Source organism: Streptomyces olivaceoviridis, assembly GCF_014650115.1.
GTDB lineage: Bacteria > Actinomycetota > Actinomycetes > Streptomycetales > Streptomycetaceae > Streptomyces > Streptomyces olivaceoviridis.
The window spans coordinates 55,646-111,616 of the sequence record NZ_BMUI01000021.1 but is presented as its reverse complement, the minus strand read 5'-3'; the positions used below and the strand labels follow the sequence as shown (position 1 = coordinate 111,616).

Here is a 55,971-nt window from a genome sequence, read left to right as displayed (position 1 = left end):
CCGGCAGTCCCTTGGACAGCGGCTCCCAGGTGCGGCCCGCGTCGGCCGTGCGGAAGACCCGGCAGCGGCGCCCGGCGGGCACCCGGTCCTCGTCCGCGTTGATCGGGAAGACGTACGCCGTGTCGCCCCGGCGCGGATGCGCCGCCGCCGCGAAGCCGAACGTCGACGGCAGACCCTCGCCGATGTCGGTCCAGTGCGCGCCCGCGTCGTCGCTGCGGTACACCCCCCAGTGGTTCTGGAGATACAGCCGGTCCGGCTCGGCCGGGTCCCTGGTGATCTTGTGCACGCACTGGCCGAACTCCGGGTCCGGATCCGGCAGGAACACCGCCGAGACACCGGAGTTGGACGGCGACCAGCTCGCGCCGCCGTCTGTCGTGCGGAACACGCCCGCCGCGGAGACGGCCACCGTCACGACCCTGGGATCGCGTGCGTCGGTGAGCACCGTGTGCAGGCACTGGCCGCCCGCGCCCGGCACCCACTGCGGGCGGGACGGGTGCTCCCAGAGCGGCCGGACCAGCTCGAACGACTCGCCGCGGTCCTCCGAGCGGTACAGCGCGCCCGGTTCCGTGCCCGCGTACACCACGTCGGGCTCGGCGGCGGACGGGTGGAGCTGCCAGACGCGCTCCAGGGAAGCGCCGGTGTCCTTCGGGAACTTCACGGCGGGCCGGGCCGGTTCGGTCCAGGTGCGGCCGAGGTCGTCGGAGTGGAACACCGACGGGCCCCAGTGCGCGCTGTCACCGCCCGCCAGCAGCCGGGGCCGGGTGCCGCGGGCGTCGATCGCCACCGAATAGACCGCCTGCGCGTTGAAATACGGACGCTCGTCGAACTCCCAGGGGCCGTCGCCCCTCCGCCGCGCGATGAACAGGCCTTTGCGGGTGCCCACCGCGAGCAGTACCTCGGTCATGCCGATCACCTCCGGGACGCCGTTGTCCCGATAGCCGTCAGATATCGGCCAGTCTGCACCCCACCACTGACACTCTCCCCCGGAGTAGGTGTTCGTCCAGGTCACCGTCTGTGTCGCCGGGTGCGGCGAAGATCGGCCGGTTCCGTTCCGGCATGCGCCTGCGGGAAAGGGGTGTCTCGTGCGACCGTCGGGGAGACGGCTCGTCGTGAGCAACGGAGCGGTCTCCCGCGTATGGGAGGGCGGTCCGGCCGGTCGGTGCGCTCGTGAGGAGGATGCCTTTGAAGGCGTTCCGTGGTCCGAAGGTGTGGCTGTGGCGCTGGCGGCGCAACCCGCTCAAGCGCCGGGCCGACGTCGTGGAGGCCTGGGTGGTGCTCGGCGCCTGTCTGCTGACCGTCCTGGCGGGCGTGCTCGCCGGCCTGGCGGCGGCCGGCTCGGTGGAGCACGGACTCGCCCGGGAGCGGGCCACCTGGCGGCCCACCGTGGCCCGGGTCGTCGCGCAGGTCCCGGGGAAGTCCCCGGCGCACAGCAGCCGTGCCTCCGCCGGGGAACGGATCTGGGCCGAGGTCCGCTGGACGGTCACCGACGGCTCCGCCCACACCGGCCGGACCCGGGTGGAGCCCGGCAGCAAGCCCGGTACACCGGTCACCGTCTGGACCGACCCGAAGGGCCACCTGGTCTCCCGCCCCACCACCGCCTCCGAGGCCGCGTTCCGGTCCACCCTGATAGGCCTCCTGGTCGGCGCGAGCACCGCCGCCGTCCCCTTCGTCGCCGGCCTGGCCGTGCGGAGCCGTCTGGAACACCGGCGCATGGAGGCCTGGGACGCGGAATGGGCCCGGCTGGGCCCCCAGTGGGGCCGAACGGTCTGACCCGCCGGGGTACGTCGGCCCGGCCCGGGAGGGGTTCCGGATACCGTCGGCGGCCCGCTCCACGGCGTGGGGAAGCGGGCCGGGCCGCGGCAGCGCCGCAGGGCTCCTCGGCCTCGCGCGCCAGAGCGGAACCGTCGGGCAGGCCCTAAAGCCGCGTCAACACCTCCCGGCACCTCCTCAGCAGTTCCTCGTCGTCCGGGATGTCACGTCTGCCGTACGCGCGCCCGGGGGCCGTGTGCCGGCGTGGGTGGGTCAGTTCCGCGGTGATCAGGTCGCGCAGCGGCCCCGCGGCCGGGCCCATGGTGGTCAGGCACCGGGCGATCGGGCCGCGGGTGCGGGGGTCCGCCGTCCAGGCGGACCGGAAGACGGTCCGCACCGGTTCGGGATCCCCGGCGACGCGCCACAGCGCGCACGCGGCCGGTATCCGCTCCCGCACCGGTCCGGACCGGGCCAGGCGGCGCAGCTCGGGCAGCGCGGGGCGCGCGGCCGGCCCCAGCCTGCCGAGCTGCCGGACGGCGGCGCGCCGGGCATCGGGATCGTCCCGCGCCAACTCCCGCAGCAACACGGGGAGTACGGTGGTGGCGTCCCCGTCCGCCGACCACAGCGCGCCCGCCGCGGTGGCCGCGTGCCGGGTGTGGAACAGCCGGCGCAGGAGCGGTGCCGTCTGCGCGGCGGCGCCCAGTCCCGCCAGCGTTTCGATCACCTGGCCGGCGACCGCGTCCCGCGCTCCCAGGCCGTCGGGGGCGCCCGAGAGCAGCCGTACCAGTTCGGGCACGGCCTCCTTGTCGCCGATGGCCCTGACAGCCGTCAGCAGCGGGCCGGCGAGCCGGACGGCGGTGGGGGAGGCGAGCGGGACACGGCCGAGGCGGAGCCTCAGCGCGGGGGCCAGCGGGGCCGCGGCCCGGCCCAGGTGCGCGGCTTCGCAGCCCAGTCCGACGGGCGCCGCCGGACCGGCCAGCAACTGGGCCAGGGCCGGGACCGCGCGGGGATCGCCGGTCCGGGCCAGCGCCTTGAGCGGGCCGCCCAGCGTGGGGGAGCCGCGCTCCCAGCGGTGCGTCCACAGGTCGGGCCGGGTGCTCACCAGCGCGTGCAGGTCGTCCGCGGCGGGCGCCGCCAGCGCGTACAGCTCCGCCAGGACCGAGACCGCCGCGTCCCGCAGGCGGTCCTGATCGGTGTTCAGCTGGGCGCCCAGCAGCCGGACGGGCGCGCCGTAGTCGCCGCGCCAGCCACGGAACAGGCCCGCCGACATCCAGACGGCGTTGCACCGGTCGACCGGGTCCGGGCTGGTCAACTGCCCGGTGAGCAGGGCGATCCGGTCGTGCACCCGGTCTCCGAGCGCGCTGTGCAGGGTGCGCAGCAGCACGGCGCCCTGTTCGTCCGAGGGACGCAGCCGCCGTATCCGGCGCACCAGGGTGTCCGTTCCGGCGCGCTCCGCGGGCGGCCGGCGGTGCGCGGACCGCTCGCGCAGCAGCCGGACCGCCGTGGGCACCAGGTCGGCGGGGAGCCGGACGGGCGCGTGGAGCGCGAGCTGGCCGAGTGCCGCGAGCCGGGGGCCCGGCGCGTAGGGCGGCGCGCTCTGTTCGGCCAGGAGGTCCAGCGCGTCGTCGGCGAGGGCGGGATACCGGCGCGCGAACAGGGCGAGTGCCTCCGTCAGGGCCGGCAGCACGTGGTCGTCCCGCTCGGCCCGCAGTCGCCGGCGCAGCAGCCCCAGGACCCGCACGGGGTCGTCCAGGAACCGCACCAGGGCCCCGGCCGCCGCCCGGCGCACCACCGGATCCGGGTCCCCGGCGAGCGTGACGAAGGCGTCGGCACCGGCGCGTACCGCCTCCCACGCCGCGTTCGCCGCGCCTCCCGCGCCCGCGCTCCCGTCGCCCTCCCCGCCGATGCCGACCAGCAGCTCCACGATGCAGCCCCGGTCCGGTACCTCCTCGCGGGCCGCCAGCGCGAACAGGAAGGGCACGCAGGCCAGCGTCGCCTCGTACACCCTCCCCGCGTGGTGCACCGCGTCGTACAGCCCGTCGAGCGCGGTCGCCCGCTCGACGGTGTCCGGGGACGCCAGGGCCCGTAACCACCCGGGCACGTCCTCCGCTCTGCCGTGCGCGTGCCGCAGCGAGGCCCAGTCGACCTCGTCGATCCCCGTGAACACGTTGTCCTCCCTGTCCTCCCCAGACGAGTGGCACCTGATCGGGAGTGTGCACCACGGCACTGACAACGGTCCGGAACCGCACGCTGACTGTGTGCGATCCGTCGGCGGTGACCGGCCACCGGACGCGGTCGCCCGGCACGCGCGCGCGAAGGGGTCAGTTCCGGTCGGGCAGGGTGCGCCCCAGGACGGCGTCGAGGTCGGTTCCCGCCGGCAGGGTGCCGAACGAGTGGCCCCAGTCGCCGCCCAGCCGGCTCGCGCAGAAGGCGTCCGCGACCGGGTGCGGAGCGTGCCGGACGAGCAGGGATGCCTGGAGCGCGAGCGCCATCCGCTCGACCAGCCGGCGAGCGCCCACCTGATCGGTTCCGGCCACATCGCGCTTGAGCGCGGCCACGGCCGTGTCGAGCCGGGTGTCCGCCCCGCGCGCGAGGGCGAGTTCGGCGAACAGCGCCTCGGCGGTGTCCGGTTCGCGGCCCAGGGCGCGCAGCACGTCGAGCGCGTTGACGTTGCCGGAGCCCTCCCAGATCGACAGCAGCGGGGCCTCCCGGTAGTGCCGGGGCATGCCGGAGTCCTCCACGTACCCGTTCCCGCCCAGGCACTCCAGGGCCTCGGCGGTGAAGGCCGGGCCCCGCTTGGTGACCCAGTACTTGCCGACGGCGGTGGCGATGCGCCGGAAGGCCCGCTCGCCGGCGTCCCCGCGCACCGCGCGGTCGGCCGCGCCGGCCAGCCGCAGCGTGAGCGTCGTCGCCGCCTCCGACTCCAGCGCGAGATCGGCCAGGACGTTGCGCATCAACGGCTGGTCGACCAGCCGGGCGCCGAACGCGCTGCGGTACCGGGCGTGGTGCCCCGCCTCGACCAGCGTCTTGCGCATCAGGGTCGCCGAGGACATCACACAGTCCAGACGGGTGCAGTTGACCATCTCGATGATCGTCTTCACCCCCCGCCCCTCAGGGCCCACCAGCCAGGCCACGGTCCGGTCGAACTCCGGCTCCGAGGAGGCGTTGGACCGGTTGCCGAGCTTGTCCTTCAGCCGCTGGATGCGGAAGGTGTTGCGGCTGCCGTCCGGCAGGACGCGCGGCACCAGGAAGCACGACAGCCCGCCCGGGGCCTGTGCGAGCACCAGGAAGACGTCGCACATCGGCGCCGACGTGAACCACTTGTGCCCGCGCAGCGTGTAGACGCCCGCCTCCCCGGTGGGCGTGGCCGTGGTGGAGTTCGTCCGGACGTCGGAGCCGCCCTGCTTCTCGGTCATGCCCATCCCGGCGAGCAGCCCGGGTTTCTCGGCCGGAACGCGCAGCCGGGGGTCGTACTCCCGGCTGGTGAGCAGCGGCTCGTACAGCTTGGCGAGATCCGGCTGTGCGCGCAGGGCGGGCACGGCGGCGTACGTCATCGACGTGGGGCAGCCGTGTCCGGCCTCCGTGTGCCCCCACACCAGACCGCCCGCGGTCCGGGCGACGTGCGCGCCCGGCCGGTCGTCGGCCCACGGGGCACCGGCCAGGCCCTCGGCGACCGCCGTCCGCATCAGGTGGTGCCAGCTGGGGTGGAACTCCACCTCGTCGACACGGTGGCCGTAGCGGTCGTGGGTGCGCAGCACCGGCTCGTACCGGTTCGCCAGCTCGCCCCACTCCTGCGCCTCCGCGCTGCCGGCGCGCGCCCCCAGCCGCCGGACGTCCTCCTCGGCCCACTCCGCGCCCTCCCGGCGCAGCCCCTCCAGCAGGGCCGGGTCGTCGGAGGCGTCGTAGGGGGCGAGCGGCGGGGGCTGATTGGTCACGTCGTGCGTGGCGTACGACGGCTGGGACGGCGACGGCAGCTTCGACTGCTCGGAAAACGAGACCATGACTGCCATGTTGCACTCTTCCTACGGCTGCAGCAATGATGCAACAAGGGAACGCACGTACAGTACGGGGCCATGCGCATGAACGTCCCCGCGGGGCCGGACGCGGACGCGGCCGGCCTGCGACCGCTGTCGGCCCGATCGGTCGTGCTGAGCCTGCTCCTCGGCGTGCATCCGCCCCGGCTGCCGGTGAAGGACCTGGTCCGGCTGGTGGAGCCGTTCGGGGTCGGCGGCTCCACGCTGCGGGCCGCGCTGAGCCGGATGGTGGCCGCCGGCGACCTCCGGCGCGGCGACGCCGTCTACCGGCTCAGCGACCGGCTGCTGGCCCGGCAACGACGCCAGGACGAAGCCGTGCGTCCCCGCACGCGCGCGTGGGACGGCGACTGGGAGATGGTGGTGATCACGGCGACGGGCCGCGGCCCCGCCGAACGCGCCGACCTGCGCGCCCGGCTGACCGCCCTGCGCCTGGCCGAACTCCGCGAGGGCGTCTGGCTGCGCCCGGCGAACCTCGACCGCCCGCTGCCGGGTGACCTGCGCCAGGTGGCGCTGACGTACACCGCGCGCCCCGACGAGCCCCCGCGCGAGCTTGCCGCCCGGCTCTGGCCGCTGGCCGACTGGGCGGCCACCGCGCGCTCCCTGTTCACCCGCGCGACCGGGGCCGACCACCCGGCCGTGCGGCTCACCGCCTACGCGGCGGCCGTCCGGCACCTGCTCACCGACCCGGTCCTGCCGGCCGTGCTGCTGCCCCCCGACTGGCCGGGGGAGGACCTGCGGACGGCCTACGCCGACTACCGGCGGGAACTGGCCGCGACCCTGGGTGCCTTGGAAGCGGAAGGCGAACGCTGACCGCACGACCGGGGGTGGTCCAGCCTGCCGTGACGACCCCGCCGGGACGTGGGACCGCCGCGCACCGGCGCGGGCGTCCCGCTCACCACGGTGTCCGGGCCGCGCGGGCGGCGATCACTTGTAGGTGATGTCCGAGCTGGAGTACTCGCAGTACGTGCCGTCCGGCCCCGAGCCGTTCGTGGTCGGCTCCTTGCCGGTGTCCCCGACGATGGTGACGTTCCTCAGGGTCGCGCTGCCGCCGTAGTTGGTGTTGACGCCGACGAGCTTGCTGCCCTTGTAGGTAGAGCTCGTGCGGATCCGGGTGGGGTCCCGCGTGGGCTCGGTCGTGTACGTGAATCACGTATGTCATACGGAACGCTGGTGGGGGTTCGGTGGCTGCCGAGGCCCGTTGGGGCGCCGGTCGGTCACGCTGATGAACAGACCGTAGGGTGCAAGCGCTTTCTGGTCAACGGGTCGCGCAGCGCGGTTCCGGTCGGCCGGGGAGTGCCGTGGGAGCGCTTCCAAGAACCGCGTGTCCATGCCACGATGCCGGGTGTTCCTCGCACGACGCGCACGCAGCGCGCCCTCGCACGAGCCGCGATCCGAAGGGACGAGTGACGTGCCCCCCACACCGCACCGCTCAAGAACCGGCCCCCGCGAGGCACTCGTCGCCCTCCTGGGTGCCCTCCTGCCGCTCCTCGCGGCACTGGCCCTCGCCGCGCCCCCGGCCACGGCCCGGGAGCGGGCCGTCCCCACGGCCACGCTCACGGAGGTCACCGGCTTCGGCACCAACCCCAGCAACCTCCGGATGTACGTCTACGCACCGGGCGACGTCACCCCGCACCCGGCGGTCGTGGTGGCCGTGCACTGGTGCGGCGGCTCCGCCTCCGCGATGTACTCCGGCACCGAATGGGCCTCGCTGGCCGACCGGTACGGGTTCGTCGTCGTGTACCCGTCGGTGACCCGCGCCGGCAAGTGCTTCGACGTCTCCTCCCCGCAGGCGCTCCGCCGCGACGGCGGCAGCGACCCCGTCGGCATCCGGTCCATGGTCGACTGGGCGACCCGCACCTACGCCGCCGACACCGGCCGGGTCTTCGTCATCGGCATCTCCTCCGGCGCGATGATGACCATCGTCCTGCTCGGCGACTACCCCGACGTGTTCGCGGCGGGCGCCGCCTTCTCCGGGGTCCCCTTCGGCTGCTTCGCCACCACCGACGGCTCCGAGTGGAACAGCGCCTGCGCCGGCGGCACCGTCAGCCACACCCCGCAGGAGTGGGGCAACCTCGTGCGTGCCGCCCACCCCGGCTACACCGGTCCGCGCCCCCGGATGCAGTTGTGGCACGGCACCGCGGACGACACCCTGCGCTACCCCGACTTCGGGGAGGAGATCAAGCAGTGGACGAACGTGCTCGGCGTGGGCCAGACCCCGGCCGCGACCGACACCCCCGTCTCCGGCTGGACCCGCACCCGCTACGGCGCCACCGGTGACCGGGCTCCCGTCGAGGCGATCAGCCTCCAGGGCGTCGGCCACAACCTCTACGGCCCGGGTATGGCCTCCCGGGCACTCACCTTCTTCGGTCTCGACGGCGGCGGCACCACCCCGCAACCGCCCGCCGGTGCCTGCGAGGTCACGGCCGGCGTCAGCGCCTGGAGCACCGGTCTGACCGCCTCCGTGACCGTCACCAACACCGGTACGACCGCGCTGAACGGCTGGAAGCTCGGCTTCACCCTCCCGGCGGGCCAGACCATCACCAACGGCTGGAACGCCACCTTCGGCCCGAACTCCGGCGCCGTGACGGCGACCAACGCCTCGTACAACGCCACCCTCGCCCCCGGCGCGAGCGTGACCATCGGCTACCAGGCCACGCACACCGGCGACAGCGCGGCACCGGCCGCCTTCGGCCTCAACGGCAGTGCGTGCACGGTCGGTCGATGACCCGGGGGCGCGCACCGCAACGGCATGAGCCGTCGGCGCGCGCCCCGCCGCACCGGAGCCTCGGGCAGCCCCGCCTGTCAGCTCCGCACATCCGGCACCCGCCGTCGCCCCGCACCCCGGAAAGGTCTCCGTGAAGTCGCCCAGCAGAACACCGCTCGCCACCGTCCTCAGCACCTGCGTCCTCGTCCTCGCCCTCGCCGTGACGGCCTCAGCGCTCACGGCGCTGGTCAAGAGGACGGCTCCGGCCACCGCCGCGGCCGGCCCCGGCCGGCACTGGGTGAACACCTGGACCGGCATGCCCCAGCTGACCGAGCCCGCCAACCTGCCGCCCGCGCCGTACACCGGCGAGAAGTCGGTGCTCGTCGACACCACCCTGCGGCAGACGGTGCGCGTCACCGCCGGCGGCCCCCGCATCCGGCTGCGGTTCTCCAACGCGTACGGCGACACCCCGCTGCCGCTGACCGCCGTCACCGTGGCCCTGCCCCGCGACGGCAGGGCCGGGGCCGATGCGGTCGAACCCGGGACCCTGCGCCGGGTCACCTTCGCCGGCCGGGACTCCACGACCGTCCCGGTGGGCGCCCAGATGGTCTCCGACCCCCTCGACTTCGAGCTGCGCGCCGGGTCCGAGCTGACGGTGACGGCGTACACCGCGCGCGGCCAGGCGTCGCTCGCGCTCACCTCCCATCCCGGCTCGCGCACCACGTCGTACCTCGCGCACGGCGACCACACGCACGACCAGGACCTCCCCGGCGCGACCGCCGTCGACCACTGGTACCTGCTCAGCGACGTCGAGGTGCTGGCCTCCGGCCGTACCGAGGCGGTCGCCCTGGTCGGCGACTCCCTCACCGACGGACGCGGCTCCACCACCAACGGCAACGACCGCTGGCCCGACCAGTTCTACGACCGCCTGCACGGCAACCCCGCCACCTCGGACATCGCCGTCCTCAACCAGGCGGCCGGCGGCAACCGCGTCCTCAACGACGGGCTCGGCCCCAACGTCCTCGCCCGCCTCGACCGGGACGTCCTCTCCCGCAGCGGCGTGGCCTGGCTGATCCTCTTCGAGGGCGTCAACGACATCGGCACCGCCGACGCCACCCCCGAAGCGCAGCGCGCGGTCACCGACGGCCTGATCGCCGGGTACCGGCAGATCGTCGTCCGCGCCCACGCCCAGGGCATCCGGGTCTACGGCGCGACCCTCACCCCGTTCAGCGGCAGCACCCCGTACGACGATCCGGCCGGCGAGCGGGAGGCCGCCCGGCAGCGCGTCAACGCCTGGATCCGCACCCCCGGCCACTTCGACGCGGTGCTCGACTTCGACCGGGCGGTACGGGACCCCGAGGTCCCCGACCGGCTCCAGCCCGCGCTGCACGCCGGGGACTGGCTGCACCTCAACCCCGAGGGCTACGGCGTCCTCGCCGCGGCCGTGCCGGCGGGGCTGTTCCGGCACACCTCCTGACGGGTGGGGCGGGTGGCGCCGAAGGGATTCATGACATTTCCTTGGAAATAGTGGTTTCCCCGCGAAAGGAGGGGATGACCAGCACGGTCGCGGGCACTCGGTGGGGCACGCAAGACGATCTCACCCGAGGAGAGTCATGGCTGAGCAGAAGTCGTCGGCCCTCACGGCGCCCCTGCGCGGCGCGGCCTCGGTACTGCGCAGGGTGCCCGGCGCCGGAACGGTGACCAGGGCCGCCGAGGAGACACTGGACAAGGTCGGCGCGGTCTCGCCCCGCGGTCGGCGCATGGCGGTCTACGCGGGAGCGGGCGTGCTCGGCGCCGCGGGCGTGGTGGAGTGGCCCGTGGCCCTCACCGGCGCGGCGGTGGCCTGGCTCACCCAGCCCCGGCCCGCTCAGCCGGTGGGCGCCGCGGAGACGGCCCCGCCCGCCGAACCCGCGCACGACCCGGGCACCGCGGCCCTCGGGTCCGGCGGGGGGGAACACGGTCCCGGCCAGGCGGCCGGCACCGGGACTGCCGTGGGCACCCAGGCGCCGGTCGGTACCGCGGCGCCGGGGCCCGCCAAGGAGCCCGGTACCTCACCCGCGTCCGGCCCGCCCGAGGGCGCCCACGGTGTGCGGGCGTCGGCGGGCAAGACGTCCTCCGGTTCCCACGGACCCACCGCGCGCCCCGATCGCACCACGCTCTGAGGAGGTCATGTGCCCGGTCTGCCGACAGCGCCGTCGCCCGCCGCCCGCTGGCTGCCGACGGCGCAGCGCCTGCTCGCGCGGGCGGCGGCACCGGCGGTTCCGGCGGTCGGACTGGCCGCCGGTGTCGCCGCCGGAACCGCGCGCGCCGGTGTGCGGGGCCTGGACGCCGCCGCGCGTGTGGGGCGGGTGGCGCGCAACGCGCTGCCCGGCTCCGGTGACCACTGGCGGGCCGGGGCCCGCACCCACCTGGCGGTACGGCCCCTGGAACGCGAGCAGGCGCGGCGCGCGGGCGGCACCGAACACCTGGCGCGCCGGATGGCCGAGGCGCTGGCGGAGCACCCCGACGTACTCGTCGCCTACTGGGACCAGGGACTCGCCCGCCTGGTGGTGACCGTGACCGAGGAGGAGGCCGCCGACCGCGTCCTGGACCACGCGGCCGCCCTCGCCGAGCGGCACGGGCTCGTCCTTGAGGGCGCGGACGTGGAGGAGACCACGCACCCGGCCGACCCGGCCGGGGTGCGCGCGGCGGTGGCGACGCTCGCCGCCGACGGCGCCGGGATCGCGGTGGCGCTGACCGCGTACGCGCTGCGGCTGCCGCCCTCGCCCCGGGTGGTGACCGCGGCCGTGACGCTCCTGCGGGAGAACCCGCGTTCCCGCGCATGGTTGCGCGCCCGGCTCGGCGACTCCGGGATGGACCTCCTGCTGGCCTGCGCGAACGCCGCCGTGCACGGCGCCGGCCAGACCCCCACCTCCCTGGTGCTCGACGGCGCCCTGCGGGCCTGCCAGGTCGCCGAGACGGTGGCCCGCTCGGCCGCCTTCGACGCCGTGCACGACCAGTTGTGCGCCCCCGACCGCGTCAGCCTCGCCGCGCAGGGCCCGCCGCGCCCGCCGTTGCGCGTCTCCCCGGCCCAGGAGTACGCGGCCCACGCCTCCGCCGGCAGCCTCCTGGGCGCGGCGGCCACCCTCCTGGTCAAGCACGACGGCGCCGAGGCGGCCGAAGCGGTGCTGGCCGGCTCCCCGAAGGCCGCCCGCTACGGTCCCGCCGCCTTCCACGCCGTGCTCAGCGCCGCCCTGGCCCGCACCGGCGTGCTGGTCCGCGCCCCGGAGCGGCTGCGCCAGCTGGAGATGGCCGGCACGGTCGTCCTGCACCCGAGTGCGCTGCGCACGGAGGAAGGCGAGGCCGACCCGTGGGCCGAACCGGTGCTGGACGCGGCCCGCCGGGCCGGGCTCCGGGTCGTCCTCGTGGACGACCCGGCCCTGGAGGACTTCACCGGCCTCGCCGACCAGGTCGTCGACGCCCGCAGGCCGCTGGACGACGTCGTGTACGAGGCGCGTGGCGACGAGGGCGCCGTCCTGGTGGCCGCCCGGGTCCGCACGGCCGAGGAGCACGACGTGCTGGACGCCCTGCGGGCCGCCGATGTCGCGCTCGCCCTGACCGACCGGGACGCGGCGGTGGTCTGGGGCGCGGACATCCTCGCCCTGCACGGCCTGCCCGACGTGTGGCGGGTGCTGACCGCGGTCCCGGCCGCCCGCCGGGTCGGCCACCGGGCCCAGACCCTGGCCCGCTCCGGTGCCGCGCTGTCCGGGCTGCTCGTCGCCGTCGGCGAGTCCGGCGGCGGACGTGGCCGCCGGTCCGTGCTGCCGGGGCTCCGGCACGCACCCGTCGACGCCGGCGCCGCCCTGGCCCTGCTGTCCGGGATGCGGTCCGCACTGGGCGTGGCGGCGGCCCGCTCCCCGCACCCGCGCCCCCGGGTGCACTGGCACGAGCTGGACCCGGACGAGGCCCGTGACCGGCTGGCCCACGAACCGGCCGCCGAGACCGGCCCGTTCGGCGGGCTGGGCACCCGGATGCGCAAGGCGGCCGAGGGCGTCGGCCGGCATCCGGTCATTGCGCCCGCCCGCTGGTCCTACCGGCTCGGCCGCGCCGTCCGCGGCGAACTCCAGGACCCGCTCACCCCGGTCCTGGCCGTCGGTTCGGCCGCGTCGGCGATCCTCGGCTCCGTCATGGACGCGCTGCTCGTCGTCGGCGCCCTCGACCTGAACGCCCTGGTCGGCGGCATCCAGCGGTTGCGGGCCGAGCGGGCGCTGTCCGGGCTCGTCGCGGAGCAGAAGCAGAGGGCGCGCCTGGTGCCGCCGGAGACCGAGGCCCCGGCCGGCGGCACCCGCACGGTGGAGGCGGGCAAGCTCCGGCCGGGCGACGTGATCCAGCTCAAGACGGACGACGTGGTGCCCGCCGACGCCCGGCTGCTGTGGCAGGAGGGCCTGGAGGTGGACGAGTCCGCCCTGACCGGGGAGTCGCTGCCGGTGGAGAAGCAGACGGACCCCACCCCGCACGCCCCGGTGGCCGACCGGCGGTGCATGCTCTTCGAGGGCACGACCGTGGTGGCGGGCGACGCCCGGGCCATCGTCGTCGACACCGGCGACCGCACCGAGGCCGCCCGTGCCGTGCACCTCGCCGCCCGTACGCCCCCGGCCGCCGGCGTCCAGGCCAGGCTCCAGGAACTCACCCGCAAGGCACTGCCGTTGACGCTGGCGGGCGGCGCCGCGGTGACGGGGCTGGCGCTGCTGCGCGGCACCCCGATCCGCGAGGCGGTCAGCGGCGGGGTGGCGGTGGCCGTGGCGGCCGTACCGGAAGGGCTGCCGCTGGTGGCGACGGTCGCGCAGCTGGCGGCCGCTCGGCGGCTGAGCCGGGGCGGTGTCCTGGTGCGCACCCCGCGCACCCTGGAGGCGCTGGGCCGCATGGACACCATCTGCTTCGACAAGACCGGCACGCTCACCGAGAACCGGCTGCGGCTGGTGCGCACCTCCGACGCCGGGGGCACGGTCCGCGCGGTGGACGACGCCGGCTCCGAGGAGACGATCCGGGCCGCCGCGCGGGCCTGCCCGCGGCTGAACGGCGACTCCGACCGGCCGGTGCACGCCACCGACGAGGCCGTGCTGACCGCGGCGCCGCCCGACCCCGACTGGACCCAGCTCGCCGACCTGCCGTTCGAGGCCGCGCGCGGGTACGCCGCCGCCGTCGGCCGGAGCGGGGACGGCCCGGCCGTCCTGGTGGTCAAGGGCGCCCCGGAGACCGTGCTGCCCGCCTGCCCCGGCCTGCCGGCGCACGCCTCCGACTCCGCGCACACGCTGGCCGGGGCCGGTCTGCGGGTCCTCGCGGTGGCCGAACGCCGGCTCGGCGCGGGGGAGCAGGAGTCCGACGCCCTCGAACAGCCGCTTCAGGAACTGGAGTTCATCGGTCTGCTGGCGCTGTCCGACGTACCGCGCCAGACCTCCACGGCGCTGGTGAACGGGCTGAACGCGGCGGGCGTACGACCGGTCATGCTCACCGGCGACCATCCGCAGACCGCGCGGGCCATCGCCGCCGACCTGGGCTGGCCGGAGGACACCGTGGTGGTCACCGGCGACGAGCTGGCCGCGGCCGACCGCGCGTCCCGGGCCCGGATGCTGCGCGACGCGGGCGTGGTGGCCCGGGTGGCGCCCGAGCAGAAGCTCCAGGTCGTGGAGGCGCTGCGGGACGCGGGCCGGGTGGTCGGCATGGTCGGCGACGGCGCCAACGACGCCGCGGCCATCCGCGCGGCCGACATCGGCGTCGGCATCAACGCGCGCGGGTCGGCCGCCGCGCGCAACGCCGCGGACATCGTGCTGACCGACGACGACATGACGGTGCTGATCGACGCGGTCGGCGAGGGCCGCGCGCTGTGGCACAGCGTGGCCGACGCGATCGCCATCCTGATCGGCGGCAACGCGGGCGAGGTCGGGTTCGGCATCCTCGGCACGCTGCTGTCCGGCCGGGCGCCGCTGTCCACCCGGCAGATGCTCATGGTGAACCTCTTCACCGACCTGTTCCCGTCGATGGCGGTGGCGGTGACCGAGAAGGAGGGCGAGGCGGACCTGGGCCATGTGGAGGAGGCCGCCGGAGTGCTGGGCGATCCCCTGCTGCGGCAGATCCGGCACCGGGCCCTGACCACCTGCCTGGGCGCGCTCGCGGCCTGGCTGATCGGCCGTTTCACACCGGGCACCGCCCGCCGCTCCAGCACCATGGCGCTGTGCGGGGTGGTCGGCACCCAGCTGGTGCAGACCCTGCTGGACCGGCGCGACAGCCGCCTGGTGCAGATCACCTCGCTGGGCTCGGCGCTGGCCCTGGTGGCCGTGGTCCAGACCCCGGGCATCAGCCGCGTCTTCGGCTGCACCCCGCTCGGCCCGGTCGCCTGGGCGGGTGTCGTGGCCGCGATCGTCCTCGCCCTGGCCGGCCAGCGCACACTGCCCCGGCTGGAGCGGACCGTCGGGCGGCTGCTGCCGGTCTGACCCGCACCGCCGGGCCGGGGAACCGGCCCGGCGGCCCCGGCTCAGACCGAGCGGTGGTACTGGTCCGGGACCCGGATCCCTGCCTTCAGCTCGCGTGCCGCCTGGCGGGCCCAGGACGGGTTGCGCAGGAGTTCCCGGCCGAGCAGGACCACGTCCGCCTCGCCGTTCGCCACGATCTTCTCGGCCTGCTCGGGCTCGGTGATCAGGCCCACCGCGGCGACCGGCATCGGGGTCTCGGCCTTCACCCGGGCGGCGAACGGGACCTGGTAGCCCGGCCCGGTCGGGATGGAGACGCCGGCGGCGTTCCCGCCGGTGGAGACGTCGAGCAGGTCGACACCGTGGGCGTGCAGGTCGCGGGCGAAGCGGACCGTGTCCTCGGGGGTCCAGCCGCCGCCCTGGAGCCAGTCGGTGGCCGAGACGCGGAAGAAGACCGGCTTGTCCGCGGGCCACACCTCCCGCACGGCGTCCACGACCTCCAGGGCGAACCGGGTGCGGTTCTCGTAGGAGCCGCCGTAGGCGTCGGTGCGGTGGTTGGAGTGCGGGGAGAGGAACTCGTTGATCAGGTAGCCGTGGGCACCGTGGATCTCGACGGCCTCGAACCCCGCGGCGAGCGCCCGGCGCGCGGTGGCGGTGAACTGGCCGACGACCTCGGTGATCTGGTCCATCGTCAACTCGTTGGGGACCGGGTGGCGTTCGTCGAACGGCAGTGCGCTCGGGGCGAGCGGCTGCCAGCCGTGCGCCTCCGGTCCGACGGGCGCGCCGCCCTTCCACGGCCGGTCGGTGGACGCCTTGCGGCCGCTGTGGCCGATCTGGACCGCCGGCACGGTGCCCTGGGCGGTGAGGAAGCGGGTGATCCGGCGGAAGGCCTCCACCTGGGTGTCGTTCCACAGCCCGAGGTCGTACGGGGAGATCCGGCCCTCGGGCGAGACCGCGGTGGCCTCCACCACGATCAGGCCGGTGCCGCCGGCGGCCCGCGCCGCGTAGTGCGCGAAGTGCCAGTCGTTCGGAGCACCGGTGAGCGGCCCCTCCGGGTCGGCCGAGTACTGGCACATCGGGGGCATCCACACCCGGTTCGGGATGGTCACTTCGCGCAGGGTGATGGGCTCGAAGAGCGCACTCACGACGTACTCCATTCGTCACGGACCGCTGATCGGTTCGTACGGTACTCCTCGTACTACGATGGATGTCAAACTACGATGGCTCTCGTACAATGCAGACAGTCGAGCTTCTTGCGAGGAAGGGGCAGTCGTGGTGACCGACACCGCCACCGCCGGCCGTGCGCTGCCGCATCCGGAACGGGAACAGATCCGGCTGGAGTCCGTGCTGCACGCGCTCTCCGACCCGATGCGGCTCCAGATCGTGCGCGAACTCGCGGTACGGGAAGCGGAGTTGACCTGCTCGCAGTTCGACCTGCCGGTCACCAAGTCCACCAGCACGCACCACTTCCGGGTGCTGCGGGAGAGCGGGGTCATCCGGCAGGTCTACCGGGGCACGGCCAAGATGAACGGCCTGCGCCGGGACGATCTAGACGGCCTTTTCCCGGGGCTGCTCGACAGCCTCCTCGCCGCCGCCGACCGGCAGTCCGGCCGACTGCGCGCCGGCGGCTGAACCCCGCTTCACCGGAAGGTGGTTGAAGAGCAGGTTCAGCACGATCGCGGACAGGCAGCCCGCGCTGATGCCGCTGTTCATCACCGTCTGGAACCAGTCCGGGAACTTCGCGTACACCGTGGGCACGCCCACCGGCAGCAGGCCGATCGCCACCGAGACGGCCACCACGGTCAGGTCGTCGTTGCCCTTGAAGCCGACCCGGGCCAGCGTCCGCAGCCCGCTCGCCGCGACCGTCCCGAACATCACCAGGCCGGCCCCGCCGAGCACCGGCGCCGGGATCGCCGCGACCACCGCGCCCAGCTTGGGCAGCAGACCGAGCAGCACCAGGATCCCGCCGGCCGCCGCCACCACCCAGCGGCTGCGCACCCGGGTCATGCCGACCAGGCCCACGTTCTGCGCGTACGCCGTGTACGGGAAGGTGTTGAACACCCCGCCCAGCACGGTCGACAGGCCGTCCGCGCGCAGCCCGTCGGCGAGGGGGCGCGGCTCGACCTTCCGCCCGGTCAGCTCACCGACGGCGATCAGGTCACCCGTCGTCTCGGTCATGGTGACCAGGGCGACGACCAGCATGGACACGATCGCGGACAAGCGGAATCGCGGCGCCCCGAAGTGGAACGGCGTACTGACGCCCACCCAGTCGGCGTCCCCGACCCCGCTGAAGTCGGTGAACCCGAACGGCACGGCGACCGCCAGACCGGCCGCGATGCCGAGGAGCACGGCGATCCGGGAGAGGAAGGCGGGTGCGAACCGCTGCACGCCGAGCACCACGGCCAGCACGAAGCCCGCCAGTGCCAGGTTCCTCGGCTCCCCGAAGTCCTTCGCCCCGGCGCCGCCCGCCGCCCAGTTGCCCGCGACCGGCAGCAGCGAGACCCCGATGATCAGGATCACCGTGCCGGTCACCAGCGGCGGGAAGAAGCGCAGCAGCCGGCCGAAGAGCGGCGCGAGCAGCATGATGGCCAGCCCGGCGACGATCACCGAGCCGTAGATCGCGGGCAGTCCGCCCCCCGCCGTCCCGATGAGCACCATCGGTGACACGGCGGCGAACGTGCACCCCTGCATGATCGGCAGCCGGACCCCGAACCGCCAGAAGCCGACGCACTGGATCAGCGTGGCGATGCCGCACACCAGCAGGTCCGCGGTGATCAGATACGCCAGGTCGGCGGGCGACAGCTTCAGCGCGCCGCCCACGATCAACGGCACGGCGACGGCGCCGGCGTACATCGCGAGCACGTGCTGCAACCCGAAGGCGGCGAGCTGTCGTACCGGGGGTATCTCGTCGACGGGGTGCACGTCTGCGGTCGTGGCCATGGAATCTCCATCAGCGGCGGGTGGGGAGTGGCATGCGGACAGGACGAGACCGTAGGCGCCTTGAACAGTTTGTTGATTTCCGGCCCGTTGCCGGTGTGTGTCCTGCCCGCCCCCGGACAGCCGCGCTACGACAGCACCCGCGCCGCCCCGAGCAGCGCGTCCCAGTCGGAGAGTTTGACCACGCTCCGCCCCAGCCGCGCCCCCAGCTCGGCCTCGGCCTGCTCGATCGCCAGCCAGCCGGCCCAGGGCACGGGCTCGACGCCCGCCGCCCGCAGGGCGGCGACCGGCTCCTCCGGCACGTCCGCGCGGCCGAGCGCGGGAGCGTCCGCGAGCAGCGAGGTCACCGTCTCCTTGGCGCAGGGCCGGTTGGTGCCGATGACCCCGGTCGGACCGCGCTTGATCCACCCGGCGACGTACTCGCCGGGGGAGGGGACGCCGTCGCGCAGCACCCGGCCCTCCAGGTGCGGGACGGTGCCGCTCGCCGGGTCGAACGGCAGCCCTTCCAGCGGCACCCCGCGATAGCCCACCGAGCGCAGGACCAACTGGGCGGGCACGTCCTCGTACCGGCCCGTGCCGGTCACGCCGCCCGCGCCGTCGGGTGCCGTCCGCTCGAAGCGCACGGCACCCACCCGGCCGCCGTCGGCGAGCAGTTCCACCGGCCGCAGGAAGAACCGCAGCCGGATCCGCCGCGTGGCGGCCACCGCGGGAGGCCGTGCCGCCCAGTCGCGCAGCACCTCCACATTGCGGCGCGGCCCCGCCGGCAGCGCACCGGGATCGGCCGGGTCGAGCGCCAGCTCGGCCTTGTCCACGATCACGTCGGTGTCCGGCAGCCCGCCCAGTTCGCGCAGCTCCTTGGTGGTGAAACGGGCCTGTGCGGGACCGCGCCGGCCCACCATCTGCACCTCGGTGAGCCCGCTCGCCGCCAACGTGTCCAGCGCGGCCTGCGGGATGTCCGTGGGCCGCAGCTCCGCCGCACCCCGGACCAGCATCCGGGTGACGTCCACCGCGACATTGCCCACCCCGACGACGACCGCCGAGCGCACCCCGCGCAGGAAGCCCGCGTCGACCGCGTCCGGATGCGCGCTGTACCAGGACACGAACTCGGTCGCCGACCAGCTGCCCGGCAGGTCCTCGCCGGGAATCCCCAGCCGGCGGTCGGTCGCCGCGCCCACGCAGTACACCACCGCGTGGTAGATCCCCCTCAGCCGCCGTGCCGGCAGCCCGCCGGGGCCGCCCACCCGGACCCCGCCGAGGAACCGCACCCGCTCGTGCTCCAGCACCGTCCGCAGGCTGTTCTGAAGGGACTTGATCTTCTCGTGGTCCGGGGCGACACCGTAGCGGACCAGGCCGTACGGACACGGCAGCCGGTCCAGGACGTCCACCCGGACCTCCGGATCACGCTGAACGAGGCCCTGGGCGGTGTAACACCCACTCGGCCCGGAACCGACGACGGCGACACGCAGCACAGCGGTACTCCTCGCCCGAAGGAGGGTGTGGCGACGGCTCCAGCATGGCACCGCGGGGGCCCCGGCGGCAGGGGCCGGTGGGGTGACCCGGGTGCGTGTCCATACGTCCGGGTGTGATCACGACGTTACGTTGCGTGGGTGCCAGAAGCATCCTTTCTTGATCTTCCCGATCGGAACGCGGAGGATGGCGCGGTCTCCGTGTGGCCCGCGTGGCAGGTGCGGGAGCACGGCGGCGTCACCTCCTGGTTCCAGGTCCGGCTGGCCTTCCCCGACGGGGCCCGGGTCGACGCCCTGGCCGTGGTGAGCGCGGGTCGTGTCTCCATCGAGGACGTCCAGGCCGAGCCGGCCCTGTCCCTCGCCGACCTGACGGCGCTCGCCGACTGGATCGAGGGGCCGCTGTTCGCGGCCTGCGGTGTCGATGCCGGGGCGGACCCGGTGCGCGACGACCTGGTGTGCGGCGCGGATACGGGGGACGCGGACGACGGCGCGCCCCCGGACACCGGGTGCCCTCCGGCCGGGGAACCCCAGCCGGACGCCGGCGACGCCGTCGTACGCCGAGCCCGGCCGTCCTGGCCGCGTGGCACCGAGGGCCGCCGGCTCGTCGCGCGGGAGTACCGGGCGGCACAGGACGAGGGCGCCGACCCGGTGCTCGCCGTGATGAACGCGACCGGACGCGGTCGCCGGCGCGCCCTCCGGCTGATCGCCCAGGCACGGGACGCGGGCCTTCTGGCACCCCGTCACGCCCGGCGCTGACCGAGCGGCCGGACCCCGTCAGGGCGTGTCCGGCCGCTCCTCCGTGGCGAAGAACCGGGACAGATCCTCCAGCCCCGCCCCCGCATCGCCCTCGGGAGGCACACCCATCTCCCGGTCGAGGCCGTACCGCTGGAACAGCTCCGCCCGCAGCACCGGTACGGGCATCGGCACGCCCGGTACCAGCGCCGCGAACACCGCGCCCATCAACAGGGCCCGCAGCATCGGGTAGTCGGCCGAGACGTTCTGCGCGCCGTACCGGGCGACGGTGTCGCTGAGCAGCTCCGCCAGCCGGCGCTGCTCCGGGCACTGCACGAAGCCCTCGGCCTGGAGCAGGCCCGCCATGTGCTGGCGCATCAGCACGGGCCGGTCCCGGGCGAGGCCCAGGATCGCGTCGATCGCCCGGGCCAGCCGCTCCCGGCCGTCCTCGGTGCGCGGCTCCCGCTCCAGCGCCTCCTCCAGCGTCCGGTGCATCAGCCGGTGCACGGCGGACTGGACCAACTGGCGTTTGCCGGGGAAGTAGTACGACACCAGGCCGCGCGCCGAACCGGCCCGGTCCGCGATGTCGCCCAGCGTCGTGGCCTCGAACCCGCGCTCGCCGACCAACTCCACGGCGGCTTGTAGCAGCCGCTCCCGGGAACGCCGCCGCAATTCTTCATTGACCGAGGCGCTGCGCGGGGACATTCTGTAACTCCTGCGTTGACTGGCTGCCAGCCAACTATACTCAACGCAGCGGGTACGCCCATGCCCGGGGCCCGCCCGGAACAGCCGTCCGTCTGGGGCGACGCGGGGGATCGTCTCAGACGGACGGTGCGGCGTGCCGGTTCGCGTCGGCGCTCAGCCGACGAGATCCAGTACCGGCAGCAGCGCGTCGGGGCGTCGGGCCGCCGGCAGGTGGTCCACGAAGTGCACCCGGCAGCCGAGCGCGGTGGCGCCGCCGTCCGCCGCCCGGTTGTCGCCGACCATCAGCACCCGCCGCGGATCGGCGTCGAGCGCCTCGCAGGCGACCGCGAACAGCCGCGGATCCGGCTTCTGCACCCCGTGTTCGTACGACAGCACGTACGCGTCCACATACGCGTCGAGTCCGTGCTCCCGGAAGACCGGGCGCAGGTCCCAGCCGATGTTGCTGACCACGCCGACGCCGATCCCGCGCACGCGCAGGGCGCGCAGCACCTTCTCGGCGTCCGGGTACGGGGTCCAGGCGGCGGGGGACATGTGCCGTTCGTACAGGGCGTCGTGCAGCCCGGGATCCGGCAGCGGCACCCGGCGGGACAGGCCCGTGTAGGCGGCCCGGTGCAGCGCCGCGCTCTCGTCCCGCGCCGCCCAGACCGCCGCGAGGTCCGCCGGCAGCTCCGCCGGCTCCGCACCGCCCGGCAGCGCGCCGGCCGCCTCCAACGCCCGGGCGGTGGCGGCCAGTTCGGGCTCGGGCAGAGTGTGACCGGTCTCGTCCAACGTCGCACGCAGCCATGACGCGGCGGACTCGGCGCGGAACAGCGTCCCGGAGAAGTCGAACAGCACGGCGGCCATGCGCCGGACTCTACCGGCCGCGCGACGGCCATGCCCGGCCGTCGCGTGGCCACTCGTGGACCGTCACCGCCGCCGCGACCAGCGCCGCGCCGGCCAGCCACCCGCCGAGCACGTCCGAGGGCCAGTGGACGCCCAGCCACACCCGGGTCACGCCCACGCCCACCACCGAGACGAGCGCCGCCGTCACCGCCGTACGCCACAGGGCGGGGCGTGGGCCGTGGCGGTGCAGCAGCCACAGCAGCAGGCCGCAGACGACGGTGGCGGTCATCGCGTGACCGGACGGGAACGCCGCGTAGTGCGCGGAGTCGACCGGGTTCGGCCAGACCGGGCGGGGCCGGCCGACGACGGCCTTCACGAACTGCTGCACGAGCGTGGCCACCGCGCAGGTGATTCCCAGCCACAGCGCCGTCCACCAGGCCGCGCGCCGCCAGACGAGCCACACCGCCGCCGCGGCGCAGACCAGACGCATGGTGGTCGGGTCCCACACCCAGTCCGTCAGCACCCGGAAGACATGCGTCAGCTCGTGGTCGCGGACCGCCCAGCGGTGGGTGGTCCGGGAGATGCCGCCGTCCACGGTGATCAGGGGGTGCCAGCGCAGGGCGACGAGGACCAGCAACACAAGGAAGCAGGCGCCGAGAGCGGTGGCCACGCGGGCGGCTCTGCGGAGCGTCGTCGGCGGCTCGGGGGCGGGGGGCGACGGGGGAGCGGAGGGGCGCTGGTGCATGCCGTGATCCTGGTGGAAGCGAGGTGCCGTGGCCAAGTCCCGGTGGGGCGGGGCTGCCGTGGCCCCGGTGTCGGTGGGCGAGATCCGTCAGGTGAACGGCATCAGCCCAGCGCCCGCGGCCCCGGCACCCGCGCGGCGGTCGCTGCCGGGCGTGGTTTGTGCAGGGGCGGCGGCCGGGGTGGTGGTGTCGGGTGGGGTCTGTGCAGGGGCGGCAACCGGTCCCGTCCCGTTGGCGGGCGCCGCACACGGTGCGGGACGCGAGCGTGCGGAGGCGGACCGGGACCGGACACGCCCCGCTCCTCGCCGAGTTCGGCGCGGTCGGACCGCCCGGGATCCGGCCGTCCCGGGCCTGTGTGTGTCCCTGCTCGTGCGCGAGCGACGCGTCCCATTGCCGTGCCTTTCAGGCGGCGCTACGCGGTCGAGGTGACGGCGAGCCGGGGCGCCTGCGCCGGGCAGCCTCCAGACGAGCGGTTCGGCGCGCCGCGCACGCCGTCGCGCCCGGGCCCGTACGACGTCCCGGACCGGCATCGCCGGACTCCGCAGGCCGCCGCCGCGCCGAGGGGCGTCGGCAGGACGCGGCACAACAGGACGGCGGCCCCGATGCTTCCCCGGTGGGGGTACCCCAGCCACACCCGCGGGGCGCCGAGCAGCAGCGGGGCCACGGGGACCATCATGGTCAGCACGCCATGAGCGCGCGGCGCTCAGCCGTACCGTCCGCGGCGCCCAAGCGGCGCGAGCAGTGGGTCCGGACGCCGACGTGCGGGCGGGCGCCGTGCAGAGCCCGGCCGTCACATCGCCAGCAGCATCGCCACCATGCCGATCCCCATCGACAGCCGGCAGGCTCGGGCCAGCTCGGGGCGGTCGCCCCAGTGGGCCGGGCCGCCCACGCCCACGCCCGCGGAGGCGGGGGCGGGCACCAGCCGGGCGCCGGAGAGCAGCACATAGCCCGTGAAGTACAGCAGCAGCGCGCCGGTCAGCAGCGGCACGCCGGTGCCGCCGTGCCCGTGGTGGGCGGCGGGCGGCGACGCGGCCATCGCCACCGCCATGTAGACCATCGCGGCGCTGCCCACCAGATGGTGCAGATGGTGCCGGGCGCCGCGCGCGGCCCACAGCGCGCGCAGGGCCGCCGCGCCGAACACGGCCGCGTACACCGGCCACGCCCAGCTCGGTGGGGTGAACACCGCCGCCGGGACGGCCATCGCGGCCATGCCGAAGCCCATCAGCGCCTCGCCGCCCGCGGCCCGGCGCTGCTCCTCGACACCGCTGCGCATCCGCAGCAGGCAGTAGGCCCCGGTCAGCGCGCACAGCGCGACCAGCAGCCAGGCGATCGACACCGGTCCGTGCACGCGCACCTCCACGCTCGACGGTCGGTCGAGGGTGCGATGCCCACCGCCGGCGGAGCGCACGCGAGCGCAAGGGTGTACACGGGGAGCATGCAGGGGAGCACGGTCGGTGACCAGGGCCTCCGCCAGATTGTTTCACGAGTAAAACACATGCTAAATTGATGATATGAGCAGTGCGACCCCCCACCGTCTTCCCCTCGCCACCACCCTCCGCCTCGGGCGCCCCTCCGACATCTGGTTCAAGCCCGCGCTGAGCGTGGTGGCCGCGGTCGCCCCGCCCAACCTCACCCTGCTCGCACTCGGCCGCCTCGACCTCGCGATGTACACGATGGCGGGCTCCCTGTGCGCCCTCTACGGCCACAACCGGCCCTACGCCGCCCGGGCCCGCGCGCTCGCCTGGGTCGTGCTCGGCATGGTCGGCGGCCTCGCCGTCTCCCTGCTCGCCGCGGCGCTCACCGCGAACGCCGTCGTCCTCGTCACCGTCGGCGCCGTCCTGGCGGCGGTCCAGAAGACCGTGTGCGACGCCACCCGGATCGGACCGCCCGGCAACGTGGTCCTCACCTTCATCACCTCGGCCTCGCTGTTCGCACCGCAGACCCCCGGCCAGGTCCCCGGGCACGTCGGGCTGGCCCTGGCCGCCGGTGCCTGGGCCTGGCTGGTCGGCATGGCCCCCGGGCTGCTCCGCCCGCACGGGCCCGAGCGCCGCGCCACCGCCCAGGCCCTGAACGCCGCCGCCGCGTACGCCGACACGCGCGGCACCGCCGACGGCCACGCCCGGGCCCGCGCGGCGACCGCCGCCGCGATCCACGCCGCCTGGCAGTCGCTGCTCGCCGCCGGCGCCCGCCCCGACCGCACCCGGCGCGCCCTCGAACAACTCCTCGTCCGCGCCGAGGTCGCCCTGGCCGCGCCCGCCGACACCGACCCCGCCCGGCTGCGCGCCTGGGCCCGCGACCTGCGCGGCACCGGCCGTGTCCCGCGCGTCGAGGCGCCGCGCGAGTCCGCCGACGAACTCCTCGGCCTGGCCGCCGAACAGGCCCTGCCGCCGCGCTCGCCGTGGCACCGCCTGGCTCCCCTCGCCCCGCTCGCCGTGCGCACCGCGCTCGGCTGCGCCCTCGCCGGATACGCCGCCCTCGCCCTCGGCGTCGGCCGCCCCTACTGGGCGCTGGTCACCGCGGCCTCGCTCTACCAGGCCAACGTCACCCTCACCTGGAACCGGGGCGTCCAGCGGGTCGTCGGCAACCTCCTCGGCGTCCTCCTCTTCGCCGCGCTCGCCCCGCTCGCCCATCTGCACCCCGCCGCCCTGGTGCTGTGCTGCCTCGCCCTCAACTTCGGCGCCGAGGCGCTGATCGGCCGCAACTACTGGCTGGGCAGCGTCTGCGTCACCCCGATGGCCCTGCTCATCACCGAGTTCGCCCGTACCCAGGACGCCACCGAGCTGATCACCGACCGGATCGCGGACACCCTCGTCGGTGCCCTGGTCGGCTTCGTCGCCGCCGTCGCCGTCACCAACCGCCGCGCGGGCGACCGCCTGGAGCGCGCGCTGAGCACGGCGGAGCGGGCCCGCGAGCACGCCGCCCGCCTGCTCACCGAGCCGCACCCCGAGCCCCGCGCGCTGGACTCCGCCCGGCGCGCCCTCGCCGCCGCCCTGGTCGATCTGCGCGCCACGGCCGACGCCGCCGCCGGCGAGTGGTGGCAGCGCGCCCTGCCCGAGGAGCGGGTGGTGCTCACCGAGCAGACCGGACACCGTACGCTCGCGGCGACGGTACGGCGTCAGGGCCTCGTGCCGCAGGACCGGGACAGCCACCAGGCCCCGGGCCGTGACCAGGAACGGGACCGGGTCCAGGACCCGGGCAGGACGACGGAGGACATACGGCCATGACGGCGACGAACGGCGGACCGACGCCCGGAAGCGACGCGACCGGCACCCGGCCCGGCACCGACCCCGGGCGCGGCGACACCGTCTCCGCCGTCGTCCGCCAGTGGCGGGCCGTCCACCCCGAGCTGGACACCGGACCCATGGAGATCATCGGCCGGATCAACCGCTGCTCCGCCCTGCTCCAGCAGGCCGAGGACGCCCCGCTGCGCCGGGCCGGCCTGAGCCGCGCCGAGTTCGACCTGCTCGGCGCGCTCCGCCGCACCGGACACGAGCTGACCCCGGGCGAGCTGGCCCGGGAGACCTTCTCCTCCGGCGCCGCCGTCACCAAGCGGATCAAGCAGCTGACCGAGCGCGGCCTGGTGGAACGGCGCGGCGACACCCGCGACCGCCGCGTGGCCCACGTCCGCCTCACCGACACCGGCCGCGACCTGGTCGACGGCATCCTCCCCGAGCAACTCGCCTACGAGACGGCCGTACTGTCCGTCCTCGACCCGGCGGGCCAGGGCGAACTCGCGGGCCTCCTCGCCGAGTTGCTCAGCCGCCTGGAGGGCCGGATGAGCGGCCTGCGGGTCGGTACACCCGGCTAGCACGCCGACGGCACCACAGACGGCGGGCCGAGGCCACAGGCGCCCAGCGGTGGGACCCGGAACGGTGGGCCGTACCCGTCCCGGCGTGCCTCTCGTCCCCGCGCGCACCGTGGCGTGTTGAAATCGGGCATGGCAACGTCCTGGACCGGTGAACGGGTACGCCTGCGTGCCATCGAGCCCGACGACTGGGCAGCGTTCGCGCGCTTCGCCGACGACGACGGGCGGCGCGGGGGCCGGTTGGACCTGCCTCGGTCCGCCGAGAGCTACCGTGCCTGGGCGAAGCAGCAAGCCGTCACCGAGTACGACGGCGACCGCTTCCGGCTGGCAGTCGAGACGACGGCCGGCAGAGAGTTGGTCGGCACGGTCGCCTCGCACCGCACCGGCCGTCATTCGGGCTGGTTCGAATTCGACGTCATGATCGGTGCCGAGCACCGGCGCCGGGGCTACGCGGCGGAAGCCCTGACATTGTTGCTGCGCTTCATGTTCGCCGAGCGGCGCTACCACAAGTGTCTGGCCGTGGTCTTCGCCCACAACGAGGCATCGCTGGCACTCATACGCCGTCTCGGCTTCACCGAGGAGGGGCGCTTGCGGGAACACGTCTTCTTCGCCGGCCGGTACCACGACCTCGTCATGATGGGCCTGCTCGCCGACGAGTTCGGCCGGCGGCACACGGCGGGCTGACCGTGGACGAACGAACCGTGACGAGCGCGCAGGTCACCGGAAGCGGGACCGCTCCGGGACACGCGAGGTGGCACGCAGGCGCAAGCCGGCGGTCGCGAGCCCCTCGAAGGTGGTGACCTGGAAGCCGGGTGGTCCGGGCGGCTCGCTCAGGCGGTGGCAGCGGGCCGTGTGCGCGGTCAGGAGCGTCAGCATCGTCATGGCCAGAGCGGCTCCCTCGCAGCCGTGCGGCCCGGTGCCGAAGGAGAGGAACGCCCCGGGGTCCGCCGGCGAACCCGAATCGTCGAGCCAGCGCTCGGGCCGGAACTCGTCCGGCTCGGCGTGTTCCCGTGCGTCCCGGTGCGCGGTGTAGGGACAGACGAGAACGGTGGACCCGGCGTCGATGGTGTAGTCGGCGAGCTCGGTCCGCCGTGCGGTCCGCCGGGTCAGCAGCCAGCTCGGGGGGTGCAGCCGGAGAACCTCGCGTACCAGTGCCTGGGTGTACCGCAGGTCGTCGAGGTCGGCGCTGGTCGTCGCGGCCGGGTCCGCGGGCAGCGAGGCGGCTTCGGCCGCGACCCGGTCCGCGGCCCGCGGGTGCCGGGCCAGGTGGAGCAGGATCCATCCCGCTGCCCGGGTGGGCGCCTCGAAGGTGGCGACGGTGATGCCCGGGAGGGTGTCGAGGACGGTCTCTTCCGGCAGCGGGCCGTAGCGGGCGGAGGGCTGGAGCATCTGCCCGAGCACGTCGTCGCCGAGCCGGCCCGACGAACGGCGCCGGCGGACGATGGGCCGCAAGGCCTCGGTGAAGGCGGCCTGTTGCCGTGTGCGGAACCGCCGTGCCGGTGTGGGGACCCACCGCGGCCATTCCCAGCGGGAGGGACGTGCGAGCACTTCCCGGGCCAGGAAGAGCTGTGCGGCGAAGGGCAGCAGGGTCGGAGCGTCCTCGGAGAAGAGGTAGCGGACGCCGATCTCCGCCAGGGCGTGCCGGGCCGCGGGCAGGACCTCGACGTCCTGGCCCGTGGGCCACTGCTCCGCGAAGCATGCGGCTCCGGGCGCGATCTCGCCGACCCGGGCCGCGACCGCCTGCGCGCGCAGGCCGCGCATGCGGGCGGCGTGGGCGTGCGCGCGCTCCTCAGCCGTCGGCGCCCGGTTCGACCCCTTCAACGGCGGGAAGAGGGGCGAGGGCGCCTTGGGGAAGTCCTCCGCACGGCGCAGCACCGCTTCGCACGGTGCGGCCGTGGCGGCTACGTACACACCCGGCTCCAGCTGCCAGACGTCCCCGCACTCGTCAGCACCACGGCGTGCCACGGCCAGCCGGTCACGGCTCCAGGCTGCGAAGCCGCCCCCCGGCAACCGCGGCGGCACATTCATCCGGCCCATGAGATCGTCCCCGACCTTCGCACCTGTCCTGGCCTGTGTCGTCGGCAGCGCGGCTCAGAGCCGGCGGACGCCCGGGGCGCCCGCCGGGAGTGCCGTCAGCGGTCGTCACCGGCGTACGCGTCCCACTCGTGGGCCCCGTACGCGCCGTAGTGGCGGCTGAAGGACAGCTTGCCGAGCAGCCTGGCGATCATGATGCGCTCCTCTCGCCTGTCTGATCCCTTCCAGCCGAGGGTTCCGATGAACCCGCCAGCACCAGATGCCATATTCGCCAGTTTCTCACACATGCCACATATGTCATATCCAGGGCGGAAGCCGCGTGATCGAGGTCGATCCGCGTGGCCCCCGCCTGGTCCCGCATGGTGGTCCGGTGCCATGCTCAGGCTGTCGTCGGGCGTGGGCCCGGTGCGCAGGGGGGAGAAGCCGTGAAGCTGTATATCGCCGTGCCTCTGGTCCTGTTGGCGCTCCTCATCGCCGCCTCCGGCGTCGCGGCGGTCACCAGCGGCTGGGTACTCCCCATGAACCGGCGCCATGTTCGTGCCCCGCGGACCTACGGCTGGGGTCAGTTGGTGGTGGCCTTCGCGCTGTGCTGGCAACTGGTCTTCGGGTTGCTGATCGGTGATTCCGGCGCCCGGCCCTCGGCAACGCTGATCGGCGCCGTGCTTCTCCTCGCCGGTCTCCTCGTCATGATGGTGGGTCAGGTCTCCGGTGGGGACCGGAAGGGCGGCGGCAGACCGTGAAGCCTGTCCGACAGCGGCCGGCAAGGCCCCGCCGGGCGCACCGTACGGCTACGAGCCGGAGTACGCCGCTCCGTCCCGCCCGCACCGGCCTCGTACCGCATCGCACGGCGGCCCTCCCGATCCCTTCCGAGACCGCAGGCCACTCATGCCCGAGGAGTTCGTGACCGATCCACGGGTGGGCGAGCGGATCGCGCTCGTCGCCGAGGAGCGCGGTCACGTCGTCGCGGCGGCCCGCCTGAAGCGGTACCGCGCCGACGAGGAGGTCGGCCCGCACCACCGGGACGTCGGCGAGATCGGCCGGTTCCTCCGGCATCCGCCCGCCGCCTTCCGGCCGGGCACCGGGCAGGCGGCCGACCCGCTGATGCGTGCCTGTCCGGCCTGCCCGGCCCGCTGACGGGGCCGGGTCCGGCGCGCCCGGCGGAGACCTGCCCGCCCCGGTCGTGTACGGCCCGCCCCGACCCCGGCCGCACGTCCGGGCCTCTGCGAGCGCTCCGGATTCCGGCACACCGGGGACACCGAGGTGATCCTCCTCGCCCGTACGGCCGACCTGTCCGGGCCCGAGCCGTGCCCCGGGGCACGGTCGAGCGCACGCCGGGGCAGTGCGGCACCCGCTTCACCGCCCGCACGGCCGCGGGCACGGCTACGTCGAGACCGGTATCTCCCTGGCCCGCCCCGAACGCCACGCGCGCGGCACCGGCCTGGCCGACATCGCCGACCCGCACGTCGAGCCCGTGGGCCCCGCCGCCGACTGGCTGCGGCTGTGCGGGACGGACCGGGTGCCGGCCGGCGAGCCCGCCGAGGACACGGCCGCGACCGAAACGCCTCCTCGACGCGGGGCTTCCACGAACCGGCCCCGCACGGACCGCGGCCGGGAACACCGGCCCCGCCGACCCGACCCGCCCCGTACCCGTCGGTCGTCCTAGATCCCCGGCCGGTACCGCAGTGGATGGTCCGACGGGATCTCCACCAGGACGATCGGGGTGCCGTCCGGATCGGCGATCCACATCTCGACCAGGCCCCACGGCTCCCGCACCGGTGGCCGGACGATCTCGACGCCCCGCGCCCGCAGTTCCTCGCCCGCGGCCTTCACGTCCTCGACCTGCAACCACAGCCGGACAGCGGGCGAGGGCGGCCCCTCGGACCGGCCGGACACCTCCAGGAAGCCGCCGCCGAGGAAGTAGACCGTGCCGCGTTCGGGGCCGGTACCGAACTCGCGGTAGACGGACAGCCCCAGCTGCTCGCCGTAGAAGGCGCGGGAGCGCTCGGGGTCGGTGGGCCGGAGCAGGATCCGGCTGCTGAGTACATGCACCATGCGGGGGGAGCCTAGCGGCAGGGTTACCCTCGTCCGTGGCTCAGCCACGCCCGAGATCGGAGACCGCACCATGGACACCCTCGCCACCGGACTCGCCTTCCGGGATGCCACCGACGCCGACGTCGACGCCCTCGTCGCGCTGATCGAGTCGGCGTACCGGGGGGACAGCAGCCGGGCCGGGTGGACCACCGAGGCGGACCTCCTGGAGGGGCAGCGGACCGATCCGCAGGGCGTGCTGGAGGTGATCAAGGCCCCCGGGAGCCGGCTGCTGGCCGTCGAGCGGGACGGTCGTATCGTCGCCTGCTGCCAGCTGGAACACCGTGGCGCCCACGCCTACTTCGGCATGTTCGCGGTCAGCCCCGCCCTGCAGGGCGCGGGCCTCGGCAGGACCGTCATGGCGGAGGCCGAGCGCCTGGCCCGGGAGACCTGGGGTGTCACCGAGATGCAGATGACGGTGATCTCCCAGCGGGAGGACCTGATCGCCTGGTACGAGCGCCGCGGCTACCGCCGTACGGGCCGGACGCAGCCGTTCCCGTACGGCGACGAGCGCTTCGGCGTTCCGCGCCGCGCCGACCTGCGGTTCGAGGTGTTGGTCAAGCCGCTGGTGTGACGTCGTGGCAGGCGTCCGGGCGCGGGCCCGGACGCCTGGGTCACGCGGTGAAGCGGCCCGTGCGCTTGATCTCGGGATAGTCGGTCGTCGCCCCGTCCAGCTCCAGGGCGCGGACCAGCCGCAGATGGTCCTGCGTGTTGACCACCCAGCCGACGATCCGCAGCCCGGAAGCGCGCGCGTGCTCGACGATCTCCAGGGTGAGCCGGCGGATGTCGAGGCACACGGTGGCGGCACCCACGGCGACGGCTCGGTCCACCACGTCGGTGCCGTACCGGCTCGCGACCAGCGCGGTGCGCACGCCCGGCACCAGCCGCGCGATCTCGGCGACCGCCTCGTCGTGGAACGAGGACACCTCGATCCGCGCGGTCAGGTCACGCGCGTGCATCACCTCGGCCAGTGCCCGCGCCGCCGCGACATCCTTGATCTCGACCTGCAACGGCGTGTCCACCGCCTCCAGGACCTCCTCGAACACCGGCACCCGCTCGCCGCGGCCCGCGTCCAGGGCGCGCAGCTCCGCAAGGGTCTTCTCGGCGACCGGTCCCGAGCCGTCGGTCGTACGGTCCACCTCCGCGTCGTGCATGACGACCAGGGCGCCGTCCTTGCTGAGATGCAGATCGAGTGCGATCAGGTCCAGGCCGGCCTGCTGCGCGGCGACGAAGGAACGAAGGGTGTTCTCGGGCTCGACGCCCATGACACCGCGGTGACCGATGGTAAGGAAGTTCAAGGTTCAACTCGCTTCCGTCGACGGCGGCTCGGCGACGCGCGGACCGACGGGCCCGGTACCGGACGTCGTCGTCCACGCGGCAGGCTCGCAGCCTAGTGGCCGGGCCGCGCCTTGAACCCGTGGCTGCACCGGGCATCCGGCACCCGGACGGCCGCCCGCCGGCCGGTATCCATCGGATCATGACCGTCCCCGGCTCGCATGTTGTCGCCGAAGTGAGCGTCGTCACGGTTTACGACAGGAAAAACATCGGTGACCAAGGGGGTAGACAGAATAATTTCCCGATCCCGGTCTTGCTGAGAGAAACCGGGTATGCATACGGTGTCCATACGCGAGGTTCTCCTGTGGAGGATGGGACATGACGGAAATTCTTGTGCAGTCGGGTGCGGAGGACCAGGTTTCTCCGCTGACCAGGGTGGTGGAGCACCCGGCCTGGCCCGTGCTCAAGGATGCCGTGGAGCACATCCGGCCATGGCAGTCGAAGGACGGATCGATCGACTTCGACGCCGAGGGCGCGCCGGAGCGGGCCGACGCCGTCGCGGCCGTCGAGCGTGTCGCCGGCGCGGTCGAGCAGCTCACCCCGCTCCTTCCGCATGACGCCGCCTACCACCAGGCGCTGGTGAGGGACCTCCGCCGCTGGGCCGAGGACGGCTTCCAGGTGCCGGACTTCCTGGACTCCCTGCTGGTCTTCAACCCGGCCGCGAACCGCGCCGACGGCCTCCAGCACCTGGTCGTCTTCCCGATGTACACGCAGAACGGCAACCCGGACCGCAACCTGGAGGCGGTCGTGCTGCGCATGGTCTGGCCGGACTGGCTGGCCGAGCTGGAGCGCACGCGGTACGACAACCCGCTCTTCTGTGGCATCACCTTCGAGGACTTCACCTCGGGCTACGACACCAACTCCGCCGTCCTCTTCCCGGAGACGATCGCCGTCCGCGAGGCGCCGGAACGTTTCTCCTGGGGTGGCATCTTCTGTGACCGCGAGGCCGCCCGCTTCCGCCGCGTGACCGAGGCCGCCGTCGGGCTCCTGGGCCTTCAGCTGCCCGAGGACATCGCCGCGATGGTCCACGACCAGAAGCGCTGCGAAGAGGCCTTCGTGCTGTGGGACATGGTCCACGACCGCACCCACAGCCACGGCGACCTGCCGTTCGACCCCTTCATGATCAAGCAGCGCCAGCCGTTCTGGATGTACGGCCTGGAGGAGCTGCGCTGTGACCTCACCGCCTTCAAGGAGGCCGTCAAGCTCCAGGCGGACGGCGTCCCGCAGGCCCGTGACGTGCAGTACGCGGTCCTCTTCGACCGCATGTTCCGCTTCCCGGTCACCGGCGACCGCAACCGCAACTACGACGGCCTCGGCGGCCAGCTGCTCTTCGCCTACCTGCACCGGCACGACGTCGTCCGCTGGACCGACAACAAGCTCTCCATCGACTGGGAGCGCGCCCCCCAGGTCACCAACCAGCTGTGCGCCGAGATAGAGAAGCTGTACCGGGACGGCATCGACCGCCCGAAGCTGGTGCACTGGTTCGCCGGCTACCAGCTGGTCTCCACCTATCTCGCCCCGCACCCCGGCTCCAAGTGGGCCAAGGGCCCGGACGCCCTGGACCTGACCCAGCCCCCGCGCAAGCTCGTGGACGACGTGCTTCCGGACGAGTTTCCGCTGAGCATGTTCTATGAGGCGCTGTCCAAGAAGCTGAAGAATGTGATCGCCTCGACGAAGGGCATCACGGCGGACACCGCCGAGCGGATCGCCGCGTGAGCGACCGCGTCCGGAACACTGCTCAAAAGGGGAAGAACATGGTGGGGAACGGGTCTCTCAGCGGTGCGGTGATCGCGGTGGCGGGTGCGGGCGGACCCGCCGGGCACGCGACGCTGGTCCGGCTCGCCGAGGCGGGTGCGGTCGTCGTCGGCGCGGACAACAACCCGGAGCGGCTGGCGGAGTCCGTGGACGCGGCCCGCTACGCCCGTGGCGGCGCTGTCGTCACCGGCGAGACCGTGGACCTGCTCGACCTGCGCTCGGCCCGCGACTGGGCCGCGCGCATCGAGAAGGAGCACGGCCGGATCGACGGTCTGGTGCACCTCGTGGGCGGCTGGCGCGGCAGCGCGACCTTCGCCGAGACCGACCTGGCCGACTGGGACCTGCTGGAGAAGCTGCTCATCCGCACCGTCCAGCACACCTCGCTCGCCTTCTTCGACGCCCTGCGGCGCAGCGACCGCGGCCGGTACCTGCTCATCAGCGCGGCCGGCGCGTCGAAGCCGACGGCGGGCAACGCGGCGTACTCCGCGGCCAAGGCCGCCGCCGAGGCGTGGACCCTCGCCATGGCCGACGGCTTCCGCAAGGCGGGGGGCGAGCAGGGCCTCCACTCGGCGGCTGCCATCCTGGTGGTCAAGGCGCTGGTGCACGACGCGATGCGCGCCGAACGCCCCAACGCGAAGTTCGCGGGCTTCACGGACGTCAAGGACCTGGCCGAGGCCATCGAAGGCGTCTGGAACAAGCCCGCCGCGGAAGTGAACGGAAACCGTCTGTGGCTGACCGAGAAGCCGTGAACCCTCCGAAGACCGACGCGCGTCGCCACCACGACCCGCAGGTCCGCGGTTTCGCCAGTGACAACTACGCCGGCGCCCACCCGGAGGTGCTGGCCGCCATGGCCCTGGCCAACGGCGGCCATCAGGTGGCGTACGGCGAGGACGACTACACCGAGAACCTCCAGCGGATCATCCGGAGCCACTTCGGGGCCACCGCGGAGGCCTTCCCGGTCTTCAACGGCACCGGCGCGAACGTCGTCGCGCTCCAGGCGGTCACCGACCGCTGGGGCGCGGTGATCTGCGCCGAGAGCGCGCACATCAACGTGGACGAGGGCGGTGCGCCCGAGCGCATGGGCGGGCTCAAACTGCTCACCGTGCCCACGCCGGACGGCAAGCTCACGCCCGAGCTGATCGACCGGCAGGCCTGGGGCTGGGAGGACGAGCACCGGGCGATGCCCCAGGTCGTGTCGATCACCCAGAGCACCGAGCTGGGCACCCTCTACACGCCCGAGGAGATCCGCGCGATCTGCGAGCACGCCCACGCGCACGGCATGAAGGTGCACCTGGACGGCTCCCGGATAGCCAACGCCGCCGCCTCCCTGGACGTGCCCATGCGGACGTTCACCAACGCGGTCGGCGTCGACATCCTCTCCCTGGGCGGGACGAAGAACGGCGCCGTGTTCGGCGAGGCGGTCGTCGTGCTCAACCAGGACGCGGTGCGGCAGATGAAGCACCTGCGGAAGATGTCGATGCAGCTGGCATCCAAGATGCGCTTCGTCTCCGTGCAACTGGAGGCGCTCCTCGCCAAGGACCTGTGGCTGCGCAACGCCCGGCACGCCAACGAGATGGCCCAGCGGCTCGCCGAGGGCGTCCGCGCCGTGCACGGCGTGGAGATCCTCTACCCGGTGCAGGCCAACGGTGTCTTCGCCAAGCTGCCGCACGACGTGAGCGAGCGGCTCCAGAAGCGGTTCCGCTTCTACTTCTGGGACGAGGGCGCCGGGGTGGTGCGCTGGATGTGCTCCTTCGACACCACGGAGGACGACGTCGACACGTTCGTGGCGGCGCTGAAGGAGGAGATGGCGCGCTAGCCGCCGACTCGCCCTCGACTCTGCATAGGTATGCGGTCACTCGAAAATCCATTGACTCTCGGGTGATCGCGTTCCTATGCTCTGCGGGCATGGAGCTCACCCAGGACACCGCCGACCTGTCCGTCTACCTGGCCGCTGATGAGGTCATCGACCACCATCATCCGGTGGTCCGGGAGACCGCCGCCCGTCTGGCGGCTGAAGTCGCCGACTCGTATGAATATGCGCGGGTCGCCTATGAATACGTCCGGGACGCCATCCCGCACTCCCAGGACTCCGGCGACCTCCGCGTCACCTGGCGCGCCTCCGACGTGCTGGCCCTCGGTACGGGCATCTGCTACGCCAAGTCCCACGCCCTGGTCGCCCTGCTGCGGGCCGAGGACATCCCGGCCGCCCTGTGCTACCAGCGGCTGGCGGACGGCGAGGGCGGGCACGTGGTCCACGGCCTGGCCGCCGTCCGCTTCCACGGTGCCTGGCACCGGCAGGACCCCCGCGGCAACAAGTCCGGCGTCGACGCCCGGTTCTCGCTGGAGGGTGAGCGGCTGGCCTGGACCCCGGACCCCGCGTCCGGCGAGACGGACTATCCCGTTCTGTACGCCGCACCACACCCGGCCGTTCTCGCTGCCCTGCGGGCCGCACCCGACCGGCCGTACCTGTGGAAGACGCTCCCCGGCACCCTCTGAGACGGGACCCTCTGAGACGGGACGGATGGCCTTCGCGATCGAGGGTGCCGCATCGTCAACGGGTCCGGCAGCCAGGTGAGTTCGGCTCCGCGGGACGACGTCGCCCGCCGCCCCGCCGTCCGCCTGTCCGGGCGTGTGCCGCACGAGGTCCGCACCTGTCCGCCCGGCGCGAGGTGCACACCGCTTCGGGCGCCCGATCCCCGATCGACCTGCTCGTGTCCCCGGTCAACCTCAGCCAGTGGGTGGGCTGGTGCGCTGCGCGCCGGTGACCGGGTCGGGCCGGGCGTTCCGTTGGCCGAGCCCCCGGCAGGGACCCCGTTCGCTCGGTCCGTGCCGGGGGCCTCAGTGTGCCTCGGCCGCGGCCGTGCGCAGTTCCTCGGTCGTCGGCGCCGTGCCGCCCAGGTGGGTGGGGAGCCACCAGGTGTCCTCCGGGTCCTTGGGGCGGCCCGGGTACGCGCGCTGGGCGGCGTCCAGGAGTTCCTGGACGCGTTCGCGCAGGCGGCGGGTGATCGCGCCGGCGTACTGGTCGCGCGGTGCCTCCACCGGCTCGCCGACGCGGATGGTGACGGGCAGGTGGTTGCGCTTGAAGTTGCGGGGGTGGCCCTTCGTCCACAGCCGCTGCGTGCCCCACACCGCCATCGGGACCAGCGGGACGCCCGCCTCCTGGGCCAGGCGGGCCGCGCCCGACTTGAAGCTCTTCAGCGTGAAGGACTGCGAGATCGTCGCCTCCGGGAACACCCCGATGACCTCACCGGAGCGCAGCGAGTCCAGCGCGTGCGCGTACGCCGCCTCGCCCTGGTTGCGGTCCACCGGGATGTGCTTCATGCCCCGCATCAGCGGCCCGGAGACCTTGTGCCGGAAGACCGACTCCTTCGCCATGAACCGCACCAGACGCTTCTGCGGCAGCGCGGCCAGGCCGTTGAAGATGAAGTCCAGATAGCTGATGTGATTGCTCACCAGCACCGCGCCGCCCGCGCGCGGGATGTTCTCCGACCCCTGGCAGTCGATCCGCAGATCCCAGACCTTGAACATCGTCTTGGCGAAACCGATGACGGGACGGTAGACCAACTCTGCCATGGGCGGGGTGGACCCTTTCTGCTCTGCTCGGGAAAGGGGCTCCCGGCGGGAAAGTTACGCAGCCGTAGGTTTACGGCGTCTCGCAGATCGTGCCCGAAGAACGGACCGGGGGCCAGTCCTGGTGCCCCGCGGCGGCGAGATCCTCGTCACGTCGGCCTACATCCCACCGTGGATCCTCATGTCCCCTTACTCCATGCGTGTCCTCGTTCCCCGAGGGGGCGGGGACATGCCGGATCATGACGACAGCCGCCGCGTCCGGCACGGCCCGGGAATCTTTGCGGTCGCCGGAACGCTTCTGTGTGGATGGCCGGCGGTGTGCCGGGCGGTGCTCGCGACGGCGGGCGCAGAGGCGGAGCCGTACGAGCGGCGGAAGGGGAGAACGCGGGTGCGCGGGCACGAAGACGGCAGGCGGCTCGGTGCGGCCGAACTCGGCGGCGAACTGGGGGAGCGCGCCACGCTCCTACAGTTCTCCAGCGCCTTCTGCGCACCCTGCCGGGCCACCCGGCGCGTCCTCGCCGAAGTCGCCGCGATGGTCCCGGGCGTGACCCACGTCGAGGTCGACGCCGAGGCGCACCTGGACCTCGTACGCGAACTGGAGATCCTCAAGACACCCACCGTCCTGGTCCTCGACGCGGGCGGACAGGTGGTGCGGCGCGCCGCCGGACAGCCGCGCAAGGCCGACGTCATCGCCGCCCTCGGGGAGGCCGTGTGAGCGGGTGTCAGGGAACGGTGGGACATCTTCCAGATCCCGGAACCAGCTTGACTGTACGCGCCACCTATCGTCAGCCTGACCGTATGCCGACCGAAGTCCTTCTCTACGGCCGGGTCCACGTCGACCTGGCCCGTACCGCGAGCGCGTGCTGTCCGGGTCGTTGAGCTGCCACGGACCCACGCCCCGACTTCCGCAGAAGGACAGTTCCATGACGGCCACGCCCGACCTCGGCACCGCTCGGCTCGCCTCCCCCGACCTGCTGCGCTCCACCTTCCGCCGGCATGCCGCCGGTGTGGCGGTGATCACCGCGCGCGGCGCCTCCGGCCCGGTCGGCTTCACCGCCACCTCCCTGGCCTCCGTCTCCGCCGACCCGCCACTGGTCTCCTTCGGTATCGGCACCGGCGCCTCCAGCTGGCCCGCGGTGGCCGAGGCCGGTCATGTCGGCGTGCACATACTCGGCGAGCACCAGAGTGAACTGGCGGCCACCTTCGCCCGCAGCGGTGCCGACCGCTTCGGCGCGCCCACCGTCTGGCGGGAGGGCCCGGAGGGCGTCCCGGTGCTGGACGGCGTGCTCGCCTGGCTGGTGTGCCGGATCGTCGGGCGGGTCCCGGCCGGTGATCACCGGATCGTGCTCGCCGAGGTGGTCCTCGGCGACCCCTCGGGCGCCGGCCGCCCGCTCCTCTACCACCAGGGCCGCTTCAACGGCCTGCGGGATTGATCACGTCCTGATCGTGCCGCCCCCTCCTGCGAGGCCGTCGGGTTCCGGTTACGCTGCGTTGCGAAGGTCACAGTTCAAAGCGCTTGCTTAGCGGGCATGGACTAGGTGTACTGGCGAGTAATATTTCGTTCGGAGCGTGCGGACGCCCCGACCGGGATCGGCCGCTAGAGGCGCCTATGCTGCCTGCAAGAGGCAGCCCGAAATGACGATGCAGTAGGAGAGCCGGCGTGAGCTTGAGGATCGTTGTCACTGTGAAGTACGTGCCCGACGCCACTGGCGACCGGCACTTCGCCGATGACCTGACCGTCGACCGCGACGACGTGGACGGTCTGCTCTCCGAGCTGGACGAGTACGCGGTCGAGCAGGCCCTCCAGATCGCGGAGAACGCGGACGACGCCGAGGTCACCGTCCTGACGGTCGGCCCCGAGGACGCCAAGGACGCGCTCCGCAAGGCCCTCTCGATGGGTGCCGACAAGGCCATCCACGTCGAGGACGACGACCTGCACGGCACCGACGCCATCGGCACCTCCCTGGTCCTGGCCAAGGCCGTCGAGAAGGCCGGCTACGACCTGGTCATCTCCGGCATGGCCTCCACCGACGGCACCATGGGTGTCGTCCCGGCGCTGGTCGCCGAGCGCCTCGGCGTACCGCAGGTCACGCTGCTGTCCGAGGTCTCCGTCGAGGACGGCACGGTCAAGGGCCGCCGCGACGGTGACGCCGCCTCGGAGCAGCTTGAGGCGCAGCTCCCGGCCGTCGTCTCCGTCACCGACCAGTCGGGCGAGGCCCGCTACCCGTCCTTCAAGGGCATCATGGCGGCCAAGAAGAAGCCGGTGCAGTCCTGGGACCTGTCCGACCTCGACATCGACGCCGAGGAGGTCGGCCTGGACGGCGCGTTCACCAAGGTCGAGGCCGCGACCGAGCGTCCGGCCCGCACGGCCGGCACCATCGTCAAGGACGAGGGCGAGGGCGGCAAGCAGCTCGCTGAGTTCCTCGCGAGCCAGAAGTTCATCTGAGGCTCGCCCCCGCTGACCGCCCCTCAACTTCGTTTCGCAGGAGAGCAATCCCATGGCTGAAGTCCTCGTCTACGTCGACCACGTGGACGGTGCCGTCCGCAAGCCCACCCTGGAGCTGCTGACCCTGGCCCGCCGCCTCGGCGAGCCCGTCGCCGTCGCGCTCGGCAACGGCGCCGCCGACACCGCCGCCACGCTCGCCGAGCACGGCGCGGTGAAGGTCCTCACCCACGACGCGTCCGAGTACGCCGAGTACCTGGTCGTGCCGAAGGTGGACGCCCTCCAGGCCGCCTACGAGGCCCTCTCCCCGGCCGCCGTGCTGGTGCCGTCCTCCGCCGAGGGCAAGGAGATCGCCGCACGCCTGGCGCTGCGCATCGGCTCCGGCATCATCACCGACGCCGTCGACCTGGAGGCCGGCGACGAGGGCCCGGTGGCCACCCAGTCGGTGTTCGCCGCGTCCTTCACCACCAAGTCCCGCGTCATCAAGGGCACCCCGGTCATCACGGTCAAGCCGAACTCGGCCGCCGTCGAGGCCGCCCCGGCCGCGGGTGCGGTCGAGGCCCTGTCCGTGACCTTCTCGGACAAGGCGACCGGCACGAAGGTCACCGGCCGCACGCCGCGTGAGTCGACGGGCCGCCCGGAGCTGACCGAGGCCGCCATCGTGGTCTCCGGTGGCCGCGGTGTGAACGGCGCCGAGAACTTCTCGATCATCGAGGCCCTCGCCGACCAGCTCGGCGCGGCCGTCGGTGCCTCGCGTGCCGCCGTCGACGCCGGCTGGTACCCGCACACCAACCAGGTGGGCCAGACCGGTAAGTCGGTCTCGCCGCAGCTCTACATCGCCAACGGCATCTCCGGTGCGATCCAGCACCGTGCCGGTATGCAGACCTCGAAGACGATCGTGGCCGTCAACAAGGACGCCGAGGCCCCGATCTTCGAGCTGGTCGACTTCGGTGTGGTCGGCGACCTGTTCGACGTCGTCCCGCAGCTGACCGAGGAGATCAAGACCCGCAAGGGCTGAATCCGCCCAGGGCGCGCCCGAGGCCCCGGTGACCGACCCGGTCACCGGGGCCTCGGTGCATCCTGGTGCCGGCGGGCGGGCGCGGGCGGCCAGGGTCCGGACGGGGTGTTGACCAGTGAGAACCACCCGGATAACTTCATTCTACGGATTGTTGATTCCGCAGAGCGGAAACTTGGAGGGTGTGGGATGGGTCAGCAGGAGAAGGTGGCGACGAGCCTCGCGGGTGCCGTCAGCGAGGAGATCAGCGCCTCCCTCGCACCGGTCGACGCGGAGCTGGAACGCCGCTACCCCGGGGACCCCGGCACCCGGCAGCCCGTCCACACCGTCTACGTCCCCGGGGACGCCTTCGCCGCCGGCACCCTTCGCTCCTGGGGCGACCAGGCGCTCGCCCTGCTCGACGAACACGCCCCCGACGCCGCCTCCTTCGCGGCGGTCCTCGGCCTGTCCGACGAACTGGCCGAGCCGGTCCACTCCCGCGTCCGCGCCAAGCTGGAGCGCGAGCCCGTCGAGGACCTGCGCGTCGACTTCGAGGACGGCTACGGCCCCCGGCCCGACGCCGAGGAGGACGAGACGGCCGCCCGCGCGGCCCGTCTGATCGCCGAGGCGTACGCGAACGGCACGGCCGCGCCGTACATGGGCATCCGCATGAAGTGCATGGAGGCCGCCGTACGCGACCGGGGCATCCGCACCCTCGACGTCTTCCTCACCGGCCTCGTTCAGGCCGGCGGCCTGCCCGAGGGCCTGGTCCTCACCCTGCCCAAGGTCACCTACCCCGAGCAGGTCGGCGCCTTCGTCCGGCTCCTGGAGGCCTTCGAGAAGGCGCACGGCCTTAACGCCGGACGCCTGGGCTTCGAGATCCAGATCGAGACCAGCCAGGCCATCCTCGCCGCCGACGGCACCGCCACCGTCGCCCGCATGATCCAGGCCGCCGAGGGCCGCGCCACCGGGCTGCACTACGGCACCTTCGACTACAGCGCCTGCCTCGGCGTCTCCGCCGCCCACCAGGCCAGCGACCACCCGGCCGCCGACCACGCCAAGGCGGTCATGCAGGTCGCGGCGGCCGGCACCGGCGTCCGGGTGTCCGACGGCTCCACCAACGTCCTCCCCGTCGGCCCGACCGCCAAGGTCCACGACGCCTGGCGCCTGCACTACGGCCTCACCCGCCGTGCCCTCGCCCGCGCCTACTACCAGGGCTGGGACATGCACCCCGGTCACCTCCCCACCCGCTACGCGGCGGTCTTCGCCTTCTACCGCGAGGGGTTCGAGCAGGCGGCGGCCCGCCTCGCCCGGTACGCCAACGGGGCCGGCGGCGACGTCATGGACGAGCCCGCCACCGCCAAGGCCCTCAGCGGCTACCTGCTGCGCGGCCTGGACTGCGGCGCCCTCGACCTCCCCGAGGTCGCCCGCCTCACCGGCCTGACCCGCACCGACCTGGAGAGCTTCGCGTCCCCCCGCCGCGGCGACCTGACGGCCTCCGCGCAGTAGCGAGGGGCGATTCGGGGAGGAGGGCGTCCGGTGACCGGGCTCCTCCTCCCGGGCCGCGGGGCTCCATCCAGGCATCCGGCCGCGAGGCCCGCCGCCGGTACCCCCTCAGACCGCCGGCGGCAGTTCGCCCGAGCCGCGGGTGATCAGGCGGGTCGGCAGTTCGATGCGTTCGGGGGCGAGGAGGGTGCCGTCGAGCTGGCGGAAGAGGCGCTCGGCGGCGGTGCGGCCGAGGGCCGCCGCGTCCTGGGCGACGACCGTGACGCCGGGCTGGAGCAGGTCGGCCAGCTCGATGTCGTCGAAGCCGACGAGCGCGACCGGGCGGGACTGCTCGGCGAGGATCCGGATCACCGTGACCGTCACCCGGTTGTTGCCGGCGAAGATCGCGGTCACCGGGTCGGCTCCGGACAGCATCTCCTCCGTCGCCCGGCGCACCCGCTCCGGGTTCGTCGCGCCGAGGGACATCCAGCGCTCCTCGACGGCTATGCCCGCGTCCTCCATGGCCGCCCGGTAGCCGCGCAGCCGCTCCGCCGCGGTGTGGATGCGGGGCATGTCGCCGATGAACCCGATCCGGCGGTGACCGTGCGCGATGAGGTGGGCGACCCCGTCGCGGGCGCCGCCGTAGTTGTCGGACAGTACGACGTCCGCGTCGATCCGTCCGGCGGGGCGGTCCACGAACACGGTCGCCACACCCGCCCTGATCTCCGGCTCCAGATAGCGGTGGTCGTCCCCGGCCGGGATCACCACCAGACCGTCCACCCGGCGCGCGCACAGTGCCAGCGCCAGCTCCTGCTCCCGCTCGGGGTCCTCGGCGCTGGAGCCGTTGATCAGCAGGGCGCCGTGCGCGCGGGCCACCTCCTCTACGGCGCGGCTGAGCGGGCCGTAGAACGGGTCCGCGAGATCCTCCAGCACCAGGCCGATGCTCGCCGTCCGGCCCTTGCGCAGCACCCGGGCGCTGTCGTTGCGGCGGAAGCCGAGCGCCTCGATCGCCTCCTGCACCCGGCGCTCGGTGTCCGGGGTGACCCCGGGTTCACCGTTGACCACCCGGGAGACCGTCTTCAGCCCGACCCCGGCGCGCGCCGCCACGTCCTTCATCGTCGGACGGTTGCCGTACCGGTTTCCGGGGAGGCGGTCTGCGCGGCGGGTGGTCTCGGGCACGATGCGTCTGTCCTGTCTCTCGTCCGTCCACGGGGGTGGTGCGCGAACCGTGGGCTTGTATGAGGATGTGGCGTCGAGCATAGAGCCTGGACAACGTTGTCAGATGCGCGAGAGACTGTCCACCGCTGTCTCCGGCCTGCGCCCCACCGCTTGACCGGCCTGCCTCCATTTGGTTTTCAAGCTTGAACGGGGAGATCTGACTCTGATGCACACCGACCTCGTGGCGGCCCTGGACATCGGCGGCACCAAGATCGCCGGCGCGCTGGTGGACGGCGGCGGCCGGATCCTGGCCCGGGCCCAGCGCGCCACGCCCGCCCAGCAGGACGGCGAAACGGTCATGCGGGCCGTGACGGAGGTGCTCGGCGACCTCGCCGGGTCGCCCCTGTGGGGACGCGCGGGCTCGATCGGCATCGGCAGCGCCGGGCCGGTCGACGCCTCCGCGGGCACCGTGAGCCCGGTGAACGTGCCGGGCTGGCGCGGCTTCCCCCTGGTGGACCGGGTGCGCACGGTCACCGGGGGCCTGCCGGTGGAGCTGATCGGCGACGGTGTCGCGATCACCGCGGCCGAGCACTGGCAGGGCGCCGCGCGCGGTCACGACAACGCGCTGTGCATGGTGGTCTCGACGGGTGTCGGCGGTGGCCTGGTGCTGGGCGGACGCCTGCATCCCGGTCCGACCGGCAACGCCGGGCACATCGGCCACATCAGCGTCGACCTGGACGGCGATCTCTGCCCGTGCGGCTCGCGTGGCTGCGTGGAGCGGATCGCCAGCGGCCCGAACATCGCCCGCCGGGCGCTGGAACACGGCTGGCGCCCCGGGCCGGACGGTGACACCTCGGCCGCCGCGGTGGCCGCCGCCGCCCGCGCGGGCGACCCGGTGGCCGTGGCCTCCTTCGAGCGGGCCGCGCAGGCGCTCGCCGCCGGTATCGCGGCCACCGCGACCCTGGTCGAGATCGATATCGCGGTGATCGGCGGGGGCGTCGGCAAGGCGGGCGACGTCCTGTTCACGCCGCTGCGCAAGGCCCTCACCGACTACGCGACCCTGTCCTTCGTGCGGCACCTCACCGTCGTGCCCGCGCAGATGGGCACCGACGCGGGCCTGGTCGGCGCGGCTGCGGCGGCCCTGATCCGCACCCCGGACGCGACGGCGGCGAGCCGCTAGGGTTCGCCGGTTCCGGCGGCGGGGCGGGCCAGAGGCTCGCCGGATCAGGCAGACGACCCGGCGAGGCCCCGGACCCAGCCCTCGGTGAAGCCGCGGACCCGGCTCCGGGCGGGCCCGGAGCCGGGCCCCGGGGGTCAGCAGGTGAGGCGGGCGTCCGCCCAGTCCGCGTGGTCCGAGTCGACGCCGTCGCCGCCGTCGGTGACGACCAGCCGGACCACCTGGGCGCCGGTCACGTCGGCGGTGAGCGACTGGGCGGGCATCGCGTTGGTGAGGACGCCGGTGGACGCGGCCTTCGTGCCGTCCGCCCAGATCTCGAAGGCGACGGTCCCCTTCGTGCCCTTCTCGTCGTCCACGCCGACCTCCGCGGTGACCTTCTCGCAGGCCTCACCGGTGTAGAAGGAGATGTCGCTGAGCGCGTGGACGCCGAGCCCCTTGGCGTACACCGTCCCGCCGACGGTGAGCGGATTCCCGTCACCTGCGGCGTTCTCCCCGTTGCTGGTGTTCCGCTCCACCGGTCCCCAGCCGCTGGTCGCCGACAGCCACGGCAGGTCACCGAGGTACGACGTCCCGGCGGGCGGCGGCACGACGACGGACGCGGTCAGCGGAAGGGTGCTGGTGACCGGTGTGCCGGACGGTGAGCGGTAGTTCGTCGTGAGCGTGAGGCCGTAGGAGCCGGTCGGTGTGCCGGACGGCGCGGTCACCCGCCAGCCGGTGCGCAGTGTCCCGCCGGGGGCGAGCGTGGAGGCCGAGGTCGCCGAGGTGGGCCGTACCGTCCAGCCGGCGGGGCCGGTCAGCGACACGGAGACCTGTCGCGCGGGTGTCCGGCCGAGGTCGGTGACGGTGCTGGTGAGCGTGGCCGGGCCGCCCGCCTCCAGCAACGTGCTGCCGTCCAGGCCGAGTTCGACGGCCGGCGGGTGGGTGGCCCAGCGCGGGTCGGCCGAGACGCGCAGCAGAACCGTGCCGTGTGCCGGGACGGTGGCGGCGATGGTGCCGACGGTGTTGTACGTGCGGTGCTGCCACAGGTCGCGCAGGGCGTAGGCGTCGGCGCCCGGCAGGCCGACGGCACGCGCGCTGGTGGCGATCCGCTGGGCGGTGCCGGACTCGTTGAAGAGGGCCACCGCGCGGCTGCCGTCCTTCATCTCCTTGGCGACGACCCAGCGCCCGCCCCCGGAGGAGACGACGGTGCCCTGCTTGCCGAGCGGGTCCTGGTCGACGGCGATGACCTCCTTGTTGCCCAGGATGTCGTAGGTCGCCGGGGATGCCTTGCGCAGGTCGGTGCCGATGAGCAGGGGCGCGGCCATGACCGACCAGAGCGAGAAGTGCGAGCGGTACTCGGTGTCCGTCATGCCGCCGTTGCCGACCTCCAGCATGTCGGGGTCGTTCCAGTGCCCGGGGCCGGCGTACGGCGCGAGCGGGAGGTTCTGCTTCAGGATCGACAGCATCGAGCTCCAGCTGTCGCTGATGTCGCCGGTGGTCCGCCACAGGTGGCCGACGTCCGAGGCCCACTCCCAGGGCTTGTTCTGGCCCCACTCGCAGATGCTGTAGACGATGGGCCGCCCGGTCGCCTTCAGCGCGTCCCGCATGGTCCGGTAGCGCTGCTGGGCGTCCACGCCCTGGTTGTTGCAGTTGTCGTACTTCAGGTAGTCCACGCCCCAGTCGGCGAACTGCCGTGCGTCGCTGTACTCGTGGCCCAGGGCGCCCGGGAAGCCCGTGTTGTCGCACGTCTTGGTCCCGGCGCTGGTGTAGATGCCGAGCTTGAGCCCCTTGGCGTGGACGTAGTCCGCGACCGCCTTGATCCCGTCCGGGAAGCGGGCGGGGTCGGGCACCAGCTTGCCGTTCGCGTCACGGTCCGGCAGGGCCCAGCAGTCGTCCAGGTTGACGTACTGGTAGCCCGCGTCCTTCAGGCCCTTCTCCACGAACAGGTCCGCGATGCCCTCGACCATGGACGCGTTGAACTCGGCGCGGCAGTGGGTGGAGTTCCAGTTGTTGAAGCCCATCGGCGGGGTGAGGGCGAGCCCGTCGGCGAGGGCGGGCGCGGCGGGGGTCTCGGCGGGGGCCGCCAGGGCGGGGGAGGCGAGGCCCGCCGCGCACAGCAGGCCGGCGGTGAGCGCTCCGGCCACTCTTCGGCGGGTCGTGCGGGTGTGAGGGTGACGCATCGTTGACGTTCCTCCGACTCGCGAAACCGGGATGACTGCATGTACGCGTCATCGGTGCGCGTTTACGGTAGGACGTGTCTGAGTGTGTTGGAAGAGGCTTGTCAGATGTTTGGGTGTGTTCGCTTGGTGGGGTAACGGCCCGGTGCGCGCGAGCCGCAGCGTGACTCGCGGACCCTCCGCGCAGTTGATCAGCGCATGAAGAAGCGCAGCCTGCTCGCCATCGCCACCCTCGCCGCCGGATTCGTCGTGGCCGCCGTCACCCCGTCCCACGCGGCGGACCAGGCACCCCTCGGCGACCTCAACGTCTCGGACACCCTCGACTCGGCCGGCCACCTCGTCGCCCAGGACAGCCTGGACGTCGACCACGGCGCCCTCGGACACGAGTAACCCCCGGCGGCGTACGGCGTGCGTGCCGGTGCCCCCGCCGCGGGGGGCGCCGGCACTCCCGTGTGCGCGCGGACAGGCGCCCTCAACGGGACGGGGTTTCCGTGGCAGGGTGGAGCGGGCAAGCCTCAGGGGGCCGACACAGGAGGGGGAGTCCGTGACCGTCGTCTGGATCAACGGCGCGTTCGGTGCGGGGAAGACCACCACGGCACGCGAACTGATCGAACTGATCCCGAACAGCGCGCTCTTCGACCCCGAGGTCCTCGGCGGGGCGCTCACGCACCTGCTGCCGCCCAAGCACCTCGCCGAGGTCGGCGACTTCCAGGACCTGCCGATCTGGCGCCGGCTGGTGGTCGACACCGCCGCCGCGATGCTCGCCGAGCTGGGCGGCACCCTCGTGGTGCCCATGACCCTGCTCCGCCAGGAGTACCGGGACGAGATCTTCGGTGGCCTCGCCGCCCGCCGGATCACCGTGCACCATCTGCTGCTCACCCCGGCCGAAACGATCCTGCGCGAGCGGATAGCCGAGCGGGAGATCCCGCCCGACCTGCCGGACGGCGAGATACGCGTACGGCAGTGGTCCTACGACCACATCGAGCCCTACCGCGCCGCCCTCGCCTCCTGGCTCACCGCCGACGCCCACCCGGTCGACACCAGCGACCTCACCCCCTACGAGACCGCCGTCCGCATCGCCGACGCCGTCGGCAGCGGGGCCGTACCCGTCTGCGACATCGTCCAGACCCCCGAGCCGACCGCCGAGACGCTCGCCGCCGGCGTGCTGCTCTTCGACGAGGACGACCGGGTGCTGCTGGTCGACCCCACCTACAAGCCCGGCTGGGAGTTCCCCGGCGGCGTGGTGGAGCGGGGCGAGGCCCCGGCCCGCGCCGGGATGCGCGAGGTCGCCGAGGAGACCGGGATACACCTGTGCGAGGTGCCCCGGCTGCTCGTCGTGGACTGGGAGCGGCCCGTGCCACCCGGGTTCGGCGGGCTGCGGCTGCTGTTCGACGGGGGCCGGCTGGAGTCCGGGGAGGCGTCCCGGGTGCTGCTGCCCGGCCCGGAACTGCGCGCCTGGCGGTTCGCCACGGAGCAGGAGGCCGCCGCCATGCTGCCACCCGTCCGCTACGAGCGGCTGCGCTGGGCGCTGCGCGCCCGGGAGCGGGGCAGCGCGCTCTACCTGGAGGCGGGCGTGCCGGTGGGCTGACCCGGCGTCGCGACGATCGAGCGGAGTGCGGCGGTGGCGCCGCTCAGGACCGGATCGCCGTGGCCGAAGCAGGCCACCTCCGCCTCGAGGTCCGCCAGACGCCCGATCGAGGCGAGCAGTCGGCCCCGGTCCAGGTTGAACACCCCCGCCACCGGCGTTCCGTCGTCCGGTGCCGCCGCCACCGTGTCCCCGGTGAAGAGCACTCCGTGCGCGGGCAGGAACAGCGCGATGCTGCCGTCCGTGTGCCCCGGGACGTGCACCACCCGCGCCCCGCCGCCGAAGCCGAGGACGTCCCCGTCCGTCACCTCGGTGAGGGCGGGCGGGGGCACCGGCGGGCCCTCGGGCAGGTGCCGGGCCGCCTCCGCGTGGATCGGCAGCTCCCATTCCTCGAACCGTGGCGGCGGACCCGGCCGTTCACCCCGCACGAACGGCGCGTCCAGCGGGTGCGCCAGCACCTCCGCCCCGCTCAGCGCGGCGAACTCGCCCGCCCCGCCCGCGTGGTCCTCGTGGAAGTGGGTCAGGGCGATGCGTCGTACGTCCTGCGGGGAGCGGCCCAGAGCGGTGATCGCGTCGGCGATCGTCCGGCCGGAGCCGACCGGACCCGCGTCGACCAGGGTCAGTTCGTCGCCGTCGCGCCAGAGGTAGGACTGGCCGACCGGGAAGCGCAACAGGTACAGGCGGGGCAGCAGTTCGATGACGTCCATGCGCCGACCGTAGGGAGGCCCCCGGCCGGGGGCGAGGTTCCTCTGCCATGGGCAGAACGGTTCAGCTCGCCGCGTAGTTGCGCAGGAACAGCGCCTCCGCGACCGACAGCCGCTCCAGCTCCTCGGGGGACACGCTCTCGTTGACCGCGTGGATCTGCGCCTCCGGCTCGCTCAGCCCGATGAGCAGGATCTCCGCCTTCGGGTAGAGACCGGCGAGCGTGTTGCACAGCGGGATGGAGCCGCCCTGGCCCGCGTAACTCATGGTCTCGCCCGGGTAGGCCACCGCCATCGCGTCGGCCATCGCCTGGTAGGCGGGGCTGGAGGTGTCGGCGCGGAACGGCTGGCCCTGGCCGATCTGCTCGGTGCTGACCCGGGCGCCCCACGGGGTGTGCGCCTCGACGTGCGCCTGGAGCAGCCGGGTGGCCTCCGCCGCGTCCACGCCCGGCGGCACCCGCAGGCTGATCAGGGCACGGGCACTCGACTGCACCGACGGGGTGGCGCCCACGACCGGCGGGCAGTCGATGCCGAGGACGGTGACCGCCGGGCGGGCCCAGATGCGGTCGGCGACCGAACCGCCACCGATCAGCTCGACGCCGTCCAGCACCTTGGCGTCCGTGCGGAACTGCTCCTCGGCGTACTCCAGACCGTCCCACCGGGCCGTGGCGTCCAGGCCGTCGACCGTGGTGGAGCCGTCCTCGGCGCGCAGCGAGTCCAGCACCCGGATCAGCGCGGCCAGCGCGTCCGGGGCGGCGCCGCCGAACTGGCCCGAGTGCAGGTTGCCGGCCAGGGTGTCGATCCGCACCCGGACCATGGTCATACCGCGCAGCGTGGTGGTCACCGTCGGCAGGCCGGCCCGGAAGTTGCCCGCGTCGCCGATGACGATGGTGTCCGCCTCCAGCAGCTCGGGGTGCTGCTCGGCGTACCGCTCCAGGCCGCCCGTGCCCTGCTCCTCCGAGCCCTCCACGATCATCTTCACGTGCACCGGGACGCCGCCGTTCGCCTTGAGGGCGCGCAGCGCGAGCAGGTGCATGATGAAGCCGCCCTTGCAGTCGGCGGTCCCGCGGCCGTACCAGCGGCCGTCGCGCTCGGTCAGCTCGAACGGCGGGGTGGCCCAGCCGGCCTCGTCCAGCGGGGGCTGCACGTCGTAGTGCGCGTACAGCAGAACCGTTTTCGCACCGTCCGGGCCCGGGAGGTGGCCGTACACGGACCGCGTGCCGTCCGGGGTGTCCAGCAGGGCCACGTCCGTGAAGCCCTCGGCGCGCAGCGCGTCGGCTATCCAGCCCGCGGCGGCGTCGCTCTCGCTCTTCGGGAACTGCGCGAAGTCCGCCACCGACTTGAAGGCGACCAGCTCGGCCAGCTCCGCCTTCGCCCGGGGCAGCAGCGAGGCGACGGTCTCGGCGACCGGATTCGACGGCATGGGCACGCTCCTCGTAGGTGCGACGTTGTAGGGGTGGGACCGATCCTCCCACAGTGGCCTGCGCGGACGGCCGCCGTAGGATGCGACAGGACACTCGGCAACGGCTTGATCGGAGCGGTAGACCATCGTGAGCGGCGAGAACTCTTCGGCGGACGACGTGCAGCGGGTCTGGGACGTCGTCGTGGTGGGCGCGGGCCCCGCGGGCGCCTCGGCCGCCTACGCGGCGGCGGTCGCGGGACGGCGCGTGCTGTTGCTGGAGAAGGCCGAGTTGCCCCGCTACAAGACGTGCGGCGGCGGCATCATCGGCCCCTCGCGCGACGCGCTGCCGCCCGGCTTCGAGCTGCCCTTCCGGGACCGGGTGCACGCGGTCACCTTCTCCAACAACGGCCGCTTCACCCGCACCCGCCGTTCCAAGCAGATGCTGTTCGGGCTGATCAACCGCCCCGAGTTCGACCAGCAACTGGTCGAGCACGCGCAGAAGGCGGGCGCCGAACTGCGGACGGGCGTCACCGTGCAGCGGGTCGAGCAGCACGGCTCGGCGGTGCCGGACCGGCGCACGGTCGCCGTCGTCCTCCAGGGCGGGGAGACGGTGCTGGCCCGCGCGGTCGTCGGCGCCGACGGCAGCGCCAGCCGGATAGGAGCCCACGTCGGCGTGAAGCTCGACCAGGTCGACCTCGGCCTGGAGGCGGAGATCCCGGTGCCCGAGACGGTCGCCGAGGACTGGAAGGGCCGGGTCCTCATCGACTGGGGCCCGATGCCGGGCAGTTACGGCTGGGTCTTCCCGAAGGGCGACACGCTGACGGTCGGTGTGATCTCCGCGCGCGGTGAGGGCGCCGCCACCAAGCGGTACCTGGAGGACTTCATCGCCCGGCTGGGTCTCGCCGGCTTCGAGCCCGCCATCTCCTCCGGGCACCTGACCCGCTGCCGCGCCGACGACTCGCCGCTGTCCCGGGGCCGGGTGCTGGTCTGCGGGGACGCGGCCGGCCTGCTGGAGCCGTGGACCCGCGAGGGCATCTCCTTCGCGCTGCGCTCGGGCCGGCTGGCGGGGGAGTGGGCGGTCCGGATCGCCGAGGCGCACGACGCCGTCGACACCCGCCGCCAGGCCCTGAACTACGCGTTCGCGATCAAGGCGGGGCTCGGCGTCGAGATGAGCGTCGGCAAGCGGATGCTGGCGGTGTTCGAGAAGCGCCCCGGCCTCTTCCACGCGGCCCTCACCGGGTTCCGCCCGGCCTGGCGGGCGTTCCGGGACATCACCCAGGGCTCCACCTCGCTGGGCGAGCTCATCCGCTCCCACCCGATCGCCCAGCGCGCCCTGACCGCGTTCGACCGGAGCCAGGCCGCCTCGGCGGAGGAGTCCGTCAGTTCGTGACGGTGATGCGGAAGACGGGGTGGTCGGGGGCGATCCGGCGCAGCTCCGCGTCCGGGGAGTCGGGGCCGACGCCGTTGAAGAAGACCCCGACCTCCGCCTTCCAGCGCTTGAGGTAGGCCCGCAGCAGCGGGACCTTGTCGTCGTCGGCGACCTCGGTCGCGGTGAAGACGTCCACGTTCTTGCCGAGCCGCAGTTCGCCGCCGCCGGCCGCGCGCATGTTCCGGGTCCACTGGACGTGGCCGCGCGGGGCCAGAAGGTACTGCTGCCCGTCCACCGTCAGCAGGTTGACCGGCGTGGTGCGCCACTGCCCGCTCTTGCGCCCCCGCACCGCGAGGACCCGGGAGCCCCAGACGCTGATGCCGCGCCGGGTGAGCCAGGAGACGGCCCGGTTGAAGACGTTGACGGTGAACCAGCCCGGCTGGACGACGTGTGTCGGCATGGTGACCCCCACGGTTTGAGAGAGCGGTGCTCTCGCTCGACTCCAGTGTGGGGGAGAGAGGTGCTCCGAAGCAAGAGCGGTGCTCTCTTTTTTGTCTGCCGCTCTCGTCTGTGTGCACCGCTCTCCCGCATGGCACACTGCTGGCATGACCACCGCACAAGGTGCCCGCGCCCGGGCCAGGCAGGAAGTCACCGCGGCCATCAAGGAGGCGGCGCGCAGACAGCTCGCGGCGGAGGGCGCGGCCAAGCTCTCCCTGCGGGCCGTGGCCCGCGAGCTGGGCATGGTCTCGTCGGCCCTGTACCGCTACTTCCCCAGCCGGGACGACCTGCTGACCGCCCTGATCATCGACGCCTACGACTCCGTCGGCGAGGCGGCCGAGCGGGCCCGGGACGCCGTGGCCGACGCCCCGCCGCCGGCCCGCTGGATCGCCGTGTGCGAGGCGGTCCGCGACTGGGCGCTCGCCCATCCGCACGAGTACGCGCTGATCTACGGCTCACCCGTGCCCGGCTACTCCGCCCCCGAGACCACCGTCCCGGCCGCGGCCCGCGTCGGCATGGTCTTCATCGGCATCGTGCGGGACGCCCACGAGGGTCCGGGCCTGTCCGGGCTCTCCCTCCCGGCCGACCTGCGTCCCGAGGGCGCGCGCATGGTCGCCGACTTCGCCGCCGACGTACCGCCGGAGGCCGCGGTGGCGCTGGTGGCGGCCTGGGCCCAGCTGTTCGGACTGATCGGCTTCGAACTGTTCGGCCAGTTCAACCGGGTGGTGGAGGACCGGGAGACGTTCTTCCGCCACGCGGCCGGCCGACTGGCGGAGGGGGTGGGGCTGGGGCGGGGGTGAGTGGGGCGTTGCCCCTCTTCAGGGTGGTTTGGCGGCGGATCTCCTGCCGGGCCGGTCGCGGCCGTGGCTTGACTGAGCACCAGGGTGCTCTCTGAGCCGGTCACACAGGAGGTTCCATGCGTTCTCTGCTCGTTGCGGCAGCGGCATTCGCTCTGATCACGGCAAGCGCCGGTGCCGGCGCCGCCGAGACGGCCCACGAAAGCGCGGCCTGGCAGTGCGCGCGGGACGTGTGCCTCCGGGTGAGCAAGACCCCTGGGCACAGGGACGCGCACGGATGCAATCACAAGGTCTGCGTCAACGTGGTCGGCAACGCGTCCGGCTACACGACGAGCGGCTACTACAGCGGCTCGAACCGGTTCTACGGCCACATCAACGTGTGGGGCCCCGGCATGAGGGTGGAAGGCAAGGACAGCGCCTACCCCGGCGTCGCGGGGAAGGGCCGGGGAACCGGCCAGACCTGTGCCGAGGGCTGGGAGCTGGACAACGGCAGGTACACCTCCGTGGGACTGCCCTGTGAGGACGTCACCTGACCGCCCCGGGCTCTTCCCCGGCCGGGGCCGGGTCGGGTTGCGCGCTGACGCGTGCGGCACCGGCCCGCGGCGTGGTGCCCCGGTGCCGGACCACGCCCACCGCGGACCGTCCCGTCCCGTCCCGGCGTCGGCCGGCCGCCCGGCTCGCCCCGCCGCTGCTCCCGCCGGGGACCGGGATGCGGGGTCCCGTCCGGCGTGCGGGATGCGGAGTCCTGCCTGGCGTCCGGAGCGGGCAGTCCACGCCTGGCATCGGGGGTGTGGGGTCCGGTCCGGCGTCCGGGGTGTGGGGTCCCGCTTGGCGTTGGGGATGCGGGGTTCGGTCCGGTGTTCGGGGCGGGGAGTCCGGTCCGGCGTCCGGGGCGTGGGGTCCCGCCTGGCGTCGGGGATGCGGGGTCCCGTCCGGCGACGCCCCCCGTGAGCCACGTCACCCCGGCGTCCTGCGGCGCGTACTCCCCCGGGAGTACCTGTGATCGCCTCGCCCGGCTGACGTCGTCCCGGTGCGTCGGCGTCTAGCGTGGCCCGCATGGACGAGCAGCGCGGCGGCGGCCCCTCGCACGGGTGGCGGTACGGGCCGCCGGGGTGGAACCGCCCGGACCGGGCCGTGACGCACCGCGCCCGGCCGCCGTGGCGTTCCACCGTGCTGCTCACCGCGTTCGTGCTGGTCGGCAGCGACTTCGCCGCGCACGCCCAGCCGGACCGGGTGCCGCTCGACGGTTACGCGCGCGTGCTGCTGCTCGTCGCCGCGGCGCTGTTGTTGTGGCGGCATCGCCACCCGGTGGCCGTGGCGTTCGGCACGGCCACTGCGACCCTCGCCTATCTGGCCCTCGGCCACCCGTACGGACCGGTCTTCCTCACCGTGGCGGTCGGCTGTTTCGGCGCGGTCGTCGCCGGGCACCGGCGGGCGGCCTGGGCCGCCGTGGCCCTGCTGTGGGCGGGACACGTCCTGGTCGCGCTCTGGCTGTACCGATGGCTTCCGCCCGCCGGGGACCGCGGCGCGGGCATCGGCCAGGAGATCGTCGTCGCCACCTGGGTGCTGGCCGTCGTCGCCCTCGCCGAGCTGGCCCGGGTGCGGCGCGAACAGTGGGCACGGGAGCGCGCGGACCGCGCGGAGGCGGCGCGACGGCGCGCGGACGAGGAGCGGCTGCGCATCGCCCGCGAGCTGCACGACGTCCTCGCCCACAGCATCTCCGTCATCAACGTCCAGGCCGGCATGGGACTCGCGCTGCTGGACAGCGACCCCGAGCAGGCGCGGGCCGCGCTCACCACGATCAAGGCCGCCAGCAAGGAGGCGCTCGGCGAGGTGCGCCAGGTCCTCGGCACCCTGCGCGCCCCGGGCGCCGCGCCGCGCGCTCCCGCGCCCGGTCTGGACCGGCTGCCGGAACTGGTGGAGCAGGCCGCGGCGGCCGGCCTGACCGTCGACACCGAGGGCGAGCCGCCCCGGCTGCCGCCGGGCGCCGACCTGGCCGCCTTCCGCATCGTTCAGGAGGCACTCACCAACGTCGTACGCCACTCCGGTTCCCGGCACGCGCGCGTGCGCCTCGCGTACGCCGACGGCGCTCTGCGGCTGCGGATCGACGACGACGGACCGGCGACCGGCGCGGACGCCGGGGGCGGCGGCAACGGGCTGGCCGGCATGCGGGAGCGGGCCGCCGCGCTGGGTGGCACCGTCGAGGCGGGCCCGCGCCCCGACGGCGGCTTCCGGGTGCTCGCCGTCCTGCCGTCGCGCCTCGGGGAGGACCAGTGATCCGGGTACTGCTGGCCGACGACCAGTCGCTGGTGCGCGCCGGTTTCCGGGCGCTGCTCGACGCCCAGCCGGACATCGAGGTGACCGGCGAGGCGGCCGACGGCGAGGAGGCGCTGCGCCGGGTGCGCGAACTGCGGCCGGACGTCGTGCTCATGGACATCCGCATGCCGGTGCTGGACGGTCTGGCCGCGACCCGGCGCATCACCTCCGACCCGGCGTCGGCGGACGTGAAGGTGGTCATGCTCACCACCTTCGAAGTGGACGAGTACGTCTTCGAGGCCATCCGCGCGGGTGCCTCCGGCTTCCTGGTGAAGGACACCGAGCCGGACGAACTCCTGCGCGCCGTAAGGGCGGTGGTCGAGGGGGACGCACTGCTGTCGCCGGGCGTCACGCGTCGGCTGATCGCCGAGTTCGCGGCGCGGTCCAAGCAACCCGCGGCTGCGGACGCGCTCGCCCGGCTCACCGAGCGGGAGCGGGAGGTGATGGCGCTGGTGGGCATCGGCCTGTCCAACGGGGAGATCGCCCGTCGGCTGGTGGTCAGCCCGCTCACGGCCAAGACGCACGTGAGCCGGACCATGGTGAAGCTGGGCGCCCGGGACCGCGCCCAACTCGTGGTCCTCGCCTACGAGTCGGGGTTGGTGCGGCCCGGCTGGCTGGGCTGAGCCGTCCGCCGGAAGCGCACCAGCACGCTGACCACCCGGGCCACGAACACGACCGACGCGACCGTCATGCCGAGCCGCAGCAGGACCTTCGACGGGAGGTCGGGCAGGTCGAAGAGGAGCGCGGGCCCGGCCACGGCCCCGAACAGCACCGCCGCAGCGAACGCGGCGCTGACGAGCGCGTAGCCGGTCTCGACCGTCGCCGCGTCCTGCTCCGCCTTGTTCCGGCGGCCCCCGTCTGCGTACATTCCGTCAGTTTCGCAGGCGCGCGCCCGGCGGGACAATCGATTCCCGCCGGGCGCACGCGCGCAGGCGCCCCCCCTCTTTCCCGGCCTCCGCTAGTCA

Annotated in this window: 54 protein-coding genes and 1 pseudogene (2 of these 55 only partly in view); 33 read left to right on the top strand and 22 right to left on the bottom strand. The window is 73.8% G+C overall.

Annotated features, from left to right (window positions below):
- Nucleotides 1-904, bottom strand: the 5' portion of a protein-coding gene (locus tag IE273_RS31770; RefSeq protein WP_229887750.1) for a WD40/YVTN/BNR-like repeat-containing protein. 185 nt of this gene lie to the left of the window's left edge; the window shows 904 of its 1,089 coding nt (coding positions 1-904); it begins with the start codon at nt 902-904; the stop codon falls past the left edge of the window.
- A 278-nt stretch (nt 905-1,182) separates the two neighbouring features.
- Here IE273_RS31770 and IE273_RS31765 point away from each other — a divergent pair, with 278 nt between their 5' ends.
- Nucleotides 1,183-1,770 carry an Rv1733c family protein gene (locus tag IE273_RS31765; RefSeq protein ID WP_444545930.1) on the top strand — a complete coding sequence of 196 codons (588 nt, stop codon included), beginning with the start codon at nt 1,183-1,185 and terminating at the stop codon, nt 1,768-1,770.
- A gap of 145 nt (nt 1,771-1,915) precedes the next feature.
- Here IE273_RS31765 and IE273_RS31760 read toward each other — a convergent pair whose 3' ends face one another.
- The gene (locus IE273_RS31760) at nt 1,916-3,916 is read right to left on the bottom strand and encodes a HEAT repeat domain-containing protein (RefSeq protein WP_189818617.1); all 2,001 of its coding nucleotides are present in this window, start codon (nt 3,914-3,916) and stop codon (nt 1,916-1,918) included.
- Between the two features lie 154 nt (nt 3,917-4,070).
- Entirely contained in the window at nt 4,071-5,750 is a 1,680-nt protein-coding gene (locus IE273_RS31755) for a DNA alkylation response protein (RefSeq protein ID WP_189818616.1), read from the bottom strand.
- Between the two features lie 72 nt (nt 5,751-5,822).
- On the opposite strand from IE273_RS31755, the gene IE273_RS31750 reads away from it, so the two are divergent.
- A complete protein-coding gene (locus IE273_RS31750) occupies nt 5,823-6,593 on the top strand; it encodes a PaaX family transcriptional regulator C-terminal domain-containing protein (protein WP_189818615.1) in 771 nt (256 codons plus the stop codon).
- 114 nt (nt 6,594-6,707) lie between these two features.
- Here IE273_RS31750 and IE273_RS43960 read toward each other — a convergent pair.
- Nucleotides 6,708-6,878 (bottom strand): annotated as a pseudogene (locus IE273_RS43960) (pectate lyase); the annotation flags it as partial.
- Between the two features lie 313 nt (nt 6,879-7,191).
- Here IE273_RS43960 and IE273_RS31745 point away from each other — a divergent pair.
- The 4 genes from IE273_RS31745 to IE273_RS31730 all read left to right on the top strand — a co-directional run bounded on the left by IE273_RS31745 (nt 7,192) and on the right by IE273_RS31730 (nt 14,957).
- Complete coding sequence (locus IE273_RS31745; protein WP_189818614.1) at nt 7,192-8,508, top strand: extracellular catalytic domain type 1 short-chain-length polyhydroxyalkanoate depolymerase; 1,317 nt, start codon at nt 7,192-7,194, stop codon at nt 8,506-8,508.
- 130 nt (nt 8,509-8,638) lie between these two features.
- Nucleotides 8,639-9,964, top strand: coding sequence for an SGNH/GDSL hydrolase family protein (locus tag IE273_RS31740; protein ID WP_189818613.1), 1,326 nt, complete (start codon nt 8,639-8,641; stop codon nt 9,962-9,964).
- Between the two features lie 136 nt (nt 9,965-10,100).
- Nucleotides 10,101-10,649, top strand: coding sequence for a hypothetical protein (locus tag IE273_RS31735; RefSeq protein ID WP_189818612.1), 549 nt, complete (start codon nt 10,101-10,103; stop codon nt 10,647-10,649).
- Nucleotides 10,650-10,658: 9 nt separating this feature from the next.
- Entirely contained in the window at nt 10,659-14,957 is a 4,299-nt protein-coding gene (locus IE273_RS31730) for a cation-translocating P-type ATPase (protein ID WP_189818611.1), read from the top strand.
- A 41-nt stretch (nt 14,958-14,998) separates the two neighbouring features.
- Here IE273_RS31730 and IE273_RS31725 read toward each other — a convergent pair whose 3' ends face one another.
- Nucleotides 14,999-16,078: an NADH:flavin oxidoreductase/NADH oxidase gene (locus IE273_RS31725; protein ID WP_189818610.1), complete on the bottom strand. Its 1,080-nt coding sequence runs from the start codon at nt 16,076-16,078 to the stop codon at nt 14,999-15,001.
- Nucleotides 16,079-16,208: 130 nt separating this feature from the next.
- Here IE273_RS31725 and IE273_RS31720 point away from each other — a divergent pair, with 130 nt between their 5' ends.
- The gene (locus tag IE273_RS31720) at nt 16,209-16,565 is read left to right on the top strand and encodes an ArsR/SmtB family transcription factor (protein ID WP_229887756.1); all 357 of its coding nucleotides are present in this window, start codon (nt 16,209-16,211) and stop codon (nt 16,563-16,565) included.
- On the opposite strand, the gene IE273_RS31715 is transcribed toward IE273_RS31720, so the two are convergent.
- Together IE273_RS31715 and IE273_RS31710 are read right to left on the bottom strand one after the other, a co-directional pair.
- The gene (locus IE273_RS31715; RefSeq protein WP_189818608.1) at nt 16,482-17,873 is read right to left on the bottom strand and encodes a nucleobase:cation symporter-2 family protein; all 1,392 of its coding nucleotides are present in this window, start codon (nt 17,871-17,873) and stop codon (nt 16,482-16,484) included. The genes IE273_RS31720 and IE273_RS31715 overlap by 84 nt on opposite strands.
- A 125-nt stretch (nt 17,874-17,998) precedes the next feature.
- On the bottom strand, nt 17,999-19,339 hold the full coding sequence (locus IE273_RS31710; RefSeq protein ID WP_189818607.1) for an FAD-dependent oxidoreductase: 1,341 nt from the start codon (nt 19,337-19,339) through the stop codon (nt 17,999-18,001).
- A gap of 198 nt (nt 19,340-19,537) precedes the next feature.
- On the opposite strand from IE273_RS31710, the gene IE273_RS31705 reads away from it, so the two are divergent.
- Nucleotides 19,538-20,092: a DUF6214 family protein gene (locus tag IE273_RS31705; protein WP_189818650.1), complete on the top strand. Its 555-nt coding sequence runs from the start codon at nt 19,538-19,540 to the stop codon at nt 20,090-20,092.
- An 18-nt stretch (nt 20,093-20,110) separates the two neighbouring features.
- Here the strand turns inward: IE273_RS31705 and IE273_RS31700 are convergent, their stop codons facing one another.
- The 4 genes from IE273_RS31700 to IE273_RS31685 form a co-directional block, all read right to left on the bottom strand.
- Nucleotides 20,111-20,773, bottom strand: a complete 663-nt coding sequence (locus IE273_RS31700; RefSeq protein ID WP_189818606.1) for a TetR/AcrR family transcriptional regulator — start codon at nt 20,771-20,773, stop codon at nt 20,111-20,113.
- 153 nt (nt 20,774-20,926) lie between these two features.
- Nucleotides 20,927-21,616 carry an HAD family hydrolase gene (locus IE273_RS31695; RefSeq protein ID WP_189818605.1) on the bottom strand — a complete coding sequence of 230 codons (690 nt, stop codon included), beginning with the start codon at nt 21,614-21,616 and terminating at the stop codon, nt 20,927-20,929.
- Nucleotides 21,617-21,626: 10 nt separating this feature from the next.
- Nucleotides 21,627-22,340 (bottom strand): phosphatase PAP2 family protein, encoded by a 714-nt coding sequence (locus tag IE273_RS31690; protein ID WP_229887749.1) that lies wholly within the window; start codon nt 22,338-22,340, stop codon nt 21,627-21,629.
- A gap of 788 nt (nt 22,341-23,128) precedes the next feature.
- On the bottom strand, nt 23,129-23,686 hold the full coding sequence (locus tag IE273_RS31685; RefSeq protein WP_189818604.1) for a DUF5134 domain-containing protein: 558 nt from the start codon (nt 23,684-23,686) through the stop codon (nt 23,129-23,131).
- Between the two features lie 163 nt (nt 23,687-23,849).
- On the opposite strand from IE273_RS31685, the gene IE273_RS31680 reads away from it, so the two are divergent.
- The 3 genes from IE273_RS31680 (at nt 23,850) to IE273_RS31670 (ending at nt 26,827) form a co-directional block, all read left to right on the top strand.
- Nucleotides 23,850-25,562, top strand: coding sequence for an FUSC family protein (locus tag IE273_RS31680; protein ID WP_189818603.1), 1,713 nt, complete (start codon nt 23,850-23,852; stop codon nt 25,560-25,562).
- Nucleotides 25,559-26,146 carry a MarR family winged helix-turn-helix transcriptional regulator gene (locus tag IE273_RS31675; protein WP_189818602.1) on the top strand — a complete coding sequence of 196 codons (588 nt, stop codon included), beginning with the start codon at nt 25,559-25,561 and terminating at the stop codon, nt 26,144-26,146. Before IE273_RS31680 ends, IE273_RS31675 begins: the two co-directional genes overlap by 4 nt.
- A 129-nt stretch (nt 26,147-26,275) precedes the next feature.
- A complete protein-coding gene (locus tag IE273_RS31670) occupies nt 26,276-26,827 on the top strand; it encodes a GNAT family N-acetyltransferase (RefSeq protein ID WP_189818601.1) in 552 nt (183 codons plus the stop codon).
- A 33-nt stretch (nt 26,828-26,860) separates the two neighbouring features.
- Here IE273_RS31670 and IE273_RS31665 read toward each other — a convergent pair whose 3' ends face one another.
- Nucleotides 26,861-28,108, bottom strand: a complete 1,248-nt coding sequence (locus IE273_RS31665) for a cytochrome P450 (protein WP_229887746.1) — start codon at nt 28,106-28,108, stop codon at nt 26,861-26,863.
- 494 nt (nt 28,109-28,602) lie between these two features.
- On the opposite strand from IE273_RS31665, the gene IE273_RS31660 reads away from it, so the two are divergent.
- The 3 genes from IE273_RS31660 (at nt 28,603) to IE273_RS31650 (ending at nt 29,840) form a co-directional block, all read left to right on the top strand.
- Nucleotides 28,603-28,917 carry a hypothetical protein gene (locus tag IE273_RS31660; RefSeq protein WP_189818600.1) on the top strand — a complete coding sequence of 105 codons (315 nt, stop codon included), beginning with the start codon at nt 28,603-28,605 and terminating at the stop codon, nt 28,915-28,917.
- A gap of 160 nt (nt 28,918-29,077) precedes the next feature.
- Nucleotides 29,078-29,311: a hypothetical protein gene (locus IE273_RS31655; protein WP_189818599.1), complete on the top strand. Its 234-nt coding sequence runs from the start codon at nt 29,078-29,080 to the stop codon at nt 29,309-29,311.
- A 205-nt stretch (nt 29,312-29,516) separates the two neighbouring features.
- Nucleotides 29,517-29,840, top strand: a complete 324-nt coding sequence (locus IE273_RS31650; RefSeq protein WP_229887744.1) for a hypothetical protein — start codon at nt 29,517-29,519, stop codon at nt 29,838-29,840.
- Here IE273_RS31650 and IE273_RS31645 read toward each other — a convergent pair.
- Nucleotides 29,837-30,229, bottom strand: a complete 393-nt coding sequence (locus tag IE273_RS31645; protein WP_014671156.1) for a VOC family protein — start codon at nt 30,227-30,229, stop codon at nt 29,837-29,839. The two genes, IE273_RS31650 and IE273_RS31645, sit on opposite strands and share 4 nt — an antisense overlap.
- A 70-nt stretch (nt 30,230-30,299) precedes the next feature.
- Between IE273_RS31645 and IE273_RS31640 the strand changes: the two genes are divergently transcribed.
- Entirely contained in the window at nt 30,300-30,839 is a 540-nt protein-coding gene (locus IE273_RS31640; protein WP_189818598.1) for a GNAT family N-acetyltransferase, read from the top strand.
- A gap of 40 nt (nt 30,840-30,879) precedes the next feature.
- Here IE273_RS31640 and IE273_RS31635 read toward each other — a convergent pair whose 3' ends face one another.
- The gene (locus tag IE273_RS31635; protein ID WP_189818597.1) at nt 30,880-31,563 is read right to left on the bottom strand and encodes a glycerophosphodiester phosphodiesterase; all 684 of its coding nucleotides are present in this window, start codon (nt 31,561-31,563) and stop codon (nt 30,880-30,882) included.
- Between the two features lie 355 nt (nt 31,564-31,918).
- On the opposite strand from IE273_RS31635, the gene IE273_RS31630 reads away from it, so the two are divergent.
- The 4 genes from IE273_RS31630 to IE273_RS31615 all read left to right on the top strand — a co-directional run bounded on the left by IE273_RS31630 (nt 31,919) and on the right by IE273_RS31615 (nt 35,851).
- Nucleotides 31,919-33,316: a DUF6421 family protein gene (locus IE273_RS31630; RefSeq protein WP_189818596.1), complete on the top strand. Its 1,398-nt coding sequence runs from the start codon at nt 31,919-31,921 to the stop codon at nt 33,314-33,316.
- 38 nt (nt 33,317-33,354) lie between these two features.
- Nucleotides 33,355-34,104: an SDR family NAD(P)-dependent oxidoreductase gene (locus IE273_RS31625; protein ID WP_189818595.1), complete on the top strand. Its 750-nt coding sequence runs from the start codon at nt 33,355-33,357 to the stop codon at nt 34,102-34,104.
- Nucleotides 34,101-35,171 carry a threonine aldolase family protein gene (locus IE273_RS31620; RefSeq protein WP_189818594.1) on the top strand — a complete coding sequence of 357 codons (1,071 nt, stop codon included), beginning with the start codon at nt 34,101-34,103 and terminating at the stop codon, nt 35,169-35,171. The genes IE273_RS31625 and IE273_RS31620 overlap by 4 nt, the downstream gene beginning before the upstream one ends.
- 89 nt (nt 35,172-35,260) lie before the next feature.
- On the top strand, nt 35,261-35,851 hold the full coding sequence (locus tag IE273_RS31615) for a transglutaminase-like domain-containing protein (RefSeq protein WP_189818593.1): 591 nt from the start codon (nt 35,261-35,263) through the stop codon (nt 35,849-35,851).
- A gap of 342 nt (nt 35,852-36,193) precedes the next feature.
- On the opposite strand, the gene IE273_RS31610 is transcribed toward IE273_RS31615, so the two are convergent.
- Nucleotides 36,194-36,928 (bottom strand): lysophospholipid acyltransferase family protein, encoded by a 735-nt coding sequence (locus IE273_RS31610; protein ID WP_189818592.1) that lies wholly within the window; start codon nt 36,926-36,928, stop codon nt 36,194-36,196.
- 313 nt (nt 36,929-37,241) lie between these two features.
- On the opposite strand from IE273_RS31610, the gene IE273_RS31605 reads away from it, so the two are divergent.
- From IE273_RS31605 to IE273_RS31585, 6 genes are all read left to right on the top strand, one after another.
- Nucleotides 37,242-37,640 (top strand): thioredoxin family protein, encoded by a 399-nt coding sequence (locus IE273_RS31605; RefSeq protein WP_189818591.1) that lies wholly within the window; start codon nt 37,242-37,244, stop codon nt 37,638-37,640.
- Nucleotides 37,641-37,723: 83 nt separating this feature from the next.
- Nucleotides 37,724-37,804 (top strand): putative leader peptide, encoded by an 81-nt coding sequence (locus tag IE273_RS45290; RefSeq protein ID WP_359834543.1) that lies wholly within the window; start codon nt 37,724-37,726, stop codon nt 37,802-37,804.
- Between the two features lie 44 nt (nt 37,805-37,848).
- Nucleotides 37,849-38,358 carry a flavin reductase family protein gene (locus tag IE273_RS31600; protein ID WP_189818590.1) on the top strand — a complete coding sequence of 170 codons (510 nt, stop codon included), beginning with the start codon at nt 37,849-37,851 and terminating at the stop codon, nt 38,356-38,358.
- Between the two features lie 227 nt (nt 38,359-38,585).
- Complete coding sequence (locus IE273_RS31595) at nt 38,586-39,371, top strand: electron transfer flavoprotein subunit beta/FixA family protein (protein WP_189818589.1); 786 nt, start codon at nt 38,586-38,588, stop codon at nt 39,369-39,371.
- 52 nt (nt 39,372-39,423) lie between these two features.
- Complete coding sequence (locus IE273_RS31590; protein WP_189818588.1) at nt 39,424-40,386, top strand: electron transfer flavoprotein subunit alpha/FixB family protein; 963 nt, start codon at nt 39,424-39,426, stop codon at nt 40,384-40,386.
- A gap of 186 nt (nt 40,387-40,572) precedes the next feature.
- Entirely contained in the window at nt 40,573-41,871 is a 1,299-nt protein-coding gene (locus IE273_RS31585) for a DUF6986 family protein (RefSeq protein WP_189818587.1), read from the top strand.
- A 105-nt stretch (nt 41,872-41,976) separates the two neighbouring features.
- Here IE273_RS31585 and IE273_RS31580 read toward each other — a convergent pair whose 3' ends face one another.
- Nucleotides 41,977-43,026, bottom strand: coding sequence for a LacI family DNA-binding transcriptional regulator (locus tag IE273_RS31580; protein ID WP_189818586.1), 1,050 nt, complete (start codon nt 43,024-43,026; stop codon nt 41,977-41,979).
- A 205-nt stretch (nt 43,027-43,231) separates the two neighbouring features.
- On the opposite strand from IE273_RS31580, the gene IE273_RS31575 reads away from it, so the two are divergent.
- Nucleotides 43,232-44,185 (top strand): ROK family protein, encoded by a 954-nt coding sequence (locus IE273_RS31575; protein WP_189818585.1) that lies wholly within the window; start codon nt 43,232-43,234, stop codon nt 44,183-44,185.
- A gap of 134 nt (nt 44,186-44,319) precedes the next feature.
- Here the strand turns inward: IE273_RS31575 and IE273_RS31570 are convergent, their stop codons facing one another.
- On the bottom strand, nt 44,320-46,341 hold the full coding sequence (locus IE273_RS31570; RefSeq protein WP_189818584.1) for an NPCBM/NEW2 domain-containing protein: 2,022 nt from the start codon (nt 46,339-46,341) through the stop codon (nt 44,320-44,322).
- A gap of 195 nt (nt 46,342-46,536) precedes the next feature.
- Here IE273_RS31570 and IE273_RS31565 point away from each other — a divergent pair, with 195 nt between their 5' ends.
- Together IE273_RS31565 and IE273_RS31560 are read left to right on the top strand one after the other, a co-directional pair.
- Entirely contained in the window at nt 46,537-46,728 is a 192-nt protein-coding gene (locus IE273_RS31565; protein WP_189818583.1) for a hypothetical protein, read from the top strand.
- Between the two features lie 154 nt (nt 46,729-46,882).
- A complete protein-coding gene (locus tag IE273_RS31560; RefSeq protein ID WP_189818582.1) occupies nt 46,883-47,926 on the top strand; it encodes an NUDIX hydrolase in 1,044 nt (347 codons plus the stop codon).
- Here IE273_RS31560 and IE273_RS31555 read toward each other — a convergent pair.
- A complete protein-coding gene (locus tag IE273_RS31555; RefSeq protein ID WP_189818581.1) occupies nt 47,896-48,630 on the bottom strand; it encodes an MBL fold metallo-hydrolase in 735 nt (244 codons plus the stop codon). The genes IE273_RS31560 and IE273_RS31555 overlap by 31 nt on opposite strands.
- 61 nt (nt 48,631-48,691) lie before the next feature.
- Nucleotides 48,692-50,047, bottom strand: coding sequence for a dipeptidase (locus tag IE273_RS31550; RefSeq protein ID WP_189818580.1), 1,356 nt, complete (start codon nt 50,045-50,047; stop codon nt 48,692-48,694).
- A gap of 127 nt (nt 50,048-50,174) precedes the next feature.
- On the opposite strand from IE273_RS31550, the gene IE273_RS31545 reads away from it, so the two are divergent.
- Nucleotides 50,175-51,416, top strand: a complete 1,242-nt coding sequence (locus tag IE273_RS31545; protein WP_189818579.1) for a geranylgeranyl reductase family protein — start codon at nt 50,175-50,177, stop codon at nt 51,414-51,416.
- On the opposite strand, the gene IE273_RS31540 is transcribed toward IE273_RS31545, so the two are convergent.
- Nucleotides 51,406-51,855: a nitroreductase family deazaflavin-dependent oxidoreductase gene (locus tag IE273_RS31540; protein WP_189818578.1), complete on the bottom strand. Its 450-nt coding sequence runs from the start codon at nt 51,853-51,855 to the stop codon at nt 51,406-51,408. The two genes, IE273_RS31545 and IE273_RS31540, sit on opposite strands and share 11 nt — an antisense overlap.
- A 145-nt stretch (nt 51,856-52,000) precedes the next feature.
- Between IE273_RS31540 and IE273_RS31535 the strand changes: the two genes are divergently transcribed.
- The 4 genes from IE273_RS31535 (at nt 52,001) to IE273_RS31520 (ending at nt 55,629) form a co-directional block, all read left to right on the top strand.
- On the top strand, nt 52,001-52,693 hold the full coding sequence (locus IE273_RS31535; RefSeq protein WP_189818577.1) for a TetR/AcrR family transcriptional regulator: 693 nt from the start codon (nt 52,001-52,003) through the stop codon (nt 52,691-52,693).
- A gap of 116 nt (nt 52,694-52,809) precedes the next feature.
- Entirely contained in the window at nt 52,810-53,223 is a 414-nt protein-coding gene (locus IE273_RS31530) for a hypothetical protein (RefSeq protein WP_189818576.1), read from the top strand.
- Between the two features lie 514 nt (nt 53,224-53,737).
- The gene (locus IE273_RS31525; protein WP_373309421.1) at nt 53,738-54,967 is read left to right on the top strand and encodes a sensor histidine kinase; all 1,230 of its coding nucleotides are present in this window, start codon (nt 53,738-53,740) and stop codon (nt 54,965-54,967) included.
- Nucleotides 54,964-55,629, top strand: coding sequence for a response regulator transcription factor (locus IE273_RS31520; RefSeq protein WP_189818574.1), 666 nt, complete (start codon nt 54,964-54,966; stop codon nt 55,627-55,629). Before IE273_RS31525 ends, IE273_RS31520 begins: the two co-directional genes overlap by 4 nt.
- On the opposite strand, the gene IE273_RS31515 is transcribed toward IE273_RS31520, so the two are convergent.
- Nucleotides 55,590-55,874 (bottom strand): DUF6332 family protein, encoded by a 285-nt coding sequence (locus IE273_RS31515; protein WP_189818573.1) that lies wholly within the window; start codon nt 55,872-55,874, stop codon nt 55,590-55,592. The two genes, IE273_RS31520 and IE273_RS31515, sit on opposite strands and share 40 nt — an antisense overlap.
- A 90-nt stretch (nt 55,875-55,964) precedes the next feature.
- Nucleotides 55,965-55,971 carry the end of an MFS transporter gene (locus IE273_RS31510; RefSeq protein ID WP_189818572.1) on the bottom strand. It continues 1,484 nt past the right edge of the window, so the window shows 7 of its 1,491 coding nt (coding positions 1,485-1,491); its start codon lies off the right edge, out of view — the gene reads right to left on this strand; the stop codon is at nt 55,965-55,967.

Bases quoted from the DNA above. Each gene is read 5' to 3' on its own strand.
- IE273_RS31755 (WP_189818616.1), bottom strand. From the start codon at position 5,750: ATGGTCTCGTTTTCCGAGCAGTCGAAGCTGCCGTCGCCGTCCCAGCCG.
- IE273_RS31750 (WP_189818615.1), top strand. From the start codon at position 5,823: ATGCGCATGAACGTCCCCGCGGGGCCGGACGCGGACGCGGCCGGCCTG.
- IE273_RS31735 (WP_189818612.1), top strand. From the start codon at position 10,101: ATGGCTGAGCAGAAGTCGTCGGCCCTCACGGCGCCCCTGCGCGGCGCG.
- IE273_RS31715 (WP_189818608.1), bottom strand. From the start codon at position 17,873: ATGGCCACGACCGCAGACGTGCACCCCGTCGACGAGATACCCCCGGTA.
- IE273_RS31700 (WP_189818606.1), bottom strand. From the start codon at position 20,773: ATGTCCCCGCGCAGCGCCTCGGTCAATGAAGAATTGCGGCGGCGTTCC.
- IE273_RS31695 (WP_189818605.1), bottom strand. From the start codon at position 21,616: ATGGCCGCCGTGCTGTTCGACTTCTCCGGGACGCTGTTCCGCGCCGAG.
- IE273_RS31690 (WP_229887749.1), bottom strand. From the start codon at position 22,340: ATGCACCAGCGCCCCTCCGCTCCCCCGTCGCCCCCCGCCCCCGAGCCG.
- IE273_RS31680 (WP_189818603.1), top strand. From the start codon at position 23,850: ATGAGCAGTGCGACCCCCCACCGTCTTCCCCTCGCCACCACCCTCCGC.
- IE273_RS31675 (WP_189818602.1), top strand. From the start codon at position 25,559: ATGACGGCGACGAACGGCGGACCGACGCCCGGAAGCGACGCGACCGGC.
- IE273_RS31670 (WP_189818601.1), top strand. From the start codon at position 26,276: ATGGCAACGTCCTGGACCGGTGAACGGGTACGCCTGCGTGCCATCGAG.
- IE273_RS31645 (WP_014671156.1), bottom strand. From the start codon at position 30,229: ATGGTGCATGTACTCAGCAGCCGGATCCTGCTCCGGCCCACCGACCCC.
- IE273_RS31640 (WP_189818598.1), top strand. From the start codon at position 30,300: ATGGACACCCTCGCCACCGGACTCGCCTTCCGGGATGCCACCGACGCC.
- IE273_RS31630 (WP_189818596.1), top strand. From the start codon at position 31,919: ATGACGGAAATTCTTGTGCAGTCGGGTGCGGAGGACCAGGTTTCTCCG.
- IE273_RS31625 (WP_189818595.1), top strand. From the start codon at position 33,355: ATGGTGGGGAACGGGTCTCTCAGCGGTGCGGTGATCGCGGTGGCGGGT.
- IE273_RS31615 (WP_189818593.1), top strand. From the start codon at position 35,261: ATGGAGCTCACCCAGGACACCGCCGACCTGTCCGTCTACCTGGCCGCT.
- IE273_RS31610 (WP_189818592.1), bottom strand. From the start codon at position 36,928: ATGGCAGAGTTGGTCTACCGTCCCGTCATCGGTTTCGCCAAGACGATG.
- IE273_RS45290 (WP_359834543.1), top strand. From the start codon at position 37,724: ATGCCGACCGAAGTCCTTCTCTACGGCCGGGTCCACGTCGACCTGGCC.
- IE273_RS31600 (WP_189818590.1), top strand. From the start codon at position 37,849: ATGACGGCCACGCCCGACCTCGGCACCGCTCGGCTCGCCTCCCCCGAC.
- IE273_RS31590 (WP_189818588.1), top strand. From the start codon at position 39,424: ATGGCTGAAGTCCTCGTCTACGTCGACCACGTGGACGGTGCCGTCCGC.
- IE273_RS31585 (WP_189818587.1), top strand. From the start codon at position 40,573: ATGGGTCAGCAGGAGAAGGTGGCGACGAGCCTCGCGGGTGCCGTCAGC.
- IE273_RS31575 (WP_189818585.1), top strand. From the start codon at position 43,232: ATGCACACCGACCTCGTGGCGGCCCTGGACATCGGCGGCACCAAGATC.
- IE273_RS31570 (WP_189818584.1), bottom strand. From the start codon at position 46,341: ATGCGTCACCCTCACACCCGCACGACCCGCCGAAGAGTGGCCGGAGCG.
- IE273_RS31565 (WP_189818583.1), top strand. From the start codon at position 46,537: ATGAAGAAGCGCAGCCTGCTCGCCATCGCCACCCTCGCCGCCGGATTC.
- IE273_RS31555 (WP_189818581.1), bottom strand. From the start codon at position 48,630: ATGGACGTCATCGAACTGCTGCCCCGCCTGTACCTGTTGCGCTTCCCG.
- IE273_RS31550 (WP_189818580.1), bottom strand. From the start codon at position 50,047: ATGCCGTCGAATCCGGTCGCCGAGACCGTCGCCTCGCTGCTGCCCCGG.
- IE273_RS31540 (WP_189818578.1), bottom strand. From the start codon at position 51,855: ATGCCGACACACGTCGTCCAGCCGGGCTGGTTCACCGTCAACGTCTTC.
- IE273_RS31535 (WP_189818577.1), top strand. From the start codon at position 52,001: ATGACCACCGCACAAGGTGCCCGCGCCCGGGCCAGGCAGGAAGTCACC.
- IE273_RS31530 (WP_189818576.1), top strand. From the start codon at position 52,810: ATGCGTTCTCTGCTCGTTGCGGCAGCGGCATTCGCTCTGATCACGGCA.
- IE273_RS31515 (WP_189818573.1), bottom strand. From the start codon at position 55,874: ATGTACGCAGACGGGGGCCGCCGGAACAAGGCGGAGCAGGACGCGGCG.